Genomic DNA, 57,671 nt, shown 5'->3' on the forward strand with positions numbered 1-57,671 from the left:
CGCCGAACAGGCGACGGCCGAACCAACGAATCTGAACACCCATCAACCCCTGCTGACCAGCTGATCAGCACATCCCGCATGACGGGGGAACCTCATCCGCCTGGACCAGGCGGGCTATGACGGGGACCGTGCTTTCGCCGACCGAGGCCAGGAGCATCATCCGCCCGCCGAAACCGCACCGCACTCGTGCTGCCCCGCCGGACGATGCGCTGGAGTTTCTGGCCCTCCTGCTCGGTCAGACCGCGAACTCAGACCGGTTTCGCCATCCCGCCTCCCCACGCTGCTTGGAGAACTCATTTCCAAGGCGCACAACGAGTAACCCTGTGAACCTTCGCGGTCACAGCACTAGCTCGCGGGACACGGTGCCGTTTCCCGCGCCAGTTTCAGGCGGGGTGCGGTCCGTTGGGTGGGGGTGTAGGGGCCGGGGGCGGCGGAGCAGATGGTGTCGTGCCAGTGGGTGGGGGAGAGGTGGAGGGTGAGGTCGTCCACGTCGCTCAGGAGGCGCAGGGAGTTCTTGGTGAGGTGGCCGGCGTTGAGTGAGCTGTGCGTGGGCCAGGTGAGGTGGCCGAGGGGTTCGCCGTTCGAGGGGGAGAACAGGCTGACGGTGCTCGACGAGAGGGTGACGAGTGTTCCGTCCGGCGCGATGCCCAGGAGACCGTCCGCGTCCGGGAGGGGACGTGTTTCTTCATCCTTCTTCTCGTCGTCGACCCGCCACCACTGCACGCGGTGGTTCAGGCCGAGTGCGGCCAAGCGGTCACCGTCGGCGCTGAACGTCATCCATCGGCGCGGGAGTTCACTGGTATAGAGGAGCGGCGGGCCCGGCAGGCGGGCCGTCCGCGTGCCGCGTCGTACGTCCCACACCTCGATGCGGCCGTGGTCGGCCCAGTCGTCGGTGACGACCGCCACCTCGTCGCGGTGGCCCGGCCGGGGCAGGAGCTGGCCGGTGGGGGAGAAGCTGCCCGGTTCCTGGGGGTCGCGTTCGAGGTGCAGAGGGCCTCCGGTCCGGACGCCGCTGCGAGGGTCGACCCGTACGAGCGTGTCGCCCAGACACAGCACGACGAGGTCCCCGCCGGGTGTCTGGACGATGTCCTGAGGGTTGTTCCACAGCTTGCCGCCGCCGCGGCCGCAGTCCCAGACGACCCGCTTCCTGGTTCTCAGCGTCGACACGTCGAACAGTGCCGCGTCGTGGAAACTGTGGGACCAGACGAGAACGGCGTCCCCGTCCTCACGGGCGACCCAGAGCAGATGCAGGGAGAGATCGCCCCGTTTTCTGGCCTTGTCGGAGAGGACTTGCCGGGTGGCACCGATCCGCCCGCCCGGTCCCACCACCTCCAACCGGCCCTGGGACAGGCGTGCCACGCGCGAGCCGTCCGGGGAGACGGCGAACTGGACGCCGGTGGAGTACGTGGAAGCGCCCGACGGCGGCTGGGGAATCGGCACGGGGCGCATTCGCAGCAGGGAGTCGCCCACGACGGCGAGCACGGTACGCGGTCCCGGGCCCGAGCCGCTCACAGCGATGTGTTGCGCGGTGGACGAGGCGACCTCATTCGGCAGGACCGTGGCCCAGTAGCGGGGCTTCTGCCGGGCGTCGAGCAACGTGATGGTCCGGATGCCCGCGCCGGTGGTGGTTCGGCTGTCCAGGAAGTGGGTGCCGGTCATGTCGGTGAAGAAGAGGCTCGCCTTCAGGTTGACGCCGGGCCGGGCGGCCCCGGGAGCCAGAGCGTGCCAGGAGGTGCCGTGTTCACTGTTCAGGAGGATGGCCCGCCCTCGGTCCATGGAGGTCATCCACTTCTTCTCCACCGGCCCGAGAACGCGCCGCAGGCGTTCGCCGGAGGCCGTGTCGTGAAGGTCGAGGTAGTGCTCCCAGGCCGGGTCCTTTCCCCCGCGCACCTGGTGGCTGATGCCGACGGCGATGCGGTCGCCCCGGCCCAGCAGCCACGCCGTGTCCGGCTGGTAGAGGGCCATGGACCGCTGGGAGAGCGGCAGCGCCTTCCCGGTCCGGGTGTCCCATAGGCGCGCCAGCGCGTGTCGTCCCGTGTCTTCGGGGCGTGGGGTCTGGAACTGGAAGAAGTGCAGCAGGCGTCTGCCGTCCTCGGAGAAGTCCACCACCGGGGTTGCGTACACCTTTCCGCGATCAGCCAGCGGCTCGGACAGGAGACGTGGTGCGGGGTCGGGGTCGCCCAGGTTCCAGAGCAGGGTCTTGCCTTCTGTCGTCGCCAGTGCGTACTGCAGGCCATCGTCGCTGAGCTCGTCTTGGAAGCCCTCCAGGTCGAGGCTCTCGGGCACGCCCCGCAGCCGCCGCGTCCGCGGGGCGTCGCCGAGCGTGTCCGTCACGGCTGTGAACGCCAGGTTCGAGCTGCCGTGCGGCCGCGACACGACCAGCAGGGTGCCGCCGTCGAGCGAGGAGTGCGCGGACTCGACCGTGCCGGGCCACAGCCCGCTGCGTGACCACACGGTGTCGTGCGCGCGGACGTACTGGGCGAACAGCGCGCGCCGAGCCTCCGGGGTGTGCCATGCCGTCCAGGCGCCCGCCGCGTAGCGGAACGCGCTGTCCGGTGACTGATCGGCGGTCTCGCCGGCCAGTTCGCCCAGTTCGGTGGAGGCAGCGATCCGGAGCTGCTCCTGGTTTCTGCGGAGCTCGCTCACGCTGTTGGCCGCGAGGCCAGCCGTCAGCAGGGCCAGTACGGTGACCAGTCCCGTCACCGCCCACAGCCGCCGCAGTCCGCGGCGCTCCCGGCGCCGGCCCGCCTCCAGATAGTCCCGCTCCAGCGCGGTGAGGTCCTCCGGCCGGCGGGCCAGCCACTCCAGGCCCTGGGCCAGCCGCACCCCGTGCGGCAGGAGCCCGGCGGCCCGCGCACGGGAATCCCATTCGGCCGCGTCACGTGCCGTGCGCTCCTGCCAGTCGCGGAACGTCGCACCGTCCCGCAGCCAGTCGGCCAGGCGCGGCCACTCGCACAGCAGGGCTTCGTGGACGACGTGGACGGTGCCGCCCGCCTGCCCGTGCTCCGCGGATTCGACGACGTCCCAGACGAGAAGCCGGCACGCGGCCAGCGCGCGGGCCAACCGCGCCTGCTCCGGGGAGAGTTGGTCGATGGGGACGGATCGCCGGGTGAAGCCGTCCCGACCGTCCGGGCGGGCCAGGCGCTGAAAAAGCCGACGAGCAGTGTCAGCCGGCACGTCGTTCTGCGTGAGGCATGAGGCGAGCGCCTGCTCGGCGTACGTCTTGAGTGCCCCGCCGACGCCGCCGATCTCCTCGTAGGCGGCGTGGGTGAGTGTGTGGGCCTTCTTCCGTTTCCACAGCTCGGTGAGGGCGAACTGGAGCAGGGGGAGGCAGCCGGGTTCCCCGACGGCGTCCCGTACTAGACGGGCGCTCAGACCGGCCTGCAAGTGGAGGCCGGGGACAGCCCTGACCGGTTCGTCGACGGCGAGAGCGAGTGCCTCGGGCGTCATCGGGGCGAGGAACGTGACCGCTCGGCTCAGGGCCGCCGAGGTGTCGGCGGCGGTGAGCGCCTCCAGCGTGGCGGGCCGCGCGGTCAAGGCGACACGCAGTCCGCCGCCTTGCGCCGGGTCGGGAGCGGCGGTGAGCGCCGACAGCGTTCGGAAGATCCGCAGTGCACCGTGCGGGGCAGCGGCGGCGTACTCCTCGAACTGGTCGAGGAGGAGGACGGCTCCCTTCGGCCCGAGTTCGTCGCGGAGCCGGCCGCGCAGCGCGAGGCGTGCGCCCTCCGGCCCGGCGCAGGCTTCGCGCAGGGCGTTCAGACGTTCCTGGCGGGCTGCGTGGTCGGGCACGGCCGCGTGCCAGACGGCGGCGACCGCCTCGGCGACCCAGGCGTCCGCGTGTTCCGACGCCGCCGTGGCCGGATCGGCGGGGGGCTGGGGCACGCGGAGCGCCGTGGGCGTCCCCCGGCGGCGCAGGTCAGCCAGCAGACCCGCCCTGAGCAGGGACGACTTTCCGCTGCCCGAGGGCCCGGCGAGCACCGTGACCGGACGCGAGCCGAGAGCCTCCCCCAGCGCCTGCACATCCGGCCCACGGCCGTGGAAGTACCGGGCGTCGTCCTCCTCGAACCGGCCCAGACCACGGAAGGGGCACTCCACCCGCACGTCCGCCCCGATCAGCCGGTCGGCCGGGATCAGGTAGGCGGTGCCGCTGAGCCCGTACCGTCCACGGGTGACGAGCATGCCGACGACGGCACCGCCCCGTACGTCCCATACGGCAGCCCCGCTGAACCCCTGCGTGATCGGCACCCCGTGGGCGGCGAGGTCGAGCTGGAGCCGGTCCGCGCGCTGCCGGCCCCGCAGCACCCCGGTGGCGTTCACGCCGCGCGGCGCGTCCAGGGGGAAGCCGAAGGAACGGACCTCACCGCCCCATTCGTCGCTCCCGTCGGTCACGAGGGGCAGCGGCTCCGTGCCGTCCACCGGAGTGTCGAGGCGCAGGATCGCGATGTCGTCCTCCGGCCGCCAGGACTCCACCCCGGCGGTGACCGGCGGGCAGGCGCCGGCGCCTGCGAGCAGCGGAAAGTCCACAGTGACCGGCCCCCGCGGACGGCCGCCCTCCCGCTCTTGGACGACGTGGGCGCACGTGCACACCAACCGGTCACCGATGAGGAAGCCCGCCCCGGCGACCGACCCGTCCGGACCGAGAACCCGTGCCGCCCCCTGCTCGTAGTGGGCCTGCGAGGGCAGCCCGTCAGACCTCACCGGCTGTTTCCCGCCCGCCCGCGGCCTCCCATTCCACACCCACGCTGAAGTGCGCCTCGGCGGCCGTCCTGGCGAGGACGACCCCGGCTTCCGCGGTCACCTTCACTCCGAACTCCAGCGTGATCCGGTCGGGCCGACGCGGCATCGCGCGCAGCGAGTCGACCACGTCCTGGACGGCCGGACGCACCCGGTCGACCGCGTTCCGCAGGGTCTCCGCGGCGCTCCCCACCGCTTCCGCGGGCCGCGGCCGTCCGATGGGCTCGTACGCGTCGTCCGACGCGGGACGCGGGGCGGTCGGTGCGCCGGTCTCCACGCGCAGCAGCGAGCCGTCGTCGAGTTCGATGGTGGCGATTGTTGTCATGAAGCCCTGAGCCTGCCATGTGACATAGGTTGGTCCGTCACCTCGGTCAACGAGTGTTTCGCCGCACGGAGTCGGCGGCGTCCGAAGTAGACCGGAGACGACTTTTTCGGACCGAGTGAACGAACGGCTCAGAGGCTTGCCGGTATCGGGCTCAACCCCCTCACGGAGTGCCCAGTCCATCGCCCGCGGCGTCCATGGCGGTCCGCTCGGACGCGCTGCGCAGGACGCAGAACTCGTTGCCCTCGGGGGTTTCCGCGTCTACGCCGACCCCATCGGCCACCCCTTCTGCCTCTGCCGCAACAAGGGTGTCAGCTGGACCGATCAGTGCCTCATCTGGCCCAAGCGCGATCAGTGGGTCAGTCCTGCACTGCGTGGTCGGGTGAGGTCGCCCACCAGTAGATGGCCTCGTTCAGGGTCTCCACACCGAGCTTCGCGCGGAGCTGGCCCAGCTGCTCGTTGACCCAGGATGGGCCGATCCCGAGGTTCTTTGCAGCCTGGGCCTGCGTGCGGCCTAGACATAGCTCGCGCAGAATTGCCCGCTGGGTGGCCGTCGTCGTCACGCCCATGTCCTCGCCGCGGCTGCCGCCGAACCACGGTTCGGCGCGCTCCCAGAACAGCTCGAAAGAATAGGCGATCCGCGCAACCACCAGCGGATCGGAGATCATGACCGCTTCTTCGGCGGGAGGCTCGTCCTCGCCGGTGTGCACGGGAACGAACGCCACACGGCGGTCGAAGATGATGCTGCGGGGGAAGCGGCCGTTGAACGTGCGGATCTCTCCACCGGCCGCAGCTATGGCCTTCGCCCAGTCGCCGACTGTGGGTACGCGGCGTACTGAGCTGTGGTAAAGCGTGCGCATGGACAAGCCCTGCTCAAGGGCGCTGCGATCGCGGTCATAGGAGTACTCCAAATCCGCCCGCGTGCGTTGGCCAGGTTGTGCGGTGAGGATCTCGGCGCGGATAGCCTTGTGCTCGTGGTCGATGCGCTCGTTGATCACGTCACGACCCTTGAGGTGCTGGATCGCGTCGTGCGGCGGTCTGGCCGCCTCGAATTGGTCCTGGAGCGAGGCAAGCAAACCCGGCAGAGCGCCCGTGTACATCGAAACGGCAGCTATTTGGGCGTGAATCTGCCGTGTCACTTGCAGCGCGGCATACCTCGGCTCGATGGCGTTGTAGGTGTCCTGGCCTGCTAGGCGATTCACTGCTACCAGGCCGCCGGCCAGTAGTTCAGTCAATCCGGGCGTCCCGGGCGGCACTGACTCGCCGTGCAGTATGCGCTGGTAGATGGCCGCCATGTCATCGGACAGGTCCGGCAGGTCAGGAACTTGTGGCACCTTTCCAACCCCTGATTTGTAGGTCTGGTGAAAGTGCGGTGACGTCGCGCCTTGCACTTCCTTTACACCCGTTACAGGGTGTCATATGTCGGCCGCATGGCGCGAACATGGCAACTGGTCGGCCAGACTGGCCAGTTATCGCTGCCCTCCCGTGCTGCCCGGTTAGCTAAGGCCATCAAACCTCAGGGGAACAAGTGCTTATCAATCGAGTGCTTCGCACTGCTTCGATCGTCGTCCTTTCCGTGCTGACCGCCCTCGTCGGCGTGGGGGTCGAGCGCGCCGAGTCGAGCCGGATCCAAGCTCAGGACACCACCTGGTCCGTTCAGGCTGGTGGCAGCGCCAATGGTGGGGCCCAGGACACGACCTGGGCCGCTCCGGTTGGCGACAGCAGTACCGCCGGCGTCGCTCAGGTCCAGCCGGCCGACACCACCTGGTAGTCCGTCGCCGGTGCCCGGCGGGGGAGCCTTGGGGGCGGGGTTGGTGGCTGAGATCGAAGGCGGGGGACCGCCGTAGGGGAGGGATGCAGTGGCGATCGATCCGGCTCGCATTCGGAGGCGCGCGATGGAGGCCGAGCAGTCCGGCCGCCGAACTCTGAATGCCGGTGAGGCCGCGGTAGCGTTGCGCGCGCTTGCCGTGGTGGTCGACGGGGGACCGCGGGACGATCCTTGTGGCGACGTGGTGGCGCTGGAGCAGGTCGGCTGAACAACCTCCGCATGTGACGGGGCGGGCATCCTTCGATGCCCGCCCCGACGCGTGTCCTGACCTGCGAAAAGCGCCCGGAAAAATCTGGCCCAAGATCGTTATTGCAGCTAGAATAAGAGGAAAGGGAGGGGGAAGCGCCCCCACCGACCAGGCCTCTTGGAGTGAAGCCGTGACGATCCAGTCCCTCGCGATCAGCGAGATCCACCGCAACGAGCGCCAGCCCCGCGAGTTCTTCGAGCCCAACGCCCTGCAGGAACTCGCCGAGTCCATCAAGCGGTTCGGCCTCATGCAACCGATCGAGGTCCGCCGCGACGCCGACGGCTACGAGATCGTCGCGGGCGAGCGCCGTTGGCGCGCTCACGAGCTCGCCGGGCTGACCCACATCAAGTGCATCGTCACCGACGACGACATGAGTGTTCTGGAGCGTTTCAAGCGGTCGGTCGCCGAGAACATCAACCGCGCCGACATGACGCCGATGGAGGAGGCCAAAGCGTTCCGCCGGATCCTCGATGAGGAGGAGGACGCCGAAGTCGGCCCTGTTGCCAAGGAGTTCGGCAAGTCCACGCAGTACGTGAACCTGCGCCTGGCTCTGCTTGACCTGACCGAGGAAGTGCAGCAGCACGTCAACTCGGGCGCGATCGGCACCCAGGCCGCCGTGCAGATCGCCGCCCTCACCCCTGGCAACCAGGCCGCGGTCATGAAGAAGTGGGCCAAGGGCGCCTTCGCCGGCGACAACGAGCTGGTCCACTTCGCGTATGCGCTGCGCCAGCACCAGGGGCAGACGGTCACCATGATCGTGGAGGACATGGCCCCCGAGGAGCGCGAGGAGCGGCAGCGTGAGCGCGCCACCACGCGCAAGAACATCGACCGGATCGAGCAGGTGCTCGGCCTGCTGGAGGACCTGGGCAAGGCCGACCCGATGAAGCTGGCCCTGGCCCTGGAGGGCGAGGTCGGTAAGCGGATGGAGCAGATGGGCCGTGTGGCCGACGCGGTGCAGAAGGCCCGCTGGAACCTGAGGCAAGCCAAGGCGCACGCCGAGGCCCGCGAGATTGCCCTGAACCCCGACGCAGAACACAGGAGCCTCGCTGTCCCGGCCAAGCCCCAGGCCTCCGCCGAGCCTGCTGCCCGGGCCGAGCAGCAGGCCCCGGCCAAGACGGCCGAGACGAAAGTCGTCGCGCCGAAGCCCCAGACTCCGGCCGAGCGCGTCGTCGCGTCGAAGCCGCGGACCCCCAAGCCGCAGGCCCCGGCCAGGAAGGCGGCGGCCAAGCCGGTTGCGCCCGCCGCGGTCTGACCGGCGCGGCCCGCCCCGCCGGGCGGCGGGGCGCCGCTGTACCCCACCACCGAAGGGAAGTCCCCCGTGAGTGACAGCACCCCCGGCCTCGACTGGCGGCGCATGAAGCCTGCCGACTTCGGCGCCCGCGCCAAGGTCAATCAGGACGCACTATTCCTGGTCGACGAGCCAGACGCCTGCGGCACCGACGCCCTGGACGGCTACGGCTTCGGCACCGTCCTGTGGGCCGGCCCGGCCGATGCACCTGCGGCCGACACCGACGCCTGCGCCGAGTACCCGCGTCGCGCAATCGAGCCCGACGGCACTGTCCACGCGGCTCGGTATGCCGGTGACCGCGAGCACTTCACCACGGCATGTGCCGCCTACCCGGCCCCGACCGTCGACCGGCTGGAGCACGGCAGCGACCGCGAGGTCACCTGTCTCGATTGCACACGATAGATGTGCCACAACATTCGATCGTGGTACGTTCTGCTCGCTGATAGGGCACGGCTGCAGCCGCGGAACCGGCCCGTCAGTAATGCCGTGGCACGCGGCATCCCCCAACGGTGTCTGGCGGGTGGCAAATCCCCCGCGCCCTACCCGCCAGACACCGGCACCGCCCATGCGGCGCCACACGGGGACTCCGCTCCACGCACCCGCGAATGGACCCGCCCAAGCCGCCATGCCGGGCGGGTCCCCGCGTACCCAGGAGAAGACACGTGACCACTAGCTACCGCTCAGATCACGCCGCCGACCCCGAGCTGTTCGAACGGCTGATGAGGGAACGCTACGGGCCGCTGGACAAGGTCATGGCCGAACGCGACAGACCCGGTCCAACCGCCCCTGCCCGGAGACCCAAGATGGCCCCCGCCCACCAGTCCGCACCCGACTCTCACACGGCCGAGCACCTCGCCAGGCTCGAAGAGTGTGTCGCCCAAGCCGACAGCCGGTCGGGTTCCGGCCAGCGCACCCCGCCGTATCCAGGGGCCGTCTGGTGCTACGCCTGCGAGGGCTGGTGTACCCCGCAGGGCATCTGCGGCTGCAACAACCGGTAGGCGATGAAGCGTTGCGCTACTTCCACGGTGATGTCCCCGGGCTCAAGCCCGGGGATCTCGTCTTCCCGCGCTACACCCACCGCTACGCCCCGGCTGCGCCCATGCGGCCGGGGGCTCTCTTCGGGCAGTGCCGCCCGAAGCCCAACGGGTGGTCGGCCGTTAGGCCCCGGCAGCCCGCTGCAGCACGGCCACCGGCTGGTCGACGCTGTGATCCAAAGTCTTCATCCCGTACGGTTCTTGCTCGTCCTCACTGAGCACTTCCCGCCCGTCGGGATGCCGGGAAATATGCACCTGCATGAATGGGATTGCATCGTTTCCTTTTGGGATTACCCACCACATCGAGGCCCAGTCCGGCGCCTGCGTCATCCGCATCACCTCACTGCTCCGATAGATCCTCGACTGGTAGCGGAAGTAGTCGTCACCTTTCTCGGTCAGCCACGCAGGAGCGTCCCGCACGTGCTCCTGCCTCGGCGAATCTGCATTCCACGAACGCTCGATCGATCCCACGTAGCTGTTGGCGAGCTTGCAGCGGTCGGCTCGAATGAACGAAACCCGCGCGTACAGCTCTACCCGCCCCTGCGCGGCTTCCAGCGGCACCTCGACAACGGCTTCCCTGGAGAAGTCGTCACCTGGGTCAAGCCGGGAGCCCGCGTTGGAGATCTGCCCCGCCGCCAGCAGGCGGGGATCGGCGTTGAACTCCTCCCGCCGGTTGGTGTCCCAGCCATCGCCCAACTCCTGCCGCCACTCCTTGCGTTCCGTTCCCTGCGCACGGTACGCGGACGGCCACAGTTGCGCCGACCACAGCGTCCCGATGACGAAGATGCTCACCGACCCTTCATTGCGGAACGTGAAGTGGGCTGGCACGTATAACCGCTTCCTGTCCGGATTCAGCACTGGCTTTCCGAAGGACACCATGAACGGCACCTTGGGCGGCGCCACGTACGGGACGTACATCGCCGAATACGTCACGCTCGCGGAACCGATCAGTGCAGAAAGCGCCACCCCGGTGGCGAAACTCCGCGGATGCGGCACCCCCCGCCAGACCTTCTCCCGGGCCACCGCCCACACGGCCCACACGGCCCATGCCACCAGGCCCGTCCACAGCCAGAACCACCCCGCCAGGTATCCCCCCTCCCACTGGAGCACCAACAGCACCAAGCTCGTCATCGTCACAATGCTCACGCCCAGCAGGACCGTCTGCCCCGCGTACCGCATCACCCGTCGGCCCCAGAAGTCGAAGACAGCCCCGGCCGCGGCCAACTCCACCACCGCACTCGCCAGGAACACCGCCCCCATGACGCGGCCGCCAAACGTCAGCGCCCGCAGCGCATCCGACAGCCCCAGCCGGAAGAGCACAACCGCCGACACCAGCAATCCGAGCACCATGCAGCAGCCCGTGGCGCGCCGCCGCCACCCGGGCTGCCCCCCACTGTCACGAACCTCAGCGCCGCCCTGCGGCCCACCGGTCCTCATGCCCCCAGCATCGACGCCCCACGATCGCCTCGCAGCCACCGTAGGCATGCGGGTGACATCCGTCCCGCACTGTGATGGGGATCGTTGAAACTGAAACTCCGCACCCCCTGCTCAGGGTGACCCCACACCTGCTCGACGGATCTCCCCACTCATATGGAATGTGCCCCTCTCGGCAGGGCTGGCCACCAGCTGGCGACGTATGGGTCGTGGACTCCACCCGACCTGCCTTTCACGCAGCCCCGAGGCTCACTCGGCGTCGGACCCTTCTGTGACGCCGGACCACACGCCTGCTGAGCGCCTGATCCTCTAATGTGGGCGGGCGTAGGGCGCGGGGGCACGCTCCTACACGAAGGGCTCCTGCTGTGAGTGCTGCGCCCGTCCGCATCCCCGAGTCGCTGCTGCCGCTCGCGGTGCCGATCGACGACCTGACCGGCTACTACCGCAACCCGCGCGCCGGTGACGTCGGTGCCATCACCGAATCGCTGCGCGTCAACGGCCAGTACAAGGCCATCGTCGTCAACCGCGGCACCCACACCGGCCGTCCCAACGAGATCCTGGCGGGCAACCACACATGGGCCGCCGCCAAGGAACTGGGCTGGGATCAGATTGCGGCGACCTTCGTCGACGTCTCTGACGAGGACGCGGCCCGCATCGTCGTCGTCGACAACCGCACATCTGACCTCGCCGGGTATGACAGTGAGCTGTTGGCCGACATCCTTGAGGAACTGCCCGACCTCGACGGCACCGGCTACGACCAGAACGCCCTGGACAAGCTCCTGGACAGCCGGGCCCTGCCGGACACGATCGACCTGCCTTCCGACGGTGCGGGTACCGGCTCCATGGCCAAGCTGGAGTACTTCCAGTGGGGCTATCTGCAGTGGTCCACCATCCGCGTGCAGATCACCGCAGCCGAGGTGGAAACCCTCAACGCCATCTACGAGCGGTACGTCTCCGAGTCCCGCTCCGACCTCGGCTTCGGCTGGCACCTGCTGCAGGAGGCCCACACCGAAACCGCCGAGGCCCCCGCCGTCGCTGTCGAGCCCGCCCCCGTCCAGACCGAGCCCGCCGCCGACGACGGTGACGAAGACGGCGAAGACGAGGAGGACGAGGACGCATGAGCGCCCCCACGACCACCTTCTACGAGGCGTACCCGCTCAAGGACCTGCGCCCCGCCGACTACAACCCGCGCCACCTCTCCGAGGAAGCCTTTGAGCGGCTGAAGGTGTCCATCGGGCGGCACGGCATCGTCAAGCCCGTCATCCTCAACGCCGACGGGACTCTGGTTGCAGGCCACCAGAGAACCAGGGGCATGGCCGCGCTCGGTATGACGCACACGCCGGCGGTGATGCTCGGCACCAAGGTCCGCCTGTCCGACGAAATCCAGTTCAACCTCCTGCACAACAGGGTCGAGACCGAGGCGAGCGTCGTGTACGCGCAGCCCGGCCCCATCGGCGAGTGGTCGTGGATCCCGTGGCAGACCATCGACGTCGCCGAGTCCCGCAACAAGCCGTTCCAGCAGGCCATCAGCTTCATGACCGGCGGGCACGGCGCGTGGGGCAGCGTCGTCATCGACGACCAGGGCCGCATCGCCCTCAACGCCGAGTATGCGGTCGTCGCCGCGAAGAACCACTTCGACGTTCTCGCCTGGACCTGCCCGTCGCTGGACGCGGCGCAGCTGGTCGCCGACCTCACCGGCGAGTACGGCGTGTACGACTGGACCGGCCTGGAGGACCAGGCGCCGGTCTACAACCAGCACATCGTGCAGCCGAAGCGGCTGCGCCAGTACACCTCGCTCCGCAAGAAGGGGAAGCTGGCCTACAAGTCGGAGGTGTGGGAGAAACTGGCGCTGCCCCGGCTGCGGCAGCGGCCCGACATGCGGGTGGTCGACTTCGGCGCCGGGCACGGCGACTACGCAAAGAAGCTGCGCCCCGAGGGCTACCTGATCGACGACTACGAGCCCTACCGCACCACCCCCGGCAAATACGCCGTCGACATCAAGGGCGTCGTGGGGATGATCCGCACGATCGAGAAGCGGCTCGCGCAGCACGGCCTGTACGACATGGTGGTCCTCGATTCCGTCATCAACGCCACCACGTCGCTGGACTACCAGCACTGGGTGCTGACGGCCGTGAATGCGCTGTGCGCCGCCGAGGGAACGGTGTGCATCGGCACCCGGAACCTGCTGGCCGAGCAGGCGTTCGAGAAATCGCAGCATTCCACCAGTCGTGAATCCTCGCGGCTGACGTTCCTCGACGGCGAGAACGTCGACATGCGGTTCATGCAGGGCAAGTGGATGCGGATCCGCTTCCACACCCCCAATTCACTGGCTGAACTGCTGGAGGCGTATTTCGGGGAGGTGACCGTCGCCGGCCGTTCCAACGCGACGCTACGCGCCGTCTGTAAAAAGCCCCTCAGGCTTTCCGATATCGATTACGAGAAAGCTCTCGACGAGGAATTCAACATGCCATACCCGAACGAATTCCAACACGGCCGCCATAAGCGACTAACGGAAAATTTGATAAAATTGGTTAAAGAAAGAGAAAGCCCCTAGATACTCGTCAAGAGGGGGAGTCAAGCAATGTCTCAGCCGCCCGCGAGGGTTGGTATCAATGCAGCCGCGCCATACCTGATCACGTGGCTGGCCGGGGTTCGCAACCTGAACCTCGACCGGCACTGCCTGGAAACGTTCGGCTGGTCTGACCGTCACCCGCTCAATCCGCGGGCACTCCGCCCAAGCGTCACCCTGCCTGCGGAGAACCCGCCGCTGGCCTGGTACCTGTGCGCCCTCCCTCACCCCTGGGACTGGGCGAAGAACGCGCACCTGGCCTTCGAGTACGCCGAGGGCCATCAATGGGAAGGCCCCGCTCTCGTGCGCGGCTTACAAGTGACCCTTGACAATGCTCGCCCCATCACCGGATGGGGCGAGCACTCGATACCTGCCGATGCCCCCCGACGGGACCAGTGGAAGTTCCGGACCTGCCGCAACTGGCAGTTCGCATGGTGGCTGCGAACGAATCGGAATGCACCCGACGCTCCGCCCTCCAACTGGCGTCCACCAGACGATCCCGACGCGCCACAGCAGCTGACCTTCCCGTAGGTCAGACGGCCCGGTGACCAAGTCAGGTCGCCGGGCCGCAGTGCCATCATGGTCTCGGCGTGGGGGCGCGCAGCAGCGAGAGGAACCCTGCCGGTGGGACGCCCCGACAAGGCCGCGCGCGCCGCCATCACGCAGCGGCGAGCGGATGCCATCGACCTACACCTCGCCGGCGTGGACTGGCTCACGGTTGGCCGCAAACTCGCCGCCGATCCCGCCGTCAACTCCGACCGTATCGCCTATCCGCAGGGCTACGGCATCGAGCGGTACAAGAAGGGCCTGGAGCCCCCCGACGACAAGCAGCTCATCCACGCCGCGTGCAAGGACGTCCGCCTGGCCCTCCAGGAGCGCACCACGGAGCTGGCCGGGAAGGTCGAGGAGATGCGCGCGGTGGAGAACCTGCGTCTGGACCGCCTCTTCTTCGTCGCCTACCGGCAGGCTGTCAAGGACAACAACCTCAACGCCATCGACCGTGCGCTGCGGATCATGGAACGCCGCGCCCGCATGAACCGCCTCGACGAGACGGCCGAGTCCGGGATCGTCACGCCGCCCGCAGGCGGCGAGCTGACGGCCATCGCCCTCGACGAACTCGAAGCCCTCATCGGCATATCGGAGGAGGCCGCGCATGGCTCGGACGAGTAGCAGCGAGCGTGAAGCCGAGGTGCTGGCCGCCTACCGCGCCAAGCCGCCGGCGGTACGCCGCGCCATGGCTGCGAAGGCCTCCCCCGAGTTGCGCGGCCAACTCGCTCGCATCGAACGCTCCATCGCCATGGACGCCTCACCCGGCGCGCTCGCCGCGGTCCTCACCGAACGCCGCGAGATGCAGGCCCGTCACCTGCACTTGATTGACCAGGCGTGGATCGACATGGCTGAGGGCCGTGCTGACCGCGTCATGATCACGATGCCGCCGCGCCACGGCAAGTCGCGGCGGGCCTCCCGCTGGGCACCCCTGTGGTACCTGCGCCAGCACCCCGATCGCCGCATCATGATCGCCTCCTACTCCGGTGACCTCGCCGAGGAGCACTCCCGCTGGATCCGCGACGCCATCGAGACGTGGGGCGACGAGCTCGGCATCCGCCTCAACCCCTCCAGCCGGGCAGCCATGCGCTTCGACATCGCGGGCCACCAGGGCGGCCTCGTCGCAGCCGGAATCGGCGGCAGCCTCACCGGCAAGGGCGCCACCATCGCCCTCGTCGATGACCCCGTGCAGGACATGGCCTCCGCCGATTCGCCCAGCATGCGCCGCAAGACGTGGGAGTGGTGGCAATCCGTTCTCCAGACCCGCCTGGAGCCGGACGGCGCGATCTGCGTCATCCAGACCCGCTGGAACGAAGACGACCTCGCAGGGCGCATCCTCGCCGACGCGCAGGCCAACGAGTGGAAGATCATCGACCTGCCCGCGCTTGCCGACAGCGACACCGACCCGCTCGGCCGAAAGCTCGGCGAACCGCTGTGGCCCGAACGCTTCGACGCAGAGCACCACGCCACCACCCGCCGCCGAGTCGGCGAACGTGTCTGGGCCGCGCTCTACCAGCAAAAGCCGCGTCCGCCGGAGGGCGGCGTGTGGCAGCGGGCCTGGATCACCGACCACCGGCTCACCACCGTCGAGTTCGGCGGCCTCGACATGGCGCGCGTCATCGTCGCCGTCGACCCCGCCGGTGGAGAATCCGCGATCGGCGACGAGACCGGCATCATCGGCGCCGCCCGCGGCTACGACGGGCACCTCTACGTGCTCGAGGATCACTCCGGGAGCATGGGAGCGAACGACTGGGGTCGCACGGCCTGCCTCCTCGCACTCGCCCTCAAGGCCGACGCAATTGTGGTCGAGTCGAACTACGGCGGGGACATGGCCAGGCAGGTCCTCTCCCAGGCGTGGGAGCAACTGCGCCGCGAAGGATCCACCAACGGTGCGATCATGCCCCGCGTCCTCGAAGTCACGGCCAAGGTCGGGAAGCGCCTGCGGGCCGAACCCATAGCGCAACTGTACGAGCAGGGCCTGGTCCACCACGTCGGCGCGCACGTGGCCCTTGAGGAGCAGATGGTCACCTGGGTGGTTGGTATGGACAGCCCCGACCGTATGGACGCCGCGGTCCACGGCTTGACCGAGCTTGCCGACCCCGACCAGCTCGCCGCGGTCGCCGGACACATCCACGACGACCGCCTCGGCGGACGCCGATGACCTCGCGGAAACGGCCCCATAAAGGCGAACGGCCCAGCCGGGCACCGAATTCGGCACCGGCTGATGGCCTTCCGGGCCATGTCGATCAGGGGGAAGGCTGCCGTCGTCGCATCACTTTTGATCTGTCGTCAGAGGGTCAGCGTTCTGCCGTGGTCGAGAGCCGCATTGTTCGGGTGAACGTCCCCGCGGGCCCGGGGAGCAGTACAAGGCAACCACCGCCGACGGCGGCATGGTGGGACATCCCCGCAGGCGCGGGGAGCAGCACCACGGCCTCTACCTGCACGACTACGTCGAGGGAACATCCCCGCGGGCGCGGGGAGCAGGCCGATCTCAACAGGGCCGCCCGCCGCCGCCCGGGACCATCCCCGCGGGTGCGGGGAGCAGGATCGTGCCGAGCCAGACAGGCGTGCTCCACAGGGACCATCCCCGCGGGTGCGGGGAGCAGCCCGAGGAGGGCCCCATGCCTGTCCGCGCCAAGGGACCATCCCCGCGGGTGCGGGGAGCAGCAGTGCCGCACCTGCGGCGACACTGCCGGCACGGGACCATCCCCGCGGGTGCGGGGAGCAGGCCGAGATTGAGCGGCTGCGCGGGCAGCGGAAGGGACCATCCCCGCGGGTGCGGGGAGCAGACACCGACGTTCCACGGGGCGCCTGGGCTGCAGGGACCATCCCCGCGGGTGCGGGGAGCAGTCCGCCTCCGCCTGGCAGATCGCCGCCGACACGGGACCATCCCCGCGGGTGCGGGGAGCAGCTCGTCATCGACGACGGCGCGATCGAGGCAGGGGGACCATCCCCGCGGGTGCGGGGAGCAGTCGTCGGGGGCGACGCTCCCGCCCTGCGCCGCGGGACCATCCCCGCGGGTGCGGGGAGCAGCAGCCGACGCACAGCCCGGCGTGCTCCCCGCCGGGACCATCCCCGCGGGTGCGGGGAGCAGGGCATCGCCAAGGGGCGCATCGTCCCGGGCCCGGGACCATCCCCGCGGGTGCGGGGAGCAGGATGCGCGCCATCAGGGGTGCACCACGGGCGCGGGACCATCCCCGCGGGTGCGGGGAGCAGCTCCAGTGCGGCGAGCCACCGTGGGTGACCTTGGGACCATCCCCGCGGGTGCGGGGAGCAGGCGTTCCCGTCGGCCGGCCATCCGCTGGCCGCGGGACCATCCCCGCGGGTGCGGGGAGCAGCTCCAGTGCGGCGAGCCACCGTGGGTGACCTTGGGACCATCCCCGCGGGTGCGGGGAGCAGAGTCCGCACGGCGTGCTCTTCGGGGCGTACGAGGGACCATCCCCGCGGGTGCGGGGAGCAGACCACGAGGGACGACGGCGAGGACTGCGCGGTGGGACCATCCCCGCGGGTGCGGGGAGCAGGGCCACTACAACGAGGTCATCGACCGCCGTGCTGGACCATCCCCGCGGGTGCGGGGAGCAGGCCTCGGCCTCGGCCGTCAGGTGAAGGCGGAGGGGACCATCCCCGCGGGTGCGGGGAGCAGCCGAGAGTGTCTAGCTCTCGGGGGTCCCTTCCGGGACCATCCCCGCGGGTGCGGGGAGCAGGCGGAGCGGATGTCGGCGAGCGTGGGCGTGGCGGGACCATCCCCGCGGGTGCGGGGAGCAGACCCCCAGGGCGGTTCCCTCTGCTGGGCCCCGCTGGGACCATCCCCGCGGGTGCGGGGAGCAGAGCTAGTGGAGGTTCTGCGGCGGGCCGGGCAAGGGACCATCCCCGCGGGTGCGGGGAGCAGCATGAGGAGTGCGGCGTCCGCACGGTGTGGCTGGGACCATCCCCGCGGGTGCGGGGAGCAGTGGCACATCACGTCCAACGACAAGGACTGGACGGGACCATCCCCGCGGGTGCGGGGAGCAGGAAGCCCTGATGAGCGTGGGCAAGTTCGCGGAGGGACCATCCCCGCGGGTGCGGGGAGCAGCTCGTCTCCCTGCTGACCAAGAGTCCGTCCGTGGGACCATCCCCGCGGGTGCGGGGAGCAGAGGAGTTGGCCGTCGTCGCTGTCCAGCGTGGTGGGACCATCCCCGCGGGTGCGGGGAGCAGTTCGGGTTCTTCGGGTCGAGGTCGTTCCACCAGGGACCATCCCCGCGGGTGCGGGGAGCAGGTGGCCGGCGCGCCCTTCTTCACCATGTAGGCGGGACCATCCCCGCGGGTGCGGGGAGCAGGTCAAGGAGGCGAGATGGACGAGTTCGTGACCGGGACCATCCCCGCGGGTGCGGGGAGCAGCGACGAGTGCCTGTGCGCTGCTCGTCTCCGCGGCGGCACCGAGGGGGACCATCCCCGCGGGTGCGGGGAGCAGGCTGCCGGACTCGACGCCGACCAGCTCTCCAGGGGACCATCCCCGCGGGTGCGGGGAGCAGGACACTGACTTGGCCAGCAACGCGGAGATCCAGGGACCATCCCCGCGGGTGCGGGGAGCAGGTCAACGGCGTGAAAAACGCCGCCGGGTCCCTGGGACCATCCCCGCGGGTGCGGGGAGCAGATGTCGGCGGCTGACGTGTAGACCCCGACGAAGGGACCATCCCCGCGGGTGCGGGGAGCAGCGGCTCCCTCCTTTCGCTCTGGTGGGAGGGGTGGGACCATCCCCGCGGGTGCGGGGAGCAGGCGCAGCAGAAGTACCAGGACGCGGTCGCGAAGGGACCATCCCCGCGGGTGCGGGGAGCAGGTCGCGGTGCCACTTGCCGGTCGTGTAGGGCTGGGACCATCCCCGCGGGTGCGGGGAGCAGAGGGCCTGCCGTGAGGAGGTCGGGACCGAGACGGGACCATCCCCGCGGGTGCGGGGAGCAGCGCGTCCTCGATGACGTCCCACCGCGCTGCGTGGGACCATCCCCGCGGGTGCGGGGAGCAGGTCTCCGGGTTGCCGAACAGCTGGATCTCGGCGGGACCATCCCCGCGGGTGCGGGGAGCAGGTCTTTACCGTTCCGCACCTTCGGTGCCTTCGGGGACCATCCCCGCGGGTGCGGGGAGCAGGTCGCGGTGCCACTTGCCGGTCGTGTAGGGCTGGGACCATCCCCGCGGGTGCGGGGAACAGGACGACATCGTGAAGACCGACGACTGGTCCCTGGGACCATCCCCGCGGGTGCGGGGAGCAGGGCGGCTTGTCGGGCGCGTTCGGCGGCGGCGCGGGACCATCCCCGCGGGTGCGGGGAGCAGGGGCTGCTGTGGTCGGCGATCCAGGCCGCAGCGGGACCATCCCCGCGGGTGCGGGGAGCAGGATCCGCTTCCACGACAGGCGGTCGATGCAGCGGGACCATCCCCGCGGGTGCGGGGAGCAGTACGACGAGGTCCTGAAAGCGGGGCGGAAGAAGGGACCATCCCCGCGGGTGCGGGGAGCAGAGGCCCTCGGCCGCGAGCGCGACCTCGACGACGGGACCATCCCCGCGGGTGCGGGGAGCAGGCCGACGACGGCACCCCCGAGGGCTGGGAGCTGGGACCATCCCCGCGGGTGCGGGGAGCAGTTGGCCGCCGCCCTCGGCAAGACGCAGCCGCCGGGACCATCCCCGCGGGTGCGGGGAGCAGTTGGCCGCCGCCCTCGGCAAGACGCAGCCGCCGGGACCATCCCCGCGGGTGCGGGGAGCAGGTCATGGGCAGTCTCGCCACGCTCGCGGCCGTGGGACCATCCCCGCGGGTGCGGGGAGCAGACTGGTTGACCTGGTCTTTTAGTGCGGAGGTGACGGGTTTCTGAGCACTTTCGTGAAGTCCGGCAATACGCCTGTAATCGCCCCAATGTCCTTCAGGTTCGTCCGAAGCGTCGGCGTTTGGCCGCCTTGCTCCATCCGGGCGGAGCGGTCGTCGGTGGAGTGGCCCCCGGCGATGAGGGCTTTGTGTCGGGGCGGTGGATGAGGGTGACGCCGTCGTAGTCGACGGGGTGCCACGCGTGGTCGTGGGTGCGGAAGGTAAAGCCCTGTTCGTTGTTGGTGGTGTGGGTCAGCAGAGCGCGTCCCTGGCCGGCGTATTGCTGGACCTCGTGCCAGAGCGCATCGCGGATGCGGGCCGATGGGTTGCCCACGAACACGCCTGCGGAGACCTCCAGCATCCAGCGGGTCAGGAAACCGCGGAGTCCGGCTGGGCAGTTGGTGAGGACGATGACGGTCACCAGCCCACCTGTTCGTAGTCGCCGCTTGTGTCGTGGTTGAAGCCGGAGGGGACTTCGCGGCCGCCGTCGCTCTGCAGGGTGACCACGTCGCGGTCGTCACCTGAATTGACTGGGCTGACTCCTCCCAGCAGCAGGTGTTTGATGTCGTTGACGCATCGTTCGAGCAGGGACGATTCGTTGATGCGGTCCCGCAGAGCGCGGCGGGTGCGGGGGCCGACGTCCTCCTCGTCCTGCGCGGCGACGTCGAACGCGAGAGGGATGCCGATCTCGGTTTTGTAGAGGTCGGCGATGTCGAGGACGAAGGACAGTTCGTGTCCGGAGTGAACGAAGCCGAGGGCTGGGCTGCAACCCAGCGAGGTTACGACGGCGTGGGCGATGCCGTACATGCACTGGGCTGCTGCGGTGATGCCCTGGTTGACAGGGTCTCCGGCGGTGAAGTTGCCAGGGGTGTACTGGCGGCCGCGCCAGGGGATGCCGGTGCGGGTGGCCTGGGCGCGGTAGCAGTCTTTGACGCGGCGTCCTTCCCGGCCCAGGAGTTCGTGGCGTGTGAGGCCGGCGGGGTCTTCGTCGGGGAAGCGCAGCTGGTACATGGCGCGGGCGACGGCGAGACGGCTGCGCGGGTTGGCCCATTGTCGGGCCTGGGCTTCCATGAGGGCTGAGGAGCGGGTGAGGGCGCGTCCGGCGGCGTAGTAGCGCACGCCGCGCTCTCCGACCCAGCAGACGGCCGCGCCGGTTTCTCCGAGGACGCTCATCGCCTGGTGGGTGATGCGGGTGCCGGGGCCGAGGAGGAGGGTGCCGATGGTCGCCGACGGGATGTGGGTGGTGCCTTCGGCGTCCTGGGCGGTGATGGCGTTGGCGTCGCGGTGGACGGTGCAGCGTTCCAGGTAGATGAAGGAGACGCGCTCGGCGGTGCGGGTGAGTTGTCGTGGGGTGAGTGCGGTGTGCTGGGAGATCGTGGTCATGGTGCCTGCCGGGCGGGCGGGGTGAGAGGTGCCAGGGTGAGCAGGCCGCAGCCGTAGGCCTTGGCGCGGCCGATTCCCTGGGTGAGGGTGCGGCGCAGGGCTTCGGGGTCGGTGACTTCGAGGCGGCCGTCGAAGGTGACGGCAACCAGGGTGACGGGTTTGCCTCTTCTGCCGTCGTCCGTGCGCTTCTTGTCGAAGGAGCGGTTGTTGTGGTCGCGGACGGACAGCTCGTAGCGGTCGCCGTGGTGCTCGCGTTTCCCCTGGTGCGTGGTGCCGCCGGGCAGCAGGCGTGCGTGGTCGGCTTTCTCCAGGATGCGGAAGCCGCTTCGTTCCTGGCGCTCGATCAGCCAGGCCATTTGGTGAACGGGCGTGAGGTGGGCGGTGATCTTGCGGGGCTCGTCGGGGTTGCGGCGGATGGTGTGGACCGGGTTGGCGGTCAGCCGGAAGGCCCAGCGGTCCCCGGTGGAGAGTTTGTCGAGGAACGGGGCATAGGGCCTGCTCTGCCAGCTGGGCGTGGCGGGATCGGCCGCTGCTGCCGCGGGCCAGCCGGCCTGTTCGACCAAGTGGGTCAGGTCCGGGCGGTCGGGGCTGACGATGTAAAGGATCACCTCGGCGGGGGCCGTGTGGTCCAGGCGCCACAGCACCCGCGGCGTGTCCGGGGCGGGGGCGTCGGTGGGCAGCAGGCCGGGGAACGAGGACATCACGGCGGCGTGCAGGACCTGCGGCGAGGACAGCAGGCGGCGTGCGCCGGGACGGGCGGTGTTCACGCGGAAGCGGGAGAGGTACATCAGCTGCTCTCATCCTCCAGAGCATCGAACGGGTCGTGCCGCGGCACGCCGGCGGGAGCATGCGGCATGGGCACCGTGGTGGTGACGACGGTGCGCAGGGCGTGGCGGCGGTGTGCGGCGGCGAAGCTGATGGGCTGGTCGCGCAGGGTGTCGGCGCCGGCGTGCTCGTCGCCGGCTGCCGCCTCCATCAGCACGGGCAGTGTGCTCGGGGGGCGTGAGCTGTGCCGTCTGCGGTTCCAGGCGGACGCCTGCCACGGCACGTTTCGCAGCACGTGCTCCAGGCGGGCGTCTTCGAACACTCCCAGCTCGACGGGTTCGGCCGGCGGGCAGGAGCGGCGGCCGAGGAACGGCAGGTAGACCGGGGACTTCAGCGCGGCATGCAGCGCGGTGAGCAGCGTGTGCTCGCCTTCGAGGGCGGCGACGAAGACGGCGTCCGCGAGGTAGTAACGCTCCGAGAGCGGCATGGATTTGCCGGTGACGGCGTGGTGGGCGGTGTGGAAGTCCCGGAGGCGGGTGCCGGGTTGGTCGATGCGGACGCCGAACCGCAGGGCTGCGAGGGGCGCGAGCGCGCGGTCGTCGCCGCGTTCGATGCCTGCCGCGGCCGCGAGCAGGCCGATGACGCCGCTCTTGGTGGGGGCTGATTCGGTGGTGCGGCGGGTGAAGCGGGAGGAGGCCCCCCAGGACTGCAGGGGGCCGGCCAGCCGCAGGGCGAGCACGCCGCTCATGCGGGCGTCTCCAGGCGTTCGGCGACGGCGTGGCCGACGGCGGCGACGAGGTCGCCAAGGGTGTCGGACTCGGTGCCGAGGTCGGCGAGTTTGAGGGTGTTGGGGCCGACGCGCAGGACCCAGCTGAGGGTGGATGCGTCGTCTCCGTAGGCGCGTTCGATGTCAGGGACGTAGGCGGCGAGGCGGTCGGACGCCTCTCGGACGTGGCCGCCCTGGTCGCCGCGGACAGGTTCTTCGAAGGCGGCGACGAAGCTGACCGGGCGGGTGGTGCGCAGCTTGACGACGACGGCGTCGGGCAGGGTGTGGTGCCCGAAGGTGTTGATCTTCCCCGTCGGCAGCGAGGCGACGAAGCTGTGCACGAACGCCTCGACAGCTCGGCGCACCGGTTCGGTCCGCGGCTCGTCGTCGCGCAGGCCCTGGCCGAGGTTGTCGGCGAGCTTGTGGACGCTCAGGGCGGCGTAGCGGTAGAGGGTGGCGGAGTTGAAGTCGACGGTGCCGATCATCCCGGCACCGGTCTCCTCCTCGGTGTTCTCGTCGTCGACCGCCGTGTAGTAGTCGGACTCGTTCTCCACCCGGTGCACGCTGATGGCGTGGGCGACCTGGACGGCGGCGTCCACGTTGTAGTCGGCTGCGTCGGCGACCATCCGGCCGAAGAGGGCGATGTCGACGGAGTGGCGGCTGTCCGCGATCTCCTTGGCCTTGTCCTTGTTCGCCTTCTCCTTGAGGTACGCGGTGATGTCTGCGGCCCCGTCGACGGCGAGGCGGGCCAGGCCGTCGAGCTGGCGGAAGCTGAGGAAGACCAGGTACTTCGCCTCCGGCGCCGGGGTGTCCCCGGACTCCTTGGCGGCGTCGGCCTTCCGCTTGGGTACTTCGGTCTTCAGCCCCGTTGCCTTGACCGTCTCGTCGGCCAGAGCGAGGGCCGCGTCGCCGCCGAGGGATTCGTCCAGCGCGGTGATGCGCTTGGCGAGCAGTTCCACGACCTTCTTGGTCCGTACGCCGAGTTCGTTCGGGTCGAGCAGGCGCTCGTCGTCGAAGTAGGTGCGGGTGGCCCGCTTCCACGCCTGGCTGGAGACGCGGGCGCGCGGCACACCGCCGTACACGGCCGACTTCGGCGCGCCCGTGTCGTCACGGTTGAGGTTGCTGGGCGGGACGGTCTGCAGGGCGTGCACGTCCAGGAAGATGCGGTTCACGAGGCGTCCTTGTCGCGGTCGTCGGAGCTGGGGGCGGCACCGTCGGCGCTCTGGGCGGAAGCTGGAGCGGCCGGGTCCTGCCAGGAGTGGAACGAGCGGCCCCATTCACGGCGGACGGTGTCGGCGCCGCCGGGCCACTGCCAGGCGTAGAGCTGGCCGGCGAGCAGGCCGTAGTCGAGGGGGATGTCGGCGCGGCGCAGCAGGACGATCAGGTCGCGCAGCCGCTGGGACAGGCTGGTCAGGTCGGGTGCGGTCCCGGCGCGCACCAGGCGCTTGCGGACGGGCTCGTCGATGCCATCCGGCGGCATCAGACGCCGCACGGCCGCCCCCAGTCCGGCCGGTCCTCCTGGCCCGCCGCGGGCGTGGGGGCGGTGCATGTGGGCGCCGCGGGACTGCTGGTGCATGGCCCACAGCGTGAGAGCCGCGTGCAGGGCGTTCTCCGCCCGCACGAGTTCTTCCTCGCTGAGTGGGCGTACGTCGTCGAGGCGCGCGTACAGAGGCGAGGTGTCGACGAGCGTCCACAGGTCGGGCAGGTCGGCGGCGTCCCGGCCTGCGCCGCGGCGCAGGCGGGCCAGCGCGGCGACGTCCTTCGGGCTGTCGCGCAGGTAGCCCTCCTGCCACCTGTCGATCTGCACGGCGGCGAGCTCGGCGACCCGCGAGCGGACGCTCGGCGGGGCTGTTGCGGTGGTCATGCGGGCACCTTCGGGTCGGTCGTGAAAGAGCCAGGGTGGGGCTGGCCGGAGCCGTCCGGGGGGTCTGCGGCGGACCGTTGCAGCCCGATCTGCGGCTGTGGGTCCGATCCGGACAGCTTCCCCAGCGCCTTGGCCAGACGGTTGCGGAACCACCGGTCGGCCAGGCCGGCGTTGAGCCACTGCGTGCCGCCCCTGGCGGCGGAGACGGTCCTGCCCTGCCAGGCCGCCTCCCCGGCGTCCTGGATGAGGCGGTCACCGAGGCGGCCGATCAGGCTGTGTGCCTCGCGCTGCCACAGGCGTCGCCGCTCGAACGCTTCTTCGGCGTCCGTGAGGGCTGCGAGCCAGGTGCGGTAGGGATGCTCCAGCACGGTGAAGCCGAGTTCACGCGCTGCTGATCGCCGCTGCTCCCCTTCGGAGCCGGCCGCGCGGGCCAGGTCGGTGGCCAGATCACCGAGCGCCTGCACCGCCTGATCGGCGTCCTCGGCCGCACCGATCGCCTGCTGGGCGCACGTGCGGTCCTGCCGGTGCAGCAGCACGACCGGCATGACGAGACGGTCGTCGACGACCTCGTCGATCACCGACTGCTGCGTCCCGTACGTGGCGCCGACGATCCGGGCCCGGATCAAGAAGTGCCGCGGCAGCTCCCCCTCCGTGACCAACCGGGCCACCCACTCCAGGATCCCCGGCCGCAGGTAGGCAGCAGCCTCCGCGCCCTGGGCCGTCACCGACCGGTCGGCGACCAGCGAGGCGACGCCCCGCCAGGCGGCGCGTGCCGGGTCATGGTCTCTGGGCAGGTAGATCAGCGGCTGCCGCAGCTTCTTCTCCTGGAAGGTGCTGCGCCGCCACGCGGTCATCGGCTCCCTGCGGTGCATGTTGCGCGCGGAGAGCGGATCGCCGTAGCCGAGGACGACGCCCGTGACGCCGTCGGCGTCGTGGTGCAGGCGCAGCCGGCGCGACTGCCACGTGTACAGATCGCGCAGCCCCGTCGGGGTGCGCTCGGCGCCGCCAGGCGGGCACGGCTCCCGCCGCCAGGCGGGCCGGTCGTCAGCGGTGAAGTTCAGAGCGTCGGTGTCGGCCGCCACCAGGTTCAGCAGCAGCGTCTCGCGCAGGCTGTCGCCTTCCGCGAAGACCCCGCCGAGGCCGCCCGCCCACCCCGTGCCGAGCGGGTACACCTTGCCGCCTTTGACCCGTTCGTCGCCCACCATGCCGGACTTGATGCCGGAGGTGTCGTAGGCGTGGGCGTGCACGACCCAGCGGGCCGCCTCCGCGAACGACAACCGGTCCACGGTGGGCATCCGCGCGGTGAAGAACGCCTCCCCGTTGGGCACGTCGGCCACGATCCGGTTGAGTGAGAACACCTCGTCCTTCGCCGTCCGCAGCCCAGCGGTCTGGAAGAACGGAGCGGCCGGGTGGAGCAGGTCGAACCGTTCGCCGTGCGTGTCCAGATAGGCGGCGACCGGCGCGAAGCACTCCGGGTCGGCCCACAGCTCGCCCCAGGACTCGACGCTGTCGGGGCCGTCGAGAGCGTCGTGAGCAACAGCAAGCAGCAGGCGCACGAGAGCGAACTCCTGGGTAGGCAGGTCTCCCGTGATGCGGCGTATGCCGCCAGCCTGGGCGAAGACCTGACGCAGCGACAGCTCCTCCTGCGAGCCGTCACACTTCAGAACCCCGATCCAAGGCTGGGTGGTCAGGTCGAATGACGGGACATGGGCCGTGCTGTCAGCGGTCGGTTCCCTCACGGGTCACCTCCAGGCCATCTCGGTGGCTGTAGTGGAGCGCATAGCCTGCCAGCAGGGTCTGACAATCCTCATCGAGTGCGAGAATCAGCTGGTCAGTAAGCCACGGGCTGTTCTTGCCCTGCCAAGCTGGCACGTACAGCTGCTCCAGCTCTGCGATGGCCTTGTCGAGGGTCTCGGCGTAGGAGAACTGGATGGGCAGCCGCAGTCCGCAGCTGGCCGCCGTCCGGGCGGCGAACGCCGTGGGCGCCTGGTCCTGTGGCAGCTCAAGCCCTGCGCGCGGGCGGCCCTTCTTGTCGGGTTCCAGCCACGGCAGGGTGGCGAGAGCGCCGTCGGCGCGCCGCTGCACGACGACGACTTCCAGGCTCTCCCGGCTGTCGCGTACCTGGGCCCGGCCCGCGCGGGTGTCATCGGCATCGCCGACGCCGGCTGCCACCCAGCCGAACAACGGCTTGCCGGCACGGCCGACTTCGCCGAGACGGAACACCGTCGCCCGCTCGGCCTGGTCGGCCCGGTGCCGCTCGAACCGCCCCCTCGCTTCCTCCAGCGCCGGAGCCCAGTTTTCCGGCCCGACGGGAGCCTCGGCGTAGGCGTCCTGGACGAGCGGGCTGATGTCAGCGGGCAGCCGCACGGGCCGCTGCGGACCGCCGTCGAGATGGGGAAGCAGCACCGCCGCCGACCGCAGCAGCGCATACGCCCCGTACACCGCCACCGACCCGCGCACCGGGACCGGCACCCCTGCGGCCCAGTCCGCGCCGGTCAGCAGACACCGCGCCGTACGCAGCGGCGCGGGCCGCTCGCTCTGGCCCTCCCCGCGCCGGTGACGGTGCAGCCGGCCCATGCGCTGCAGCAGCAGGTCCACCGGGCACAGGTCGCTGACCAACAGGTCGAAGTCCACGTCCAGGGACTGCTCGGCCACCTGGCTGGCCACCACGATGTGCCGCCCGGACGGCCGCCCCGTCGCCTTGCCGGGCGGACCGAACCGCCGCAGCAGGTCACTGTCCTTGGCCGCCCGGTCGACGTCCACGAAACACGAGTGCGCCACGGTGACGGCCCCGTCGCCGAACCTCTCCCGCAGCACCCGGGCCGTCTCCAGCACCCGCTTGACCGTATTGCGAACGACGAGCACACACCCGCCGTCCACCAGCTCCCTCTCCAGCCGGTCGGCCAGCGCATCCAGACCGTCGCCAAGCCGCTCCACCCGGACGTCCGTGCCGCGGGTCGAAGCAGCCGGACGGCGCACGACGGGCCTGCCGCCCGGCGCGACCGCGGTGAGCAACGGATACCCCCCGTCTGCCGGAGCACTCTCGACGTGTGCGCCGGCCGCCCCGGAGTACGCCTCGACCAGCTGACGCCGACGCGCAGCGGGCAGAGTCGCCGAGAGCACCACCACCGGAACCCGGTACGCGCCCAGCCAGGCCAGCACCCGGTCCAGATAGACGCTCATGTGGGCGTCGTAGGCGTGCGCCTCGTCGATGACGACGACTTTGCCCGCCACCGCCAGGTGACGCAGGGCCAGGTGCCGGCTCTTCAGCCCGGCGAACAGCAGCTGGTCGACAGTGCCCGCCACGAACGACGCCAGCATCGCCCTCTTACGGCCCCGCAGCCAGGTGTGCGCCACCAGCTCGGCGCCCGCCGACCGTGCCGGTTCCCCCAGCCGCCGCGGCACAGGCGCGGCCGCATCCACGTCGACCGCCGTCACCCGTCCGCCACGGGCCAGCAGACCGGCGAACTCCTCGTTCAACGCCGCCTTGGAGTGCGCCAGGTGCACGGAGTGCCGGTCACTCCCGTCATGCGGAAGCCGGTTCAGCCACTCCAACAGTCGCGGGAACATCGCGTTGCCCGTCGCCATCGTCGGCAACGCGAAGAACACCCCACCCGCACCCGAACGCGCCGCGAAGACCTCCGCCACAGCCAGCGCAGCCTCCGTCTTCCCCTCCCCCATCGGAGCCTCGATGACCATCAGCCCAGGCGTCTCCATCTCCCGAGCCAGCACCAACGCCGCTTCCTGGACCGGCCGGACCTTCGCCTCCGCCGGAAGCTGGAACCGCGACACGAACAACTCCTGCGCATCCCCGACAGGCATCTGCGCCCGCCACGGCGCCGGGAGGTCCAGCCCCCGCCACGCGGCCACCAGCCGCTCCTGACTGCTACGGGAGGCGGCCTCCGGGAAGTAGGGGAAGAGGTCGGGATTGCTGGCGATCCAGTCGGAGACGATGACCAGTGCGGTCAGCAACACCTGTACGGGCTGCGGCAGTTTCACCGCCCGCCACGCCTCCAGCCGGTCCGCCACGGCGAAGTGCTCCGCGCACGCGTCGAGCAACTCAGTCTGCACCTGCCGCCACACCCCGCTGCTACGGCCAGGAGTACGCAGCAACTCCTCATGGTGGTACAGCGCCTTGATCTGACCGCTCTCGGGCGGCACCCCGTGGTGCCCGCCCACCGCGACGGTGAACTGCCCCGTCTGCTTGGGCGCCCACTCGTGCCGCTCCTCCAGCCATTCACCCAGCAGCACCTGACCGGCCAGCCCATGCGGCGCCAGACTCCGATCCGGCCCCATCGCCTGACGGGACCGCATCTCCAGGCCCTTCTCCCGCATGACATCGGCGAGTTGATCGACCTGGCAGGCGAACGCCGGCGTCGCCTTGCCCGTGTCATGCACACCAGCCAGCCACATGACCAGCCTGCGGCCATCTGCCTCGCCGCCGGGCAACGCCTCGGCGATGAGCCTCCGCATGCCGCAAGGGAGCCACTCGTCCCACAGAAGGCCGGCGACGGCGCCGCTGTCCTCCATGTGCCGCCACAACGGCAGCCATCCGTCCGCATCACGATCATGCTTCGCCCACACCGACCGCGCCGTAGCCCCAAGCCGCGACAGCAGGTCAGAGAGGGAATCGTCCCCACTCGTCATGCGATATGCCTACACGCAAACCGGTGCCCAGCAGGCCAAATCGAAGAAACGAGCCTGATCTGCAGCTCAGCCAGCCGTACGACTTCCAACAGGCGCGCTCAAGTTGTACGGTGTCTGGCCCGCTGTTGCCATCCCCAAGTATGCAATTCCCATATGTCCTACTTGACGGAATTCGCGAACATAGGTGAAACCCTGTGCCACAAGTGATAGAGGCGCAGGTCAGACAGTCTGCTCCCCGCACCCGCGGGGATGGTCCCCAGCCGGTGATCCACGGGACGGCCAGTCCGCCCTGCTCCCCGCACCCGCGGGGATGGTCCCCACCGCTTCACGATCTCGTTCGACGGCCGCGGCTGCTCCCCGCACCCGCGGGGATGGTCCCGGAGCGGAAGTCAATGTTGGCGTCGGCAGCAGGCTGCTCCCCGCACGCGCGGGGATGGTCCCGTGAAGAAGGACTGGCGTAACAACGCCCGGGCCTGCTCCCCGCACCCGCGGGGATGGTCCCGCCAGGCCGACGAGGAGGCGAAGCGCGTCGCCCTGCTCCCCGCACCCGCGGGGATGGTCCCAGGCCGAGGACATCGCGGCCGCCGTCGCAGACCTGCTCCCCGCACCCGCGGGGATGGTCCCGACTTCTCGTACCGCTGCACGGTCGACTACAACTGCTCCCCGCACCCGCGGGGATGGTCCCCAGGCAGTCTCTCCGCGTCGGGTTCCGGGAAGCTGCTCCCCGCACCCGCGGGGATGGTCCCACCGGCCGCGCCCCCGCCACTTTCGTGCACGACTGCTCCCCGCACCCGCGGGGATGGTCCCGCCGGCAGCGCGCCGCGATGACCGCGAGGAGGCTGCTCCCCGCACCCGCGGGGATGGTCCCCCCGCTGTATTCCTTGATCGCGAGGGATCCGCCTGCTCCCCGCACCCGCGGGGATGGTCCCCGCAGCTGTGGGCTGACGTTCGTGTTGCCGGTCTGCTCCCCGCACCCGCGGGGATGGTCCCCCCACAACACACACACCAGTCATGCTCGACGACTGCTCCCCGCACCCGCGGGGATGGTCCCTCGGCGCGTACGAGCGGGTCATCATTGACTGGCTGCTCCCCGCACCCGCGGGGATGGTCCCCCCGCGAAGGCAAAAGGCACCGCATGGGAGTCCTGCTCCCCGCAACCGCGGGGATGGTCCCGGCACGACCAGGAACGAGGCCGGCGGGGTGCGCTGCTCCCCGCACCCGCGGGGATGGTCCCGCCCGCACCTCGCGCGTGTGCCGGCGCGCGATCTGCTCCCCGCACCCGCGGGGATGGTCCCCACGGCGGAGCCAAGTACACGGCACGCCAGGCCTGCTCCCCGCACCCGCGGGGATGGTCCCGACCCGGAGATCAGGCAGTTCAGCTCGGTCATCTGCTCCCCGCGCCCGCGGGGATGGTCCCGTGCCGTCGGGAATGGTCTCGGCGAGATCCGCCCACTCCCCGCGCCTGCGGGGATGGTCCCCATGCCCAGTGGGACGGGCCCTCGCCGAGGGTCTGCTCCCTGCGCCTGAGGGGATGGTCCCAGCCAGGACATCCGTACGCCGATCGGCACCACCTGCTCCCCGCGCCCGCGAGGGATGGTCCCACGGCGAGGTGGCCGATGCTCATCCCGATGACCTGCTCCCCGCGCCCGGGGAAAGTCCCGTCGACCTGGGGGCGATGGTCAACGGCACCGCCTGCTCCCCGCAGCTGCGGGGGTGGGGTGGTCCCATGGCCGTGAGGCTGCGGTGCATGCTGGGCCCGTCAGGAGATCACTTCCCTGCCACATCGGTGGATCAAGGCCTACGCTGGCTGTGGGCGCGGGGCCCGGTCGCCTGGAGGGGCACCTGTGAGGCACCTGCGTGAACTGCTCATCGACGCCTGGTCGTGGCTCAACTACAAGCAGACGATGGCCCACCCCAGCCGGCCGGGCCACCACGCGTTCCCTGAGCTGAACGCCTCGTGGGTGCCTGCCGAGGACCTGCGCCGCCTGGCCGCCTACAAGTTCTTGGCCGCGTACGACTCCAACCAGGCCGGGGAGCTCGCCTCCGTCACCGGTGATGACCACCACGGCGTGGAGCGCCGCGAGTTGGGCGACCCGTCCAAGCTGATCGACACCACCCTCAGCTACCTCCTGGGCGCGAAGCAGACCATCGTGGTGCCCGGTGCCGAGTACCACGACCAGGGCGACGAGGAGCTCACCCCGGAAGCCGGGGCTGCGGCCGACCTGCAGGACAAGCTGCGCTCGTGGGCGGACAAGGAGCTGCTGCCGCTGCGCATCCAGCAGGCCGAACGGTGCGCGGTGCGCTGCGGGGACGGCGTCTACACGCTGGCGTGGGATCCGTCCAAGCGGCGTGTGCTGCTGCGTACGTACGACCCCGGCTGGTACTTCCCCGAGTGGGACGAGGGTGAGCAGGACGCTCAGGAGTACCCGCAGCGTGTGCACTTCGCTTGGGAGCTGCCCGCCGACCCAGTGCGCGGCCTCAAGGACCGCGTGCGGCGCATCACCTACGAGCTTGGCCCGATCGGGCCAGCCACGGCGTCCGGCCAGACCAGCGACGGCCGCGCGATCCGTGAGCAGGTGGCCAGAGCGGACGGCGACCCGGTGCTGACCGGCGGCGACACCCTCGATCCGCTCACGGGCACACTGACCCGCACCTACCCGTGGGCGCCGGGCAAGCCGTCGTGGACGACGTGCTACTTGACGGACGCCGAGTGGCTGCTGGAAGACCTCGGCTCTGCACACGATGTGTTCAACCTGCCCGCTGACAAGGCTGCTTACCGGGTGCGTTCCGACGGTCAGGTCCTCGACCGGCTCGACCTCATGGTGGACTTCATCCCGGTCGTGCACGTCCCCAACTCGATCCCGGATGCAGGCGAGCACTGGGGGAAGCCGACGCTGGCGACGGTGCTGCAGCTGCTGGACGAGCTGGCCGCCACCGACACCGACAGCGCCTCCGCCTCGTCGACCACCGGCACGCCCATTGTGGCTCTCGCCGGGGCGCGGCTCCCCATCGACCGCTCCACTGGGCAGCCGATGCCGGTGCGTGTGGAGGCGGGAACGGTGTGGCAGCTGTCCGACTCGGGCCGCATGGACACCCTCGACACGTCGGCGCAGCTCGCTGAACTGCGCCAGCGCATCGACCACTTACTGGACCGGCTCGCCTCGAACACTCGCCTGACCACGGCCGGGCTCGGCACCCTGGATGTGGCCAAGGTACCGTCCGGGTACGCGCTGCAGCTCGCTCTTGGCCCGCTGGACTCCCTGGTCGGGGCGATGCGCCTGGCCCGCGACCACAAGTACCAGCTGCTGCTGCGCCTCGTGCAGCGCCTGCACCAAGCCGGACAGGTGTGGCCCGCCGGCGAGTCGCTGCCTGCACGCCTCGTGTGGGGCGCGCACACTCCCACCGACCGCACCACCGTCCTCAACGACGTTACCTCCGGCTATGCGGCCGGCGTGTTCTCCCTGGAGACAGCTGTGCGCATGCTGAAGGAGGCGGGCTACCCCGTCGAGGACGTCGCCGAGGAGATCGAGCGCATCCAGAAGCGGGCCTTCGACCAGGCTGCCCGACTAGCCGACGCGACCGGCGACAACGCGGCCGTGCGCGAATACCTGGGCCTGCCGGAAGCCGACCCTGTGCCTGCCGTGCCTCTCGTGCAGCCTGGCCGGACCGGCTCCCAGGACGGGCCGCCGACCAGCCCGCCTTCGGCCCAGCCGTTGCCGCCAGCGCAGCTGCAGCCGCCCGGCACAACCGGGACCATCGGCGAGGCGGCCGGGCCCGGTCCCCACTGACTCTGGCGCCCTGCACGGGCCGTGTGCCGCGTGGGGGGAGTGGCTACACTGATCGGCGGCGCGGGGGCGCTGGAGACCTGTGGACGGTTCACGCATGACGCGCCCCTCACTCCCCAATCCGCTCGAACCGGTCGGGCACCGCCGTGACGGGCGGCCGATCTATCCGATCCTCGGGGCCTCGCCCGAGGACGACCCCAACAAGCCGGGTGACGAGGGTGACGCCCCGAGCAGCGGTGTCACAAAGGAAGACCTGTCGCGGCTGCTGGCCCGGGAGAAGACCCAGGGCGGCCGGGCGGCCGTGAAGAAGCTGCTCGGTGACCTCGGGTTCGACAGCTCCGAGGCGCTGACCGAGTTCATCACCACGAAGCGCGACGCCGACCAGGCCGCGCTGACCGAGATGGAACGCCGCGAGCAGGTCGCCGAGGAGAAACTGAGGTCAGCCGAGGCGCGCGAGGCGCAGGCTCTGGCCAGGGAGCGTGCTGCCATCCGGCGTGCCGCTCTCGGAGGTCTCGGCGCGACGGGGGACGACCTTGATGATGCGGTGCTCCTCATCGACCGTGCTCTGCACGACCAGCCCGACGCTGACGAGGCGGCCGTCGAAACTGCCGCTGAGCAACTGAAGGAGCGCCGCCCCGAGTTGTTCGGGCCCGCCCGAGAGACCGTGCCGCCCTCTCCGGGCGGATCTCCCGCCGGCGGCCCGCCAAAGCGCGGAGGCATTCCACCCAGGCCCGGAGCGGCGGGGCTCGAAATGGCCCGGCGGCGAGGGCTCATCAGCGACTGACCACGTCAACGACACATCTCCCTGGGACCACGCCCCTCAAACCGTGGACGCCCTTCCGGAAGCCGGTCGGGCTGATCAGGGACCACGCCCTGGCGCGGCTCGGCCGTCGTCGTTCGTGGACACCGCCCCTTGCAGCGCGCCGGGTGCGGGAGCAATCCGATCCGCACCTACGAAGGAGACAATGTGAGCGACTACCAGATCCTCACCACTTCCACGACGGTCACCGACGACCGGACATGGCTCGCTTCGCTGGACGGTGTCCACGAAGCCCAGACGATTCCCGTCGACACCAGCAAGCTGACGGCAGGCACCCACTACACGGCGGGCACGCAGAATCAGCCCCGCCACATCATCAAGTCCGGCATCCCACTGAGCCGGATCACCGCATCGGGCCTGTACGCGCCCTACAACGCCGCAGCCAGTGACGGCACTCAGATCCTCGCCGGTTTCCTCGTTGCCGAAACCGCGTTCACTCCCGGCTCTACAAAGACCGCGGGCGCACTGCTGTGGCGCGGCGAGGTGTATGCGTCGAAGCTGCCCGTTGCCTTCGCGCCCCCCGCCGCCGCGAACACGACCGCGTTCATCCACTACCGGTAAGGAGGCAGACACCATGGCCCTTGAGAAGCTTCTTGAGGCGATCGTCCCCGAAGACATCCAGGCGTTCATCCGAGCGATCACCACGCCGGAGGAGTACCTCCTCACCCGCGAGGTGTTCGCCGAACGGAACATCGACAACGTCAAGTTCCGTACCAAGAGCAGCAAGCGGCGCGTCAACGCGGCGAAGTTCCGCGCGTGGGAAGCCGCGCCGACGCTTGCCAGGCGGCGTGCCGAGCAGGTCATCAACGAGGGCATGTTGCCCTGGGTCGGCCAGGAGCTGCCCTTCTCCGAACTCCAGATCATCCTGGCAGCTGTCGACCGCGGCCAGGACACCAGCGAGTTCCTCGACCTGCTCTACGACGACCTCGAACAGCACGTGGAGGCCACGAAGGCCGCCATGGAGATCGCCGCCGGACAGATGCTGTCCACCGGGGTGGTGTCCCTACCCGGAGTCGCCCTCGACGTGGACTGGAAGGTGCCGGCCGCCAACCGGCCGACGGTCGCGGTGCCGTGGTCCCAATCGGAGGCGGCCACCCCGATCACGGACGAGCTGGCGTGGATCCACTACCTGAAGAGCATCGGAGCGCCGCGCCCCGAGCGTGTCATCACCTCGGAGAAGGCGCTGTCGCTGCTCGGGTCCACGGCGGAGTACCGGGCCGCGTTCCACAACTCGCCGCCCACGGACCAGATCCCGAGCGGAATGCTCGCTCCGGAGGAGGTCAACCGGGTCCGCGCCAAGTACAACCTGCCGCCCGTCACCGCCTACGACGTGCAGGCGTACGACAGCAGCGACAACCTGGTGCGCACGACCCCGGAGTCGCTGTGGGCGATGATCCCGCCGCGCCGCGAACAGTGGGGCGAGACCCAGTACGGACTGACCGCCGAGGCGATCGAGCTCCGCGGCAAGGGCGTCATCACTGCCGAGGAGGCCCCCGGCATCGTGATCACCACCCATGTGCAGACGCGCACCCCAGTCCAGCTGTCCACGATCTCCGCCGCTGCTGCGATGCCCGTGCTGTACGTGCCGGACATCCACATCGCCGCGACGGTTTTCTAAAAGGAGTCGGCCATGGCGAAGTTGGCGCGCACGGTGTTCGTACGAGACCCCGAGCAGGGATCCGTCCGGCTGGAAGCGGGGGAGGAGGTTCCCGAACGGCTCGTCCCGCTCATCCCGAACCCGGCCGCTTGGTCGGAGGAGGCTCCTTCTTCGGAGGGGGAAACCCCGGATCCGATCGACGCGGACGGAGAGGCGGGAGCTACATCCCCCGTGTCGGATCCTGCTCCGGATACGGATACGGATACGGATACGGATACGGAGCCGAAGCCCGCCCGGCGCCGGACCCGTATGCCGGCCGACGAGCAGTAACCGAGGCTGGCCCGGGCTCGACATCCCTATGCGGTGGGGTGCCGGGCCCGGGCCGCAATACCGAAGGATTCCGCCCATGGATCCCGCTGTCCTCGCCTGGCTCCTGGCGCAGCTCGGCCCCGACACCGACCAGGCCGACCTGCAGACCCGCCACGCGCGGCTCTGCTCGGCCAGGGCTGTAGCCCTGGAAGTGCTGAACGAGCGGCGAGCCAAGCTGCTCGCCGAGCCCCTGCAGCTGACCGTCAACGGTGTGGCCACCCTCGACCAGTCCAACAACCTCACCGGTCTGGAACGGCAGATCGCCTCCATGGAGGACGCGACGGCCCCCGACGAGCCGAACGGCGGGGACACCCTCGTCATCGCCCCACTGCAGTCCGCTCGTCGCCGACACCACCACCGGTGGCGGTAATGGCGTACGAGTTCCCACCGCTGACGCCCGGAGATGCCGAGACCGTATCTGCGCGCGTCGCCGCGGTGCTGGAGGACGCGTGGCAACGCCTGGCGGATCAGCAGGCCACGGTGCTCGCCGCGATCGGCGACAACGCCGGCTCCCGGATGGTCGCCGACCGGCTCGCACAGTTCCAGGCCGCCATCGTCGACTTCCAGCAGCGCGTGGACGCCGAGGCCCGCGCGTTCGTGGCCCGCCAGCTGCCTCACCTGTACGAGGAAGGGGCGCGGGCTGCAGCCGCGACGGTCGGCGGGCACTTCTCGTGGACGCTCATCCACACCGAGGCCCTGCAGTCGCTGGCCTCCGACTCCTACGTCGACTTCCTGCGCCGCTCCGAGGAGGAGCAGCGCATGGCCGCCGTGTTCTACCGGGCCGTACGGGATGCCGCTCGCCGCGAAGTGCCGCTGCTGGCCGCTGGCCACACCACCGCCTTGCAGGTCGCGAAGGGCCTCGCTGATCGGCTGGCAGCCGAACACCAACTCACGTACGTGATCTACCGCAACGGTGCGCGAATGCCGGTGCGGGCGTGGGCTGAGGCCGCGACGCTCGCCAAGTCGGCCGTCGCCTACAACGCCGGCACTCTCAACCGAATCCGCCAGGCGGGAGTGTCCATGGTCGAGGTCTTCGACGGATCAGACTGCGGCTGGACTACACACCGGGACCCTGACAAGGCCAACCGCACCATCCGCACGGTCGAGGAAGCCGCGGAGCGGCCGATCTCCCATCCACGCTGCCGGCGTGGGTTCGGGCCGCGGCCAGATGTTGTGGATGCTGCCTGAGGAGACGCTGACCGTAACGGACTGGCGGACCTCAGTCTCGAGAATCAGTGGAATTGGGCGCATTCACCCTGCTCCTCTCACCTACGGCAGATGGGCTTCGGCTATTGGCGAAGGGGGTCCCGCAGCATCGTGGCGAAAACCGGCGAGTCGTCGAAAGGCTGTTGTTCGCCGATGTCCCGGTATCCCCAGGACTCGTACACCGCCTTCAGCCGTCCGTCGGAGCGGGTGGGATCGACCAGGAGCGTAGCTCGCTCTTCATGGCGCTCGGCGAGGAGTTTCTCGTGCAACAGTCGGGATGCTCCAGCACCAGCAGTGCCGCGGAATGCCTTGCGCACGAGGACTTCTTGGACGGCGAAGGTACGGGTGCCCGTTTCCCGGGTGAAGTCATCTGGCGGGGTCTGACGCATGGTGGACCACCACAGTGAGCCGACGGCGAGCGGCCCGCCGAAGATGTAGCCGGCTGGCTCGTCGCCCTGGAGGGCGATGACGGCCTCCCAGCCGTCACGGGAGGCGTAGCTGGTCAGGCGTTCATCGAACCGTTCTACGGCGTTGAAGGAATCTTTCATCAACCCGAACTGGGTTCGGACTTCTACATGGATGTCGAGGATGAGCTGTCGGTACTTCTCGACGTCCCTGGTACGGAGAAGTATCAGGGAACCAGTGTCAGTCATGCGATCACCGTTCGGTATTGGGCCTGCCAGTCGCGGGCCTCGGGACTACGGGGGGCGAGCGCGGCGACCTGCTCGGTGAAGCTGTTCAGGAGTCCACGGACGCGGGCGTGCTTCATCATCCCCTCAGTGATACCCCGAGCGGTGTCGACAGCCTGTTCGAGGTCTCGCTGGGAGAGTTGCGTAACGGCAAGGTTTGCCCGCACTAGTGCGCCATTGCGTTGCAGGCCTGGCTGCAGGTACGCGAGGCTGCGGTGCGCATGCCTCTCGGCGTCAGGCCAATGCCTCAGCTGCATCCGTGTGAGCATCGCGAGGTGGTCAAGTTCGGCTTGATCGTAGAAGCCGACCCAGGCCGGGCGGTGTTTGTTCGGATCGGCGCGGTCGAGCGCCTTCTGGGCCAGATCCAGATAGCGCATGGCGCTTCTGCCGTCGGCGAGAACGGCGTGGTTGACCGCTAGGCGGGACATCGCCAACGAAGCAAACAGCGGGTCGCGTCGGGTAATGGGGGATGCATGGGACCTCTCGGCGGCGGCCAAGGCGTCGGTGGGCCGGCTGAGTTGCCGGAAGAGAGTGCTGGCGTGACCCCACACGCGGAATTCGGTGGCATGGTCACCGGACAGGCCAGCAAGGCGGATGGTCCTGTCGAGGTGGTACTCGGCTGAGGTCCGGCGGCCGTCGATGGCGGCCCACATCGCCGAGTTGGAGAAGGCTGCGGCGACGGTGTACAGCTCGGAGCGGATACGTGCTGACGCAGTGTGTCCCTGCTGAAGAGTGATCACCTTGTCGGTGATCTCTGCGGCACGCTTCTCCAGCTCCGGGGTTCCGCCGTACATGCTCTCGACGCTGGTCCAGGCCGCGAGTTCGGCCTTGAGCGCCTCTACGTCGTTGGAGGTGAGACGTTGTCGGCGTGGCCCTCCGACAGCCGGCACGGTCACGGAGACGCCAGCGGCGGTGGCTGCTGTAAGCAAGGCGCGGCGGTACAAGGGGTCATCCTCGGGTCCTGGAGGGGGGCTTGACTTCTTAGTGCCCCGAGGAACGAACCCTAACTCTCCGCTTGTTCGATCCGTCACCTTCTCAAGCGCCGTCCTCAGCAAGGCATTGGGCGACCTGTGTTCACCACTGAGCAGCTTGAAAATGTGCCTGTCGTTGACCGTGCCGTCCCGTCCCGTCAGTTCTCCGATTGCTGTGTTGACCAGGGACGTCAGCTCTCCCACTGACATCTGGTGGCTACGCAGCCACGCCTCGAACGCCTCGTTCCGTACCCCTGCCATGACAGCACGTTATGGGTTGCCGCCCAGCGATGAGTAAAGGGAAAGCCAAAACGGCAGGGCGCTTGCGAGCAACTACATCCTCATTCGGCATCCACAACACCGCCGGTACGGCGGTTATCTGAGGGGACGACAGCGAGCGGTCACGCCGCAGGGAGCTACTCGCTCACACCCTGTCTGTCCCCTCCTGCCTCAGAGGACGTGATGACGACGACAGCCGTACGGACGGCCCGCACGGTACTGCAGCGCGACGGAGAAGTGATGAGGGAGCGGATCGAAATCGTCCCCCGCATCGGTGACAATCCGCCCCGGCCCCAGGACGCAACCCGAGTGGGGGCCATGCGTCGGATCGCTGCGGCCAAACTCAGGTATTACGGACTCGACGCGCTGATCGACGAAGTGATGCTCATCGTCTCCGAACTACTGACCAACGCCGTCCTCCACAGCGGTACACAAGAGATCGCCCTGCTGCTTCGCATCGAGGACGGCGTACTCCACATCGTCGTCACCGACGGCATGGAGGGAAGCGCCATGTCCAGGCCCGCCAACGACAACGCCGAGTCCGGGCGCGGCCTCGCCCTGGTCGAGGCCCTGGCCAAAGAGAACGGCGGGGAATGGGGCACCAGCGACGTCGGGGCCACGACATGGTGCTGTCTGGCCCTGCCGAAGGAGCACTCGTGAAGACCGCGCTCATCATCCGTCGCTGGAGCCACCGTCCCGGTCTCGTGTTACCCCGCCTCTTGAAGAGGGTGCGCTGATGCCGCCGACCAGCACGAGCTTGACCCCCCATAGGGCGGGCCGCGATGAGCAACTGCGCCTGGCACTCGAAGATCTCCAACTCGGCCGGTGGCTGTCCACCAAGGAGCTGCTCGACCACACCCCTTGGGCTGCGCGTACGTCCCGGACCCAAGTCCTGGCGGTTGCCGCAGCGCAGAGTGACGCGGTCGACGCCTGGTACGCGGAGGATCCAGGCGATGCCAACGCCGCGATGATGCGGGCCCGGGTGCTGACGCAGCGGGCTCTCGTCACGCATCGTGCGGGAGCCGTCGGCGACGTCCTACGTCGGATTCGCATGGCGCGCGGTGCTTGTGATGAGGCGGCGGTCCGTTGGCCGGCCGACCCTGTGCCGTGGGTGGACCAGCTTGCACTTGCCCAGCTCGACCTCGATGCCAGGGCCGCGCACCGCCCGGAGCACTGGGCGGCGCCGCCCGAGGCGATGCTGCCGCGGGGGCCCTGGCCGCTGCTGTGGGAGGTCAGCCGACGCGATCCGGCGAACCGCGAGGCCTACCACCGCATGCTTCAGTGCCTCCAAGCCCGTGGTGACGGGGCCGTGGACTTCACACGATGGGTCGCCTCGCGCGTAAAGCCAGGGTCGGTCCTGCTCACTCTGCCGCTCTACGCGTATGTGGATGAATTCCGGCAGCGCAATGCCGGGGGACAGATATCCGCCGGGATCGGGTTCTGGCAGAACGAGATGATCCAGTACTACGTCGGCCTGGCGCGGAATTCATGGTTCGCCTACCTGACCCAGCCCGCCGAGGTCTCCCTACTGGACTTGAACTATCTCGCCTACACGCTCACGGCCTCCGGTATGGCCGGTGCGCATTGGGTGTTCGAGGCGATCGGCTCTTTCGCCACTCCCGCACCGTGGCGATATGTCAGCAAGGCGGGCCGGTACTGGGAGGACGACTTCCTGCAGGCGCGCGCCTACGCGTACAGACGGAGGTCCGCTCGCACGTGAGAATCCGTGCTCCCCCGGCCGCAAGCCAATCCTTCCGCGTTCCGTCTCCCTATCGAATCAGAGGATCCTTCGGTGTCTCCGAGAAGTACCGGCGCCCACCGGCTGGCCAACGACGACGACGTCTTGGCCGGGCTCGGCTACCAGAGCGTGCTGTCCCGCCGTATGGGCCCGTTCGGCAACTTCGCGATCTCCTTCTCCGTCATCAGCGTTCTGTCTGGCTGTATGACGCTGTACGGCTTCGGCCTCAATACCGGTGGCCCCGCAGTCATCATGTGGGGCTGGGTCGGTGTCGGCCTGATGGTCCTGCTCCTGGGCATGTCGCTGGCGGAGGTCACCTCCGCCTACCCCACCTCCGGCGGCCTGTACTACATGGCGCACCGGCTCGGCGGGCCCCGTTGGGCATGGGTGACCGGCTGGCTCAACCTCCTCGGGCTGCTCGGCGCGATCGCCGGGATCGACTACGGCGCCGCGACGTTCGTCGGCGCGTTCGCCAACTTGCAGTGGGGGTTCGTCCCCACCCCCGAGAAGACCATGATGATCTTCGCGGGGATTCTGCTGTTGCACGCCCTGCTGAACGTGGCCGGTGTCCGCCTCGTCAGCGTCCTGAACTCCGTCTCCGTCTGGTGGCACCTGGTTGGTGTTGCCGTCATCGTCGGAGCTCTGACCCTCGCTCCCGCTCAGCACCGCAGCGCCGAATTCGTGTTCACGCACTTCAACAACGGCACCGGCATCGGCATCGGCTTGTACGTGACCGCGCTCGGGCTGCTGCTGGCGCAGTACACGTTCTGCGGCTACGACGCCTCCTCGCACCTGTCGGAGGAGACCACGCAGGCGCAGATATCGGCCCCCCGCGGCATCGTCCGCTCCATCTGGGTGTCCTGGATCGCCGGCTTCGTCCTGCTGGCCGGTCTCACCTCCGCCATCCAGGACTACGTCGGCACCCAGGGCAGCGCGACCGGTGTGCCGCCCGCTCAGATCTTCCTCGACGTGCTGGGGGCCGGCGGGGCGAAAGCTCTGATGCTCATCGTGATCGTCGCTCAACTCTTCTGCGGCAACGCCGAGACCGCCGCCGCGTCCCGCATGGTGTTCGCGTTCTCCCGTGACGGAGCGATCCCGTTCGCTGCCACCTGGCGTCGCGTCAGTCCCCGCACCAAGACGCCCGTCGCCGCCGTATGGCTGTCCGTCGGCGCCGCACTCGCACTGGCCGCGCCGTCGCTGTACTCGCCGACCGCGTACGCCGCGGTCACAGCGATCAACGTCATCGGCATCACGCCCGCCTACGCCATCCCGGTCTACCTCCGGCTGCGCGCCGGCAACCGCTTCACCCCGGGCCCGTGGAACCTCGGCCGCTTCAGCGGTCTCATCGGCTGGACGGCCGTGACGTGGGTCGTCTTCGTCACGGTCCTGTTCTGCCTGCCGCAGGTCGCCCCCATCACCGCCACATCCTTCAATTACGCCGGCGTCGCGCTGATCGGGGTGCTCCTGCTGGCGTGGGTCCTGTGGATCACGAAGGGCCGTCGCAGCTACCAGATCCCCTCCCTGAGCGGTGCCACGGCCCACAGCGATTTCGAAGGGGTCATCTGATGAACGGCCAGACGCCGAAGTCGACCGGGCGTATCTCCCTCGATGACCTGCGCGTGGCGGTGACGCAGGGGGCCATCTCCACGGTCATGGTGGCCGTTCCGGACATGATGGGCCGCCTCATGGGCAAGCGCCTGGCGGGGCACGCCTTCCTCGAACGACTCGACGAGGGTCCCCGCGTGGCGGAAGCCTGCTCCTACATCCTGGCCACCAACGTCAACATGGACCCCCTGACCGGCTTTGCCCTCACGAGCTGGGACGACGGCTTCCAGGACATGTGCTTCGACGCCGATCCGCAGACGCTCCGCGTGCTGCCCTACCTGTCCCGCACCGCGCTCGTGCACTGCAACGCCGTCCACCCCGACGGCGCACCTGTCGAGGTTGCTCCGCGCCACCTTCTGCGCACCTGGCTCGACCGGCTGGCGGATCTCGGCTACGAGGCACGCGTAGGGCTGGAGAGCGAGTTCCTCCTGTGCCGTGGCACGGAACCCGTCGTGCCCCACAACCTCGACTACGCCCTCAGTCATCCCCCGCTGCTGGCCGAATTCTTCGGCCGCCTCGCACGCGTCCTCAACGACGCTGGGACACCCGTAGAGGCGGTCAAGACGGAGGGGGCCGCCGGCCAGATCGAGGTGACCTTCCCCTACGGCCCGGCGATGGAGGCGTGCGACAACTACACGGTCTACAAGCACGCCGTGCGCCACCTTGCTGCACAGCAGGGGCTGACTGCCACCTTCATGGCGGCTCCGTTCACCGGCGTGGGCAGCGGCCTGCACATGCACCTCTCCCTGTGGGAGAACGGCGCCCCGGCCTTCGCCACCAAGCCCCACCAACTCCCGACCGACGCCATGCGCCACAGCATCGCCGGCCTGCTCTCCGCGCTGCCCCACCTCGCCCCGCTATACGCGCCGCACATCAATTCCTACAAGCGGTACGCCACCGCGCACTCCTTCGCCCCCCAGTACATCAACTGGGGGAACGACAACCGCGGGTGCGCCGTCCGCGTCACTGGCCATGCAGGCAACACACACCTGGAGATCCGTCTCCCGGGGGCCGACGCCAACCCGTACCTCGCCCTCGCCGCATCCATCGCCGCCATCGCGCACGGCCTCACCGACAAACTCGATCCGCCGCCGCCCTGCCCCGGCGACGCCTACACCGCCAGACACGGCGTGCCCGTCCCCCGGGACCTTTCCGACGGCCTCGCCTACTTCCGCGACAGCACCGTCGCGAACTCCCTGTTCGGTTCTGACGTCGTCCGTCACTACGCCCGCGCCGCCGAGGCCGAACGCGACGAACACCGCAGGCAAGTCACCGACATCGAACGCGACCGCGGCTTCGACCGCGCCTGACAGACGCCGCGGCCGCCGCGCCCTCAGCGACAGCAGCCGATCAGCGAGGGCCCGGACACGGCCGGCCTCCCACCAGGAACGCCCGACGCAATCCACCGCCCCCAGGCTCGGGCACAGACAGGAAGGCAATAGGTTGAGCACGACTCAGGCAGCCGCACGCGACGGCAACGCCGCTGCTGCCCCGGCGCCCAACAGCCCATCGCAGCAGACACCTGGCCACGCCGCGGCCGGCGCCGGCCCACGGTGGAGACAGCCGCTTCAGGGACTCCCCTCCTACCCGCGCGGGGCACGGATCCAGGGCCGCGACCGGGAGCGATACCGCCGCGCAGCAGCCGAGGCCTACCAGGAAGGCGGGACCCTCCGCGAAATCAGCACTTTCATCAAACGCTCGCCCGGGTTCGTCAAGGATCTGCTCCTCGAAGGCCACGTGGTACTGCACCCGACCGGACACCGCCCAGGAGACCGACCCCGTCCACGCATGTCAGCCGCATCGGCACAGGTCGAAAACGCGCTTCGGCGCCGCATGGAAGACGGCACATACGAGGTCGGCACCAAGATCCCCACCCCTCAGTCCCTCACGGAGGAATTCGGCCGGTCCAAGAAAGCCGTCGTACGCGCCCTCGCCCGGCTGGAGGCAGCCGGATACCTGCTCGGCGTACAGGGCCGGGGAACAGTGGTGACCGATCCGCGCAACCCCCTGCAGGGGCCGACTCTTCGGGTACGCACCGGACCGGAGCAATGGGAGACCTGGACGGTTCAGCAACCAGGCAGTACCAACGCCGAGCACATCAGGACCGTCGTCACAGCCCGGATAGCAGACGGCACCTATCCCGCCGGCCGCAAAATCCCCAGCCGCTACAAACTCGCCGGGGAGTTCGGCGTCGCCTACCCCACCGTCTACAACGCCCTCAAGCCGCTTCAGGAACGCGGAATTCTGACGGCCAGCGAGGAAAGATCCGGCGGGCTGATCGCTACCCCGGAGGGGACGCGCGATGCTGCCATGGGGACGGTGGCTCCATGAAGCGGCGGCAGTGGCGGGGCATGCGCGTGCCGTACATCACCTCGTGGACGGCGGAGTCCGTCCCACAACCGCCCATCATCCGCATCTTCGGGCGAGGCGGCGAAGGCATCGGCTATGCGGACGAGGAACCCGTCGTCGACCGGCGCAACGAGGCACTGTGGGCGCGCTCCGCCATCGCCCCAGGCCGCGGCGAGCCGGTTTTCCACCGGGTCAACTCGCGACGACAGCAACGCGCGATGAGGTACAGCCTGTGCCAAGTGTGCGGTGAGGCAGCTCTCGGATGGCGGGCCGACGAGCGCACGCTTCACCTGCTGGGTGGCGACACCCCGATCGCCGAAGGGGAGACCACCACGGCACCCCCCGTGCACCCGGCCTGCGCGGTCGAGGCGACGGAGAACTGTCCGCCCCTCGGGAGAGGCCATGCCGCCGCACTCGTGGAGTTCAGCCCGCTGTGGGGCGTAGCCGGCATAGTCCACGATCCGGCGACACTGGCCCCGCTCCCGCATCCCGGCCGTCGTCCAGGCGAACTCCACCACGTCCATCTCGGGGCTAAGGAGATCCGTTGGACGTTGGCCAGTTTCACCGTGGTCAGCCTCCACGGCGTCACGCCAGTGTTCCCGGACGAGTTGCACGCCATGGCAGAGGGACACGCACCTCGCGCAACGACCGGATATCGAGCGGGAGTCGCTTGATGATCAACCCCTTTAAGCCGCGGAGTTGAGGTCTGGCACCGCTCCGCCCTCGTCCCACCCGCGACGAGGCCAAACCTCTGCCGGTGGACGCGCCGCTTCGGATAACGGAGCCCTGCCAGCCCCCGACGTCCCCGCTGGGCACCCCCGTTGCCGTGCGTGGGACACCAGCCCGGTGCGGGGACGACGGTTCGACGTGTTCTCTCCCCTGTGAGGAGGCCGTACCACCGCCGCGCCGGGCACCCACCACCGTTTCCCTGACTGCACAAGGAATCGACTCGTGACCGCCATCCTGCCCGACTTTGTCAACCAGCTACTCGATCAGAGCCAAGACCCCGCGGAGATCCCAAAGATCGGACCGTCGGCCGCCATAGGTTGGCTCGCCCCACTCGCGTCGCGGATCCTCAGCGTCTTCGACACGGGCTCCTACCGGGCAGACGGCTCGTTCCTCGCTCACAGCTACGTGCATCTGCCTCTTTCGCTGCCCGAGGGCCCCACCGCCTACCTTCGGATGACGGCCAAGTCCGGCATGGAGCCCTGGCCGGTGCTCGCCACCTCGGTGGTCCTGACGATCGCAGGCTCGCTGGAGCTGGAGATGTACCAGGAAGCGGCCGATTCTCTCGCTCAGCAGCCCCACTACGCGCGCACATGCGGCCCGGAGGAGGTGTTCGCCGTCCATGCGGACACACTCTGTGCCACCCGCAGCAGTGCCCATGCCCTGCATCTCCTGGCCATAGCGCCGTCGGCCAAGCCAGGCGGGTCACCGCTCAATCCGGACGAGTACACCAGGGGCGCCCACCGGGCGCGCGAGATCCTCGAAAGCGTCTCCCTGAATGCCACAGCAGGTGGGCGCCGGTGAAGATCGCAGACTCCTGGCTGACGCGGGTTCCATGCCTGGACACGCCCGACTTGACCTACGTGCAGCACGTCAGCTGCAGCATCCTGGAGCGGATCGCCGCAGACAGAAACCTGCTCACCACACTCGTGGACGAGGTCCTCTCCAACCCCGACCGCCTGGCCGCGAGCCGCGTCACGCTCCTGCTGAACCGGCTGTCTCTGTGGGAGGCCCCAGACCGCAGCTTCGAGCTCCGCCTCAACATGAACCCGCGGCCCGAAAACCAAATCGTGCCGCACGACCACTGCTACGCGTTCGCCACCCACATCCTGGCCGGCGGCTACGTGCACGTGGTCAGGCGCCGCACCGACGGCTGGAAAGGGTCGTTCACCGGGGCGGACCTTCAACCGGCCATCGTGACCCTCGAACGCCCCGGCAGCACGTACGCCCTGGACCACTCGATGGTGCACCAAGCAGTGATGGCGCCGGACACCGTCACCCTCTTCATCCGAGGCCCCCGCCGAAAGCAACGCTCCCACGCCGCCGACGAGCTCATGCCGTCCAGGCAGTCCTGGCCCGAACCAGCCGTCCCTGGCGACGAACCCGCGGAATCCCGCTCCGCCACCCTCGACGAGTTCCTGATAATGCGCCGCTACCTGCGAGACCGCCGAATCATCAACTGACATCTCCGCATTCCGCAGCCCTCCGGCGTGCCGGTGTCGAAGGCGCGAGAGGCTACGGCGAACACCCCGAACGACTGAGGAGTATTCGATGGCCGGCGTTCTCACGACCGATCACCCTGCCTGGCACAGCTACGACGACGGGGCGCGTGCCCGTGCCGTACGGGCCGGCTCAGGGCTGTGGATCATGTGCCATGACACCTACGGCCTACGCGTCGACTGCGTGAACGGCAGCGAGGACATCAAGCCGTCGTTCGTCGTCACCGACCCCGCCGACCTGCCGACGGCCGCGCCCAGCGCACTGCGGGAGGGGCTCGTCGAACTCGGCGTCTCGCAGCGGCTCGTCAACCCGTGGCTGTGGGACGCGATCACTACCGCGATCCTGCGGCAGGTAGTACGCGCGGACCAAGCCCGCAAGCTCTACCGCACCTGGTGCACGACGTACGGGACGCCCGTCGAGGGCCCCTTCGGGCCGCTCGCGGTCGCACCCACGCACACCCGGGTCCTCGAACTGCCCGATAGCAGCTTCGCCGCCGTCGGCGCGAAGTTCCACCGCACCGCCCTGCAGGCCGCGGCCGAACACTACGAGCGGCATCACGACGCCTGGAGGCATGCGGACGCCGGGGACCTGGTCGTCGCGCTGAGCGGCATCCCGCGCATCGGTCCATGGACCGCCCGTGCGGCGGCCGCCGACTTCACCGGGGACTTCAGCGCGTACCCGCACGACGACCTCGCCGTGCGCACCTGGGCCGCGCAGATCGCGCCCGCCTACCCCTGGCCCGACAAGAAGGACAAGTCCTTCGGGCCGCTGTGGACCGGCTGGGCCGACGAAGACCGCACCGCCCTGCACACCCTCACTCTCGCCACCCTGACCTGGGGGGCGCATGCCCGATGACCTGGAGGACCCATGCGGCAGTTACCGCTGATCGCGGGCGCCGACAACACCCGCACGATCGACGCCCTGTTCATCAACGCACCGCTGCGTGACTACACCCTGCGGCCCCGCACCAACGACTACACCCTCCCCGTGCTGGGCATGGCGTACATCGCCACCTACGCCCAGCAGCAAGGGTTCAACGTCGGCGTACTCGACGCCGAAGCCCACGGCCTGGGCGTAGACGAGACCGCCCGGATCGTCGACGAGGCCGCACCCCGCTGGGCCGCCATGAATCTCCTCGCGCCCACCTACGAGATGTCTGCGCGGATCGCCGCCAGGCTCGACCCCGGCATCGACCTGATGGTCGGCGGCCACCACGCCAAAGCCATGCCGGACCGCGTCCTCAACGACCCCCGCATGAGCAGCCTGCGCGCCCTCGTCCTCGGCGAGGGAGAACTGAGGGTCGCCGCTCTCCTCGATGACGCCCACAACCGGCGCACGCTGCCGGGCGTCCTATGGCGCGACCCCCTGCTCGGCACCCGGGCCGCTGGCATCGCAGATCCCAAGACCAGTGCCGCCATGCTGGGCCCCGACATCGACGCCCTGCCGTACGTCAACCGCGCCTTCCTGCCCCAGGACCCCTACCAGGCTCCGCCAACGGCTACGGACCTCCGTCTGGCCGCAGAACGACCCTGGATCAGTTCCAGGGGCCACTGGGAGGCCAACATCGTCGGCAGCCGCGGCTGCCCCTACAACTGCACGTTCTGTGGGGCGGCCGTCTCCGCGAACCCGGACGTCAGCATCCGCGTGCGATCCCCCCAGAACATCATCGGAGAGCTCGACCAGCTACACGACGAGTACGGCGTGACCGCCTTCCGCTTCGTCGATGATCTGTTTCTCGGCGTCGGCCGGGTCATCGAGGAGCAGATGGCAGCCTTCGCGGAGCACCGGATCGGGGACCGGTACGTCTGGGACGCCACCGGCCGCATCAACGTCCTCAACCGGCTCACCGACGCCGACTTGGACCGCCTCGTCAGCAACGGCCTGCGCGAAGTCGCCCTCGGCATCGAATCCGGCAGTGACCGCATCCTGGCCGCGATGGACAAGCGGATCGACGCCGAGATGACCGAACGCGTCGCACGACGCCTGGTCGCCCACGGCATCGGGGTCAAGGGCTACTTCATCCTTGGCTTCCCCGGCGAAACCCAAGAGGATCTGGACGCCACCGTCCGGCATATCCACAACCTGTGGAACATTTCCGACCAGCACGCCGGCGACATCCGCGCCAGCGTCTTCGAGTTCAGGCCCTACCCGGGCACACCCGTATGGGACACCCTGATCAAGGCCGGCTATGAGGCGGACGCCCTCCTGGCCTACGGCGACGTCGACCTGACCGGCGACGGGGCCCACGAGTCCATGCGCCAGCGGGACGAGTTCAACTTCTCCGTCGGCATCCAGTTCGGCGACGTACCGCTGCCACGGATCCGGTCGACGCTCGCCACCCTCACCCGGGAGCAGCACGAGCGGAACCAGGGCGGACAGGCGGCTGCCGCGTGAGAGACGGGCGCAAGGGCTGGTTCGTCAGCATCGACGGGCCCAGCGGCGTGGGCAAGTCCGCCACCGTGCAGGCTCTGCACGACCTGCTGACCGGTCAAGGCCGCCCCGTCAGGCGCACCGTCGAGCCCACCACCACCGCCCTGGGCGCCTTCACCCGGGCGAACGCCGACAAGATCCACGGCCTGGCGCTCGCCTGTCTCGTGGCCGCCACCCGCTACGAGCACGTCGAGACGGTGATCGAGCCCGCGCTGCAGGCCGGCGAGCTCATCGTCAGCGACCGCTACCTGCCCTCCACACTGGTCCTGCAGCAGCTCGACGGTGTCCCCGTCGAGTTCCTGATCGCCATCAACCAGCACGTCCCCATGCCAGACCTGGCCGTGATCCTCACCGCCGAGCCAGGCCGGATTGCCAAACGCATCGCCGAACGTGGAATCACCCACCGATGGCACCTCGATCCCACCGGTCCGAGCAGGGAAGTCGATCTTTACCGAGATGCGGCGGCCTACCTCATGAGCAGAGGGGTCCAGGTACTCCTCCTCGACAACGGCGCCGACACCCCATCGGCCGTAGCGCGGCGAATCACCGACGCCATACCTGCTCTACCGCTAGCGTCGATTCCCTCCTCCACCCCTTCAACCCCCCAAGGAACATGAGCGGACAACCGGCAGCACCCGTCATCGACACCCACGTCATCCTCCGCGACGGCGACAAGGTCCTCCTCTCGCAGCGGGGCGGCCCGTACGGCTACGGCCGCTGGCACATGCCGTCCGGGAAGCTCGACCAAGGCGAGCCCCTCGCTGACGGTGCCGCGCGCGAACTGTTGGAGGAGACCGGCATCACCGTCGATCCGGCCGACCTTCGGCTCGTTCAGGTCGTGCATCACCGCCAAGACGACAAGGTGGAGCGCATCGGCTTCTTCTTCGAGGCCGTGGAGTGGGAAGGAGAAGTCTTCAACAAGGAGCCGGAGAAGTGCATGGCGCTCACCTGGTTCACCGTGCGCGACCTGCCTGACGACATCATCGAGTACCCGCAGGCCGGCCTGATCGGCTACCTCGATGGGACCGGTCCTCTCTCATCGCACAACTGGCGGTAATCGCGCGGGGTACTCCCGCCGGGCAGGCGCGGCAGTTGACGTAACGGATTCGCCCACTGCCGCACCTCCCTGAGCAGCTGCTATCCGAAGTCTCAACACCCTTGAGCCGCTCCAACTGATGGGGTGCCGCATCTTTGTGCGGCACCCCAACTGTTTCTGACCCACGGTCCCCAGTGAGCTGGGAGAAATCGTCCGAGTGTTAGTACTGCTGGAGTAGCGGGTACCTCCGCACCGCTCAAGCGGTCAAGTGTCACGGCTCCGACTGTTCCAGCTTGCTCTTCTTTTCGTTGCCGCCGCTCGTACTTCCCGCCCGCTTCCGCATGGCCGGCGCACTGGACGAGGAACTCGATGACGAACTTGCCGCTGCGCTTGACGACGAGGAGCTCGATGACGAAGCCGTTGCTCTCCCCGCCTTCCTGTCGATGGCGGCCTGGAGCTTTGCCGCGTCAGAGGTGATCAACGCCGCCTGCGCCGAGGTCACGACCGCGGCGGTGGCGGCTCGGAGGAGTGCGGCGACCGAATTATTCAGGTATGGCCGCCAGTAGATGATATTTGTTTTGCTGGTCCTTTTTCTTTTAATATTCCTCGTCAGGTTCTGTGTGTACTGCCGGAGCCAGTCCACGGTTGCGACCACGTAGGCGGTATCGACACGGGTCCGCCCCGCGTGTTCCAGCTCCCAGACATGGGTTTCGATCTCCTGCATCGGCAGCTGCAGATTGACGTATTCTGTTTGCGTATTGTGGGATTGTGTGTTGTCGAGATAGATGTGAGGGTCGTTGGCGTCGATCGCGTCGGGGTCGGGTTTCCTCATGGTCTGAGCGACGTGGATGAGTTCGTGGCGCAGCGTGCTGTAGATCACGGCCTCACTTTTCGCGAACAGATCCCGGAAGAACGTCATGGTGACCGGATTTCCCGCGCTGCTACGGGTATCGGCCGTGGGCTGTCCCGCTCCCCGGGCGGTGTCGTCGTACTGGACGACGATCTCCCCGTCGGTCAGTGCCGTCTGCACGTCGGGATAGCCGGCCGTCGCGGGCAGGCTGGCGAGGACGTGATTGAGCACGGCCTCCATCGCCTGCTTGCGCGTCTGCGCGACCGCCGTCCCTGCGGGTGGGTTCCTGGCCGTGGCCAGCTGTGTGACCAGGGCATCGGTCAGGTCCGGGACAGCCGCCGACGCGTTGGCGGCGGGGGGTGTGATGTCGTCGGAGACGGTGCGTTGTACCGCGCCGACCCCCGCGGGTGTTGTGAATGCCGAGGGGCGCGCGACTGCCGGGGATGCCGACCTCGACATGAGCCGTGTTGCGTCGGCCTCGGCGACCCGTTCGACGCGGTCGCCCGAATGCGGTACGTCGTGCAAGGCGGAGCGCTGCACGGCGGGAGCCGGTGCCGCCCTCCCGCCGGACGGGAACTCATGACCGCCCGACGGGCCATGGGTGTGCCGCTGCTGCGGCTCCAGCAGCCGCGCGACGGCGGCGTTGCCGATGGTGCGCTGCAGGGCCAGCGGCATCTGCGCCGTCAGCGCGCCCCCACTCTGCGAGGCGCGTGAAGCCCGCGCCGCTTTCTCCTGGACGATCCTGTGTACGTTGGTCCGCAGTTGGTCGTCAGGCCTGTCGTGCGGCCGATGTCCGTGCGTGTGCACATCCGCCTCCATGTCGTCGGTCCCCGGTGCGTGGTCGGTACACGCCCGAACAAGGTCTACGACATCGCCGAGTGGACGTGAAGAACGAAGGGGCCTGGCGAAGGGGAGGCCGGTCCGGCACTTTCGGACAGATCTGCCGCCCGGACCGCCCACGCGGCCACCGTGGTGCGCGGCGCTGCGTGGTGCCCCGGATTAGATCTTCTCTTCTCGGTGGTCACGCGCGGGTCGTCGGTCATGGGCATGGTGATGTCCTCGACGTCGGACGTCAGGATCGTGACGCGGCCTGGTCGGGCAGAGGTGGTGGCGCAGAGCGTCGCGCGACGGCGTACTTGGGACCGTGGAGCCCGGCAGCGCGCAGCAGGGCCGCGGCGGACCGCGCAGGGCCGTGCGTCGCCGACGTCGAACGCGCAGGCGCCGCTAACGGGCTCATAAGGAAACGGCCCCAGCAACCGTTGCGGCTACGCTCGAACACATGAGCAGCCCTATCTCGTTGGCCGCCCTGGAGCCGGTGCTGAAGCGGATCCTGGTGGATACCGTTCAGATGTTCCGGCCCGGCCCGCAGGTCCTGAACGAGGACACGGGTGTGTACGAGCCAGGCCCGGACGTCATCGTGTGGGAGGGCCTGGGGGCAGTGTTCGCCGCAGGCGGGCCCGGCATGATGATGTCCCTGGCCGGACAGGCGTACCAGGACGACACGCGCAACCGGTACCAGCTGCTGACGCGGCTGGACGTCCCGGTGGCGTCCCGCGACGACCGTGTGCGGGTCACGGTCGCCTCGGTGGATCAAGGATTGCTGAACCGGGTGTGGCGGGTGCTGGACCTGTCCCAGGCTCAAACCCTCGCGATCGTGCGCACCACGTGGATGGACGAGGTCACTCAGTCCACGCAGGCCGCGCAGTCCGGGCCGACCCCGCCGTTCTAGCCGGCCGTCGGCCCCAACAGGCTGTCCTCGGCGGTCCGTAGGCTGATCTGCATGGATGACGAGCTGCACCAGGTGCGGATCAGCGCCGAACAGGCCACCGCCGCGTTGGCCCTCGATGGGCGCGACATCACAGACCAGGTGACCGGCTATCACCTCAGCCAGCAGGCCGGGGTGCCGCCAGTGCTGGTCCTGCAGCTGTCGCCGCTGGTCAAGAACGACTTCGAGGGCCTGGCGCACGTCGTTGTCGGCGACCCACCGGACCCTGGCCCCGCCGCTGCTGCGTTCCTCGGCGCCCTCGACGCGGGCGAACTGGAACGGCACGTGCTGAACCGACATGACCTGATGGGCGGCGGCCCCAACGAGCTGACGCGGGCCATGCTGCAGCTCCTGCAGGAGTGGGCGCGGGGTGAGTGGGCGAGAGAGGTAGCCGATGGCGTCTCCCGGTAACCCGAATCCCAACGCCCGCTCCAGGGCGGGCGCTTACACGAACGCCGCCGAGGTGGCGGCCCTGTTGGAAGAGCGGGCCGCGCGGGTGCTGCCGCAGGCCCTGGCGCTGGTGCGGCACTACGCGATGCTCCTGGAAACCCAGGTCAAAGCGAACGCGAGCGGACGGCCCGGCCCGAACGCGATCACAGGTGACTACCGTCGCTCGTGGACGCACGAGGTACGCGTGGCCGGCGGCGCTGTCTCCGGGACGGTCGGCACGAACAAGCCGCAGGGGCGCCGTCTGGAGTACGGATACATCGGTCCCGACAGCCTGGGCCGCATCTTCGACCAGCCGCCCTATCCGCATCTGGGGCCTGCGGTGCACACGATCGAGCCGCAGTTCGTGCAGGCCCTCGGCCACATCGTTGACGGTGGCATGTCGTGAGCCTGGAGGAGGATCCGCACCAGGCCGTCGCCGGCGTGATGCGCGCACGGCTTCGGCGTGTGTCGCGGCTCGTGTGCGAGGAGGAGTAGATGAGTGTGTCGGGCCGCCAGGTGGCGCTGGGAGTGCAGGCGATGCTGATCTCTGTGACCGGACGCTCCTGCGGGTACGGGACCGCGCCCACGGCCGATGACAAGCCGACCGGCAACATCATCCCGTACAGCGTGCTGTACGAGTTGGGCCAGGTCTCCGGATTCGGGCCGCCGTTCGGCGACGCGGACGCGGACGCCCGCGTGTACGTGCAGATCTCCTCGGTGGGTACGACGGCCGAACAGGTGTCGCTGCACGCCGACAAGGTGCGGGCCGCTTTCCTGGCCCGCGTATCAGGCGGGGGTCGTTTCGCCAATCCGATCAACGTGACGGGCGGGAGGGTCATCGACCGTGCCCTGGACCAGGAAGACGGCACAACTGTCACGTCCGGGACCTACACTTACGTGCAGCGCTTCGCCCTGACGGTCTCTTCACCGGCTGGCTGACGAACGCTCCTTACCGCGGAGGCCCATCGCGCGGACGTCCGGCCATACGGCACGGGCTGACCCCCGGCTCGCTCATGCGACCTGTTGGGGACGGGCCTCCGCCGCTCTCGCTGGGGGCCGGGCTCCCCGGAGAGTGAGATTCCCTTGACCACGCAGCAGCGGTTCATGCGCCGCGGCGTCACCAAGTTCTTCTTCCTCAAGGCGATCGCCGGCACGGATAACGTGCCAGTCCGAACGGAGCTGTCGGGGACGAACGCTACCGACCTGTCGGGGGCGATCTCCGACATCGCCGGCTGGTCGCTGGCCAACAGCCCCATCGACACCCCCGACATGGGCTCGACGCTCACCACGAACATCCCGGGCGAGGACAAGGCCGACTCCTCCAGCCTCACCTTCTACGAGGACCAGGTCACCGACACCATCGAGACGCTGCTGAAGAAGAGCGTCACCGGGTTCATCGTCATCATGCGCAAGGGCGACATCGAGGCCAGCAGGTCGATGGACGTCTTCCCGGTCCGCGTGGCCAGCCGCGCCCCCTCCTACAGCGCCGGTAACGACCCGGCGAAGTTCATGGTGACCTTCGCGATCTCGGGCCAACCGACGCTCGACGCCGCCGTCCCGGCTACCGGCTGACCTGAAGGGGATGTCGCATGACCACTCGAAGCAAGCCGAAGCCGCCGGCCGCCGCTGTCGCCAAGGACGCGCACTGGGCCGCGAAGATGGAGCGGCTGCGGGCCCGCAAACTGCCCGAGTCCAGTCTGTCGATCTGTGACGACGACGGCGCGAAGACGGCCGTCACCGACAAGGCGCTTCAGCTGGCCAAGGCCCGCGCCGCGGCCGTCGCCGAATGCGCCGAGCAGGGCATCCGCGAGGACCAGCGGGACGCCTGGGTGGCATCCAATCCCGACGTGGTGGCCGCTGACGCGGCCCTCACCGAGGCCCAGGACGCCCTGGCCGCAGTGACGTTGACCCTCATCTTCAGGGCGCTGCCGCGGCCGGTGTGGGAGCAGCTGTTGCGTGAGCATGCGCCGACCGAGGCGCAGGCCGACAAGGGCATGGAGTACAACGTCGACACGTTCCCGGCCGCCGTGATCTCCGCATGTCACGTCGAACGAGACGAGGACGGCACCGAGGTGGACGGAATGAGCGTCGCCGACGCGCAGGAGCTGCTGGACTCCTGGCCTGATGCGGAAGCCAAGGCCCTGTTCACGGCGGCGCTGGTCGTCAACCAGACCCTGCGTGTGGACCTGGGAAAAGGCTGATCTCCGATCCAGTGTTCCGGGCCGAGATGGAGGTGTGCCACACCTATGGAATGCCGCATAGCCAGTTCATGGGCGCCGGGGACGGCCGGTGGACGGCGCTGGATCGGGCGAAGGCTTTGGCGTGGCTGGCGTACACGCGGGCGGTGTGCCCGAGCTGCGGCACCAGGGATGACGAGTGGCGGCCGGAGATGGGCGGGGACCGGTTCGCGTACGTCGTCGACAGCCGCACCTGCCCCGGGTGCGAGCTGATCCAGATGGAGCGGGAGACGGTGCCGGACGGTTCGGAGGGGCGCGGGGTCAAGATCGGGCTGAGGCCCAGGCGGGAGCTGTAGGTGAGCAGCGCCTACAACCTGTACGTCGACCTGACGGCGCGGACCGGCGGACTGACCGGCGGGCTGCGCCAGTCGGCGAACCAGCTGCGGCAGTTCGACGGGCAGCTGCAACAGGTCAACCGGACGCTGATGGAGACGGGTTCGGCGACGCAGAGGCTGGCCCGTCTGCAGGCGTCCGCCTCGGCTGACGCGGTCCTTGGTCAGGCCCGGGTGACCGCAGCTGTGCAACGCACCGCAGCGGCGCAGCAAGTGGCCGCGGCGGCGGCCGAACGGTCCGGGCGGGCGCAGGCGCTGTCGGCGAGCCTTGCGGCGCGCGCGGAGACGGAGCGGGCGGCGGCGGCCGCGGCCGGCGAGCGGACGCTGCGCGCCCAGGCGGTCGCGCAGACCATGGCGGCCCGCGCCCAGGCCACGGCCGGACGGGGTGCGGCTGCGGCGCAGGCCACCGCGAACGCTGCCGCGCAGGCGGCGACCAGGGCCGCGCAGGCGCAGACGTTGCAGGAGGAGAAGGCCGCTGCAGCGCAGGCCGTAGCCGCCCGCGCGGCCGGAGTGTCGACCCGTGCGACGCAGGCCCGGGCGACGGCAGACGCGCAAGCCGCGCAGACGCTGGCCGCCCGCAACGAGGCGGAGGCTGCCGCGTCGGCGCGTGCTGCGGCGAACGCCGCTGCGGTCCGGCAGGCGGAGGTGGCAGCCCTTGCGGAGGCCCGCGCCGCGTCGCAGGCCCGCGTCGACGGCTACATGCGCACCGGTGTGGTGCTCTCGGCGATCCTCGCCGCCGGTGTCGTCGGCGCGGTGTCGCTGGAGCGACACATGGCGAACGTCATGACGATCTCCCAGCAGATCAACGCGTCCACCGTCAGCGGGTTCACCGACCAGATCCTGAACCTGTCGAAGGGAATGACGCAGTCGACGAGCCAGCTCGCCGAGGGCCTGTACCAGGTAGTGTCGACCGGCTTCGACGGTGCGGACGCGATGACGATCCTGTCCGTGGCCGCGAAGGGTGCCAGCGCGGGCCTGACGACGACGGAGATCTCCGCGCGGGCCCTGCTGGGCGTGCTGAAGGCGTACGGCATGCCCGCGTCCAAGGCGTCCGACGTCATGGACGTGATGTTCCAGACGGTGAACAAGGGCGTCATCAGCTTCGAGGAGCTGGCCCTGCACCTGGGCGACATCGTGCCGATGGCCGCTGCCGCCGGTATCAGCTTCGACGACCTGGCCTCCGCGTACGCCGCAGTGACCCTGGCGGGTGTTCCCGCTGCGGAGTCCGCGACCGGCCTGAACATGCTGATGACCCGCATGATGCAGCCGACGCAAGAGCTGAGCGACATGATGCGCAAGCTCGGCTACGAGTCGGCGGCCTCGGCGGTGCAGCAGGACGGCCTGTACGTCGTGGTGAACAAGCTGGCCAGGGCCACGCACGGCTCCGCTGAGGAGATCACCACCCTGTTCCATGACGTGCGGGCCTCCCGCGCGATGCTGGCGCTGGCCGCCAACGACGGCAAGAACTACGCCGACACCTACCAGGGCATCGCCAACGAGGTGGAGCGGGCCGGGGCCGCCCACAAGGCGTTCGAGATGCAGATGAACACCACCGCCGGCCAGTGGGAGATGTTCATCAACCGCAGCAAGGCCCTGGGGATCGACTTGGGACGGGCGTTGCTGCCGGTGCTGCAAACCGTCGGCAACGCCCTGTCGGTGTTCGCCGGGTCGCTCGCGGACGCGCCGGGCCCGCTGAAGTCCTTCG

At 69.4% G+C, this 57,671-nt stretch carries 51 protein-coding genes, 2 pseudogenes and 2 CRISPR repeat arrays (1 of these 55 running past the window's edge); of the genes and pseudogenes, 37 read left to right on the forward strand and 16 right to left on the reverse strand.

Features of this window, described 5'->3' with window-relative positions; translation table 11 throughout:
* Positions 1-91: 91 nt before the first annotated feature.
* The 3 genes and pseudogenes from ACIBAF_RS37545 to ACIBAF_RS37555 all read right to left on the reverse strand — a co-directional run.
* Positions 92-239, reverse strand: a pseudogene (locus tag ACIBAF_RS37545) (IS630 family transposase); the annotation flags it as partial.
* Positions 240-345: 106 nt separating this feature from the next.
* Positions 346-4,698 carry a trypsin-like peptidase domain-containing protein gene (locus ACIBAF_RS37550; RefSeq protein ID WP_399469211.1) on the reverse strand — a complete coding sequence of 1,451 codons (4,353 nt, stop codon included), beginning with the start codon at positions 4,696-4,698 and terminating at the stop codon, positions 346-348.
* Positions 4,688-5,059: a CU044_2847 family protein gene (locus tag ACIBAF_RS37555; RefSeq protein ID WP_399469213.1), complete on the reverse strand. Its 372-nt coding sequence runs from the start codon at positions 5,057-5,059 to the stop codon at positions 4,688-4,690. The genes ACIBAF_RS37550 and ACIBAF_RS37555 overlap by 11 nt, the downstream gene beginning before the upstream one ends.
* A gap of 247 nt (positions 5,060-5,306) precedes the next feature.
* Here ACIBAF_RS37555 and ACIBAF_RS37560 point away from each other — a divergent pair.
* Positions 5,307-5,411: pseudogene (locus ACIBAF_RS37560) on the forward strand (VOC family protein); the annotation flags it as partial.
* Between the two features lie 4 nt (positions 5,412-5,415).
* Here the strand turns inward: ACIBAF_RS37560 and ACIBAF_RS37565 are convergent.
* Positions 5,416-6,447, reverse strand: a complete 1,032-nt coding sequence (locus ACIBAF_RS37565) for a hypothetical protein (protein WP_399469215.1) — start codon at positions 6,445-6,447, stop codon at positions 5,416-5,418.
* A 152-nt stretch (positions 6,448-6,599) separates the two neighbouring features.
* Between ACIBAF_RS37565 and ACIBAF_RS37570 the strand changes: the two genes are divergently transcribed.
* The 5 genes from ACIBAF_RS37570 (at position 6,600) to ACIBAF_RS37590 (ending at position 9,417) form a co-directional block, all read left to right on the forward strand.
* Positions 6,600-6,827, forward strand: a complete 228-nt coding sequence (locus ACIBAF_RS37570) for a hypothetical protein (RefSeq protein WP_399469217.1) — start codon at positions 6,600-6,602, stop codon at positions 6,825-6,827.
* A gap of 88 nt (positions 6,828-6,915) precedes the next feature.
* Positions 6,916-7,092, forward strand: a complete 177-nt coding sequence (locus tag ACIBAF_RS37575) for a hypothetical protein (protein WP_399469219.1) — start codon at positions 6,916-6,918, stop codon at positions 7,090-7,092.
* Between the two features lie 169 nt (positions 7,093-7,261).
* Complete coding sequence (locus tag ACIBAF_RS37580) at positions 7,262-8,383, forward strand: ParB/RepB/Spo0J family partition protein (protein ID WP_399469221.1); 1,122 nt, start codon at positions 7,262-7,264, stop codon at positions 8,381-8,383.
* A 66-nt stretch (positions 8,384-8,449) separates the two neighbouring features.
* Positions 8,450-8,821, forward strand: coding sequence for a hypothetical protein (locus ACIBAF_RS37585; RefSeq protein WP_399469223.1), 372 nt, complete (start codon positions 8,450-8,452; stop codon positions 8,819-8,821).
* Positions 8,822-9,081: 260 nt separating this feature from the next.
* Entirely contained in the window at positions 9,082-9,417 is a 336-nt protein-coding gene (locus ACIBAF_RS37590; RefSeq protein ID WP_399469225.1) for a hypothetical protein, read from the forward strand.
* Positions 9,418-9,576: 159 nt separating this feature from the next.
* Here the strand turns inward: ACIBAF_RS37590 and ACIBAF_RS37595 are convergent, their stop codons facing one another.
* A complete protein-coding gene (locus ACIBAF_RS37595) occupies positions 9,577-10,803 on the reverse strand; it encodes a hypothetical protein (protein ID WP_399469227.1) in 1,227 nt (408 codons plus the stop codon).
* A 449-nt stretch (positions 10,804-11,252) separates the two neighbouring features.
* Between ACIBAF_RS37595 and ACIBAF_RS37600 the strand changes: the two genes are divergently transcribed.
* The 5 genes from ACIBAF_RS37600 (at position 11,253) to ACIBAF_RS37620 (ending at position 16,163) form a co-directional block, all read left to right on the forward strand.
* Positions 11,253-12,008: a ParB/RepB/Spo0J family partition protein gene (locus ACIBAF_RS37600; protein WP_399469229.1), complete on the forward strand. Its 756-nt coding sequence runs from the start codon at positions 11,253-11,255 to the stop codon at positions 12,006-12,008.
* The gene (locus tag ACIBAF_RS37605; protein WP_399469231.1) at positions 12,005-13,441 is read left to right on the forward strand and encodes a ParB N-terminal domain-containing protein; all 1,437 of its coding nucleotides are present in this window, start codon (positions 12,005-12,007) and stop codon (positions 13,439-13,441) included. Before ACIBAF_RS37600 ends, ACIBAF_RS37605 begins: the two co-directional genes overlap by 4 nt.
* Positions 13,442-13,468: 27 nt before the next feature.
* Positions 13,469-13,987, forward strand: coding sequence for a hypothetical protein (locus tag ACIBAF_RS37610; RefSeq protein ID WP_399469233.1), 519 nt, complete (start codon positions 13,469-13,471; stop codon positions 13,985-13,987).
* Positions 13,988-14,080: 93 nt separating this feature from the next.
* Positions 14,081-14,626, forward strand: a complete 546-nt coding sequence (locus ACIBAF_RS37615; protein ID WP_399469235.1) for a hypothetical protein — start codon at positions 14,081-14,083, stop codon at positions 14,624-14,626.
* Positions 14,610-16,163 (forward strand): terminase large subunit domain-containing protein, encoded by a 1,554-nt coding sequence (locus ACIBAF_RS37620; RefSeq protein WP_399469237.1) that lies wholly within the window; start codon positions 14,610-14,612, stop codon positions 16,161-16,163. Before ACIBAF_RS37615 ends, ACIBAF_RS37620 begins: the two co-directional genes overlap by 17 nt.
* Positions 16,164-16,336: 173 nt before the next feature.
* Positions 16,337-19,794: direct repeats of the CRISPR family, unit length 29 nt; unit sequence GGGACCATCCCCGCGGGTGCGGGGAGCAG.
* A 92-nt stretch (positions 19,795-19,886) separates the two neighbouring features.
* Here ACIBAF_RS37620 and cas2e read toward each other — a convergent pair.
* From cas2e to cas3, 8 genes are read right to left on the reverse strand one after another with little or no spacing between them, the layout of a single operon-like run.
* Entirely contained in the window at positions 19,887-20,249 is a 363-nt protein-coding gene (gene cas2e, locus ACIBAF_RS37625) for a type I-E CRISPR-associated endoribonuclease Cas2e (protein WP_399469239.1), read from the reverse strand.
* Positions 20,246-21,211, reverse strand: coding sequence for a type I-E CRISPR-associated endonuclease Cas1e (gene cas1e, locus ACIBAF_RS37630; protein ID WP_399469241.1), 966 nt, complete (start codon positions 21,209-21,211; stop codon positions 20,246-20,248). Before cas1e ends, cas2e begins: the two co-directional genes overlap by 4 nt.
* Complete coding sequence (cas6e, locus tag ACIBAF_RS37635) at positions 21,208-21,999, reverse strand: type I-E CRISPR-associated protein Cas6/Cse3/CasE (RefSeq protein ID WP_399469243.1); 792 nt, start codon at positions 21,997-21,999, stop codon at positions 21,208-21,210. The genes cas1e and cas6e overlap by 4 nt, the downstream gene beginning before the upstream one ends.
* A complete protein-coding gene (gene cas5e, locus ACIBAF_RS37640) occupies positions 21,999-22,724 on the reverse strand; it encodes a type I-E CRISPR-associated protein Cas5/CasD (RefSeq protein ID WP_399469245.1) in 726 nt (241 codons plus the stop codon). The genes cas6e and cas5e overlap by 1 nt, the downstream gene beginning before the upstream one ends.
* Positions 22,721-23,914, reverse strand: a complete 1,194-nt coding sequence (cas7e, locus tag ACIBAF_RS37645; RefSeq protein WP_399469247.1) for a type I-E CRISPR-associated protein Cas7/Cse4/CasC — start codon at positions 23,912-23,914, stop codon at positions 22,721-22,723. The genes cas5e and cas7e overlap by 4 nt, the downstream gene beginning before the upstream one ends.
* Positions 23,911-24,606 (reverse strand): type I-E CRISPR-associated protein Cse2/CasB, encoded by a 696-nt coding sequence (gene casB, locus ACIBAF_RS37650; protein ID WP_399469249.1) that lies wholly within the window; start codon positions 24,604-24,606, stop codon positions 23,911-23,913. The genes cas7e and casB overlap by 4 nt, the downstream gene beginning before the upstream one ends.
* Positions 24,603-26,345, reverse strand: coding sequence for a type I-E CRISPR-associated protein Cse1/CasA (casA, locus tag ACIBAF_RS37655; protein WP_399469251.1), 1,743 nt, complete (start codon positions 26,343-26,345; stop codon positions 24,603-24,605). The genes casB and casA overlap by 4 nt, the downstream gene beginning before the upstream one ends.
* A complete protein-coding gene (gene cas3, locus ACIBAF_RS37660; RefSeq protein WP_399469253.1) occupies positions 26,326-29,253 on the reverse strand; it encodes a CRISPR-associated helicase Cas3' in 2,928 nt (975 codons plus the stop codon). The genes casA and cas3 overlap by 20 nt, the downstream gene beginning before the upstream one ends.
* 228 nt (positions 29,254-29,481) lie before the next feature.
* Positions 29,482-30,915: direct repeats of the CRISPR family, unit length 29 nt; unit sequence CTGCTCCCCGCACCCGCGGGGATGGTCCC.
* A gap of 182 nt (positions 30,916-31,097) precedes the next feature.
* On the opposite strand from cas3, the gene ACIBAF_RS37665 reads away from it, so the two are divergent.
* The 6 genes from ACIBAF_RS37665 (at position 31,098) to ACIBAF_RS37690 (ending at position 37,012) form a co-directional block, all read left to right on the forward strand.
* Entirely contained in the window at positions 31,098-33,041 is a 1,944-nt protein-coding gene (locus ACIBAF_RS37665) for a hypothetical protein (protein ID WP_399469255.1), read from the forward strand.
* Positions 33,042-33,135: 94 nt separating this feature from the next.
* Positions 33,136-33,822: a hypothetical protein gene (locus ACIBAF_RS37670; protein WP_399469257.1), complete on the forward strand. Its 687-nt coding sequence runs from the start codon at positions 33,136-33,138 to the stop codon at positions 33,820-33,822.
* A 183-nt stretch (positions 33,823-34,005) separates the two neighbouring features.
* A complete protein-coding gene (locus tag ACIBAF_RS37675) occupies positions 34,006-34,419 on the forward strand; it encodes a head decoration protein (RefSeq protein ID WP_399469259.1) in 414 nt (137 codons plus the stop codon).
* Between the two features lie 13 nt (positions 34,420-34,432).
* On the forward strand, positions 34,433-35,476 hold the full coding sequence (locus tag ACIBAF_RS37680; RefSeq protein WP_399469261.1) for a major capsid protein: 1,044 nt from the start codon (positions 34,433-34,435) through the stop codon (positions 35,474-35,476).
* A 385-nt stretch (positions 35,477-35,861) separates the two neighbouring features.
* Complete coding sequence (locus ACIBAF_RS37685) at positions 35,862-36,194, forward strand: hypothetical protein (protein WP_399469263.1); 333 nt, start codon at positions 35,862-35,864, stop codon at positions 36,192-36,194.
* Positions 36,194-37,012 carry a hypothetical protein gene (locus ACIBAF_RS37690; RefSeq protein WP_399469265.1) on the forward strand — a complete coding sequence of 273 codons (819 nt, stop codon included), beginning with the start codon at positions 36,194-36,196 and terminating at the stop codon, positions 37,010-37,012. The genes ACIBAF_RS37685 and ACIBAF_RS37690 overlap by 1 nt, the downstream gene beginning before the upstream one ends.
* Positions 37,013-37,113: 101 nt before the next feature.
* On the opposite strand, the gene ACIBAF_RS37695 is transcribed toward ACIBAF_RS37690, so the two are convergent.
* Complete coding sequence (locus ACIBAF_RS37695) at positions 37,114-37,683, reverse strand: N-acetyltransferase (protein ID WP_399469267.1); 570 nt, start codon at positions 37,681-37,683, stop codon at positions 37,114-37,116.
* Positions 37,680-38,951: a Tat pathway signal protein gene (locus ACIBAF_RS37700; RefSeq protein ID WP_399469269.1), complete on the reverse strand. Its 1,272-nt coding sequence runs from the start codon at positions 38,949-38,951 to the stop codon at positions 37,680-37,682. Before ACIBAF_RS37700 ends, ACIBAF_RS37695 begins: the two co-directional genes overlap by 4 nt.
* 201 nt (positions 38,952-39,152) lie before the next feature.
* On the opposite strand from ACIBAF_RS37700, the gene ACIBAF_RS37705 reads away from it, so the two are divergent.
* The 12 genes from ACIBAF_RS37705 (at position 39,153) to ACIBAF_RS37760 (ending at position 50,374) form a co-directional block, all read left to right on the forward strand.
* Complete coding sequence (locus ACIBAF_RS37705; protein WP_399469270.1) at positions 39,153-39,629, forward strand: ATP-binding protein; 477 nt, start codon at positions 39,153-39,155, stop codon at positions 39,627-39,629.
* 76 nt (positions 39,630-39,705) lie between these two features.
* On the forward strand, positions 39,706-40,689 hold the full coding sequence (locus tag ACIBAF_RS37710) for a hypothetical protein (RefSeq protein ID WP_399469272.1): 984 nt from the start codon (positions 39,706-39,708) through the stop codon (positions 40,687-40,689).
* A gap of 72 nt (positions 40,690-40,761) precedes the next feature.
* Entirely contained in the window at positions 40,762-42,273 is a 1,512-nt protein-coding gene (locus ACIBAF_RS37715; protein ID WP_399469274.1) for an amino acid permease, read from the forward strand.
* On the forward strand, positions 42,273-43,622 hold the full coding sequence (locus ACIBAF_RS37720; protein ID WP_399469276.1) for a glutamine synthetase family protein: 1,350 nt from the start codon (positions 42,273-42,275) through the stop codon (positions 43,620-43,622). The genes ACIBAF_RS37715 and ACIBAF_RS37720 overlap by 1 nt, the downstream gene beginning before the upstream one ends.
* Positions 43,623-43,755: 133 nt before the next feature.
* The gene (locus tag ACIBAF_RS37725; RefSeq protein WP_399469278.1) at positions 43,756-44,643 is read left to right on the forward strand and encodes a GntR family transcriptional regulator; all 888 of its coding nucleotides are present in this window, start codon (positions 43,756-43,758) and stop codon (positions 44,641-44,643) included.
* Positions 44,640-45,335 (forward strand): hypothetical protein, encoded by a 696-nt coding sequence (locus ACIBAF_RS37730; RefSeq protein ID WP_399469280.1) that lies wholly within the window; start codon positions 44,640-44,642, stop codon positions 45,333-45,335. The genes ACIBAF_RS37725 and ACIBAF_RS37730 overlap by 4 nt, the downstream gene beginning before the upstream one ends.
* Positions 45,336-45,612: 277 nt before the next feature.
* On the forward strand, positions 45,613-46,191 hold the full coding sequence (locus ACIBAF_RS37735; RefSeq protein ID WP_399469282.1) for a hypothetical protein: 579 nt from the start codon (positions 45,613-45,615) through the stop codon (positions 46,189-46,191).
* Positions 46,188-46,850 carry a hypothetical protein gene (locus tag ACIBAF_RS37740; protein WP_399469284.1) on the forward strand — a complete coding sequence of 221 codons (663 nt, stop codon included), beginning with the start codon at positions 46,188-46,190 and terminating at the stop codon, positions 46,848-46,850. The genes ACIBAF_RS37735 and ACIBAF_RS37740 overlap by 4 nt, the downstream gene beginning before the upstream one ends.
* Before the next feature lie 88 nt (positions 46,851-46,938).
* Positions 46,939-47,742, forward strand: coding sequence for a hypothetical protein (locus ACIBAF_RS37745; protein ID WP_399469285.1), 804 nt, complete (start codon positions 46,939-46,941; stop codon positions 47,740-47,742).
* Positions 47,743-47,754: 12 nt separating this feature from the next.
* Positions 47,755-49,281, forward strand: a complete 1,527-nt coding sequence (locus ACIBAF_RS37750; RefSeq protein ID WP_399469287.1) for a B12-binding domain-containing radical SAM protein — start codon at positions 47,755-47,757, stop codon at positions 49,279-49,281.
* Positions 49,278-49,934, forward strand: a complete 657-nt coding sequence (tmk, locus tag ACIBAF_RS37755; protein ID WP_399469289.1) for a dTMP kinase — start codon at positions 49,278-49,280, stop codon at positions 49,932-49,934. Before ACIBAF_RS37750 ends, tmk begins: the two co-directional genes overlap by 4 nt.
* Positions 49,931-50,374, forward strand: coding sequence for an NUDIX domain-containing protein (locus ACIBAF_RS37760; RefSeq protein WP_399469291.1), 444 nt, complete (start codon positions 49,931-49,933; stop codon positions 50,372-50,374). The genes tmk and ACIBAF_RS37760 overlap by 4 nt, the downstream gene beginning before the upstream one ends.
* Positions 50,375-50,624: 250 nt before the next feature.
* Here ACIBAF_RS37760 and ACIBAF_RS37765 read toward each other — a convergent pair whose 3' ends face one another.
* Entirely contained in the window at positions 50,625-52,022 is a 1,398-nt protein-coding gene (locus tag ACIBAF_RS37765) for a hypothetical protein (protein WP_399469293.1), read from the reverse strand.
* A 460-nt stretch (positions 52,023-52,482) separates the two neighbouring features.
* Between ACIBAF_RS37765 and ACIBAF_RS37770 the strand changes: the two genes are divergently transcribed.
* The 8 genes from ACIBAF_RS37770 to ACIBAF_RS37805 form a co-directional block, all read left to right on the forward strand.
* Positions 52,483-52,932 carry a DUF6093 family protein gene (locus ACIBAF_RS37770; protein ID WP_399469295.1) on the forward strand — a complete coding sequence of 150 codons (450 nt, stop codon included), beginning with the start codon at positions 52,483-52,485 and terminating at the stop codon, positions 52,930-52,932.
* A gap of 51 nt (positions 52,933-52,983) precedes the next feature.
* A complete protein-coding gene (locus tag ACIBAF_RS37775) occupies positions 52,984-53,379 on the forward strand; it encodes a hypothetical protein (RefSeq protein ID WP_399469297.1) in 396 nt (131 codons plus the stop codon).
* Positions 53,363-53,803, forward strand: coding sequence for an HK97 gp10 family phage protein (locus ACIBAF_RS37780; RefSeq protein ID WP_399469299.1), 441 nt, complete (start codon positions 53,363-53,365; stop codon positions 53,801-53,803). Before ACIBAF_RS37775 ends, ACIBAF_RS37780 begins: the two co-directional genes overlap by 17 nt.
* Before the next feature lie 89 nt (positions 53,804-53,892).
* Complete coding sequence (locus ACIBAF_RS37785; protein WP_399469301.1) at positions 53,893-54,336, forward strand: hypothetical protein; 444 nt, start codon at positions 53,893-53,895, stop codon at positions 54,334-54,336.
* Positions 54,337-54,480: 144 nt separating this feature from the next.
* Positions 54,481-54,969: a hypothetical protein gene (locus ACIBAF_RS37790; RefSeq protein WP_399469303.1), complete on the forward strand. Its 489-nt coding sequence runs from the start codon at positions 54,481-54,483 to the stop codon at positions 54,967-54,969.
* Positions 54,970-54,986: 17 nt separating this feature from the next.
* Positions 54,987-55,598, forward strand: a complete 612-nt coding sequence (locus ACIBAF_RS37795) for a hypothetical protein (protein ID WP_399469305.1) — start codon at positions 54,987-54,989, stop codon at positions 55,596-55,598.
* A 50-nt stretch (positions 55,599-55,648) separates the two neighbouring features.
* Entirely contained in the window at positions 55,649-55,930 is a 282-nt protein-coding gene (locus tag ACIBAF_RS37800) for a hypothetical protein (RefSeq protein ID WP_399469307.1), read from the forward strand.
* Positions 55,931-57,671: the 5' portion of a phage tail tape measure protein gene (locus ACIBAF_RS37805; RefSeq protein WP_399469309.1), read on the forward strand. It continues 3,080 nt past the right edge of the window; 1,741 of the gene's 4,821 nt are visible here — the first part of the coding sequence; the start codon lies at positions 55,931-55,933; the stop codon falls past the right edge of the window.

The sequence above is a fragment of the Streptomyces sp. NPDC051677 genome, from assembly GCF_044453465.1.
GTDB lineage: Bacteria > Actinomycetota > Actinomycetes > Streptomycetales > Streptomycetaceae > Streptomyces.

Excerpts from the sequence above, each read along its gene's own strand:
- ACIBAF_RS37555 (WP_399469213.1), bottom strand. The coding sequence starts at position 5,059 with ATGACAACAATCGCCACCATCGAACTCGACGACGGCTCGCTGCTGCGC.
- ACIBAF_RS37595 (WP_399469227.1), bottom strand. The coding sequence starts at position 10,803 with ATGGTGCTCGGATTGCTGGTGTCGGCGGTTGTGCTCTTCCGGCTGGGG.
- ACIBAF_RS37605 (WP_399469231.1), top strand. The coding sequence starts at position 12,005 with ATGAGCGCCCCCACGACCACCTTCTACGAGGCGTACCCGCTCAAGGAC.
- ACIBAF_RS37610 (WP_399469233.1), top strand. The coding sequence starts at position 13,469 with ATGTCTCAGCCGCCCGCGAGGGTTGGTATCAATGCAGCCGCGCCATAC.
- ACIBAF_RS37620 (WP_399469237.1), top strand. The coding sequence starts at position 14,610 with ATGGCTCGGACGAGTAGCAGCGAGCGTGAAGCCGAGGTGCTGGCCGCC.
- cas1e (WP_399469241.1), bottom strand. The coding sequence starts at position 21,211 with ATGACCACGATCTCCCAGCACACCGCACTCACCCCACGACAACTCACC.
- cas6e (WP_399469243.1), bottom strand. The coding sequence starts at position 21,999 with ATGTACCTCTCCCGCTTCCGCGTGAACACCGCCCGTCCCGGCGCACGC.
- cas5e (WP_399469245.1), bottom strand. The coding sequence starts at position 22,724 with ATGAGCGGCGTGCTCGCCCTGCGGCTGGCCGGCCCCCTGCAGTCCTGG.
- casB (WP_399469249.1), bottom strand. The coding sequence starts at position 24,606 with ATGACCACCGCAACAGCCCCGCCGAGCGTCCGCTCGCGGGTCGCCGAG.
- cas3 (WP_399469253.1), bottom strand. The coding sequence starts at position 29,253 with ATGACGAGTGGGGACGATTCCCTCTCTGACCTGCTGTCGCGGCTTGGG.
- ACIBAF_RS37670 (WP_399469257.1), top strand. The coding sequence starts at position 33,136 with ATGACGCGCCCCTCACTCCCCAATCCGCTCGAACCGGTCGGGCACCGC.
- ACIBAF_RS37680 (WP_399469261.1), top strand. The coding sequence starts at position 34,433 with ATGGCCCTTGAGAAGCTTCTTGAGGCGATCGTCCCCGAAGACATCCAG.
- ACIBAF_RS37685 (WP_399469263.1), top strand. The coding sequence starts at position 35,862 with ATGGATCCCGCTGTCCTCGCCTGGCTCCTGGCGCAGCTCGGCCCCGAC.
- ACIBAF_RS37690 (WP_399469265.1), top strand. The coding sequence starts at position 36,194 with ATGGCGTACGAGTTCCCACCGCTGACGCCCGGAGATGCCGAGACCGTA.
- ACIBAF_RS37695 (WP_399469267.1), bottom strand. The coding sequence starts at position 37,683 with ATGACTGACACTGGTTCCCTGATACTTCTCCGTACCAGGGACGTCGAG.
- ACIBAF_RS37700 (WP_399469269.1), bottom strand. The coding sequence starts at position 38,951 with ATGGCAGGGGTACGGAACGAGGCGTTCGAGGCGTGGCTGCGTAGCCAC.
- ACIBAF_RS37705 (WP_399469270.1), top strand. The coding sequence starts at position 39,153 with ATGACGACGACAGCCGTACGGACGGCCCGCACGGTACTGCAGCGCGAC.
- ACIBAF_RS37710 (WP_399469272.1), top strand. The coding sequence starts at position 39,706 with ATGCCGCCGACCAGCACGAGCTTGACCCCCCATAGGGCGGGCCGCGAT.
- ACIBAF_RS37720 (WP_399469276.1), top strand. The coding sequence starts at position 42,273 with ATGAACGGCCAGACGCCGAAGTCGACCGGGCGTATCTCCCTCGATGAC.
- ACIBAF_RS37730 (WP_399469280.1), top strand. The coding sequence starts at position 44,640 with ATGAAGCGGCGGCAGTGGCGGGGCATGCGCGTGCCGTACATCACCTCG.
- ACIBAF_RS37745 (WP_399469285.1), top strand. The coding sequence starts at position 46,939 with ATGGCCGGCGTTCTCACGACCGATCACCCTGCCTGGCACAGCTACGAC.
- ACIBAF_RS37750 (WP_399469287.1), top strand. The coding sequence starts at position 47,755 with ATGCGGCAGTTACCGCTGATCGCGGGCGCCGACAACACCCGCACGATC.
- ACIBAF_RS37760 (WP_399469291.1), top strand. The coding sequence starts at position 49,931 with ATGAGCGGACAACCGGCAGCACCCGTCATCGACACCCACGTCATCCTC.
- ACIBAF_RS37765 (WP_399469293.1), bottom strand. The coding sequence starts at position 52,022 with ATGGAGGCGGATGTGCACACGCACGGACATCGGCCGCACGACAGGCCT.
- ACIBAF_RS37770 (WP_399469295.1), top strand. The coding sequence starts at position 52,483 with ATGAGCAGCCCTATCTCGTTGGCCGCCCTGGAGCCGGTGCTGAAGCGG.
- ACIBAF_RS37775 (WP_399469297.1), top strand. The coding sequence starts at position 52,984 with ATGGATGACGAGCTGCACCAGGTGCGGATCAGCGCCGAACAGGCCACC.
- ACIBAF_RS37780 (WP_399469299.1), top strand. The coding sequence starts at position 53,363 with ATGGCGTCTCCCGGTAACCCGAATCCCAACGCCCGCTCCAGGGCGGGC.
- ACIBAF_RS37785 (WP_399469301.1), top strand. The coding sequence starts at position 53,893 with ATGAGTGTGTCGGGCCGCCAGGTGGCGCTGGGAGTGCAGGCGATGCTG.
- ACIBAF_RS37795 (WP_399469305.1), top strand. The coding sequence starts at position 54,987 with ATGACCACTCGAAGCAAGCCGAAGCCGCCGGCCGCCGCTGTCGCCAAG.
- ACIBAF_RS37800 (WP_399469307.1), top strand. The coding sequence starts at position 55,649 with ATGCCGCATAGCCAGTTCATGGGCGCCGGGGACGGCCGGTGGACGGCG.